General features: G+C 71.0%; 49 protein-coding genes, 2 pseudogenes and 1 riboswitch (1 of these 52 running past the window's edge). Of the genes and pseudogenes, 28 read left to right on the top strand and 23 right to left on the bottom strand.

Annotated elements, in window-relative coordinates:
• Positions 1–686: the 3' portion of a glycoside hydrolase family 43 protein gene (locus tag IE318_RS38310; RefSeq protein ID WP_189907522.1), read on the top strand. 385 nt of this gene lie to the left of the window's left edge; only the last 686 of its 1,071 coding nucleotides appear in the window; the start codon falls outside the window, past its left edge; the stop codon is at positions 684–686.
• 96 nt (positions 687–782) lie between these two features.
• Positions 783–1,925, top strand: coding sequence for a PP2C family protein-serine/threonine phosphatase (locus tag IE318_RS38305; RefSeq protein ID WP_189907521.1), 1,143 nt, complete (start codon positions 783–785; stop codon positions 1,923–1,925).
• Positions 1,926–1,955: 30 nt separating this feature from the next.
• Here the strand turns inward: IE318_RS38305 and IE318_RS38300 are convergent, their stop codons facing one another.
• Both IE318_RS38300 and IE318_RS38295 read right to left on the bottom strand, forming a co-directional pair.
• Entirely contained in the window at positions 1,956–4,409 is a 2,454-nt protein-coding gene (locus IE318_RS38300; protein ID WP_189907520.1) for a SpoIIE family protein phosphatase, read from the bottom strand.
• Positions 4,396–5,154 carry a TetR/AcrR family transcriptional regulator gene (locus IE318_RS38295; RefSeq protein WP_229904028.1) on the bottom strand — a complete coding sequence of 253 codons (759 nt, stop codon included), beginning with the start codon at positions 5,152–5,154 and terminating at the stop codon, positions 4,396–4,398. The genes IE318_RS38300 and IE318_RS38295 overlap by 14 nt, the downstream gene beginning before the upstream one ends.
• A gap of 188 nt (positions 5,155–5,342) precedes the next feature.
• Here IE318_RS38295 and IE318_RS38290 point away from each other — a divergent pair, with 188 nt between their 5' ends.
• Entirely contained in the window at positions 5,343–6,614 is a 1,272-nt protein-coding gene (locus IE318_RS38290; protein WP_189907519.1) for an NAD(P)/FAD-dependent oxidoreductase, read from the top strand.
• A 127-nt stretch (positions 6,615–6,741) separates the two neighbouring features.
• Here IE318_RS38290 and IE318_RS38285 read toward each other — a convergent pair whose 3' ends face one another.
• From IE318_RS38285 to IE318_RS38270, 4 genes are read right to left on the bottom strand one after another with little or no spacing between them, the layout of a single operon-like run.
• Entirely contained in the window at positions 6,742–7,734 is a 993-nt protein-coding gene (locus IE318_RS38285; RefSeq protein ID WP_189907518.1) for a type 2 periplasmic-binding domain-containing protein, read from the bottom strand.
• A gap of 7 nt (positions 7,735–7,741) precedes the next feature.
• Positions 7,742–8,764 carry an amidohydrolase family protein gene (locus tag IE318_RS38280; RefSeq protein ID WP_189907517.1) on the bottom strand — a complete coding sequence of 341 codons (1,023 nt, stop codon included), beginning with the start codon at positions 8,762–8,764 and terminating at the stop codon, positions 7,742–7,744.
• A complete protein-coding gene (locus tag IE318_RS38275) occupies positions 8,754–9,449 on the bottom strand; it encodes a 4-carboxy-4-hydroxy-2-oxoadipate aldolase/oxaloacetate decarboxylase (RefSeq protein WP_189907516.1) in 696 nt (231 codons plus the stop codon). The genes IE318_RS38280 and IE318_RS38275 overlap by 11 nt, the downstream gene beginning before the upstream one ends.
• A complete protein-coding gene (locus IE318_RS38270; protein ID WP_189907515.1) occupies positions 9,446–10,561 on the bottom strand; it encodes a zinc-dependent alcohol dehydrogenase in 1,116 nt (371 codons plus the stop codon). The genes IE318_RS38275 and IE318_RS38270 overlap by 4 nt, the downstream gene beginning before the upstream one ends.
• Before the next feature lie 121 nt (positions 10,562–10,682).
• Between IE318_RS38270 and IE318_RS38265 the strand changes: the two genes are divergently transcribed.
• Together IE318_RS38265 and rpiB are read left to right on the top strand one after the other, a co-directional pair.
• On the top strand, positions 10,683–11,606 hold the full coding sequence (locus IE318_RS38265; protein ID WP_229904027.1) for a substrate-binding domain-containing protein: 924 nt from the start codon (positions 10,683–10,685) through the stop codon (positions 11,604–11,606).
• Positions 11,607–11,642: 36 nt separating this feature from the next.
• On the top strand, positions 11,643–12,098 hold the full coding sequence (gene rpiB, locus IE318_RS38260) for a ribose 5-phosphate isomerase B (RefSeq protein WP_189907514.1): 456 nt from the start codon (positions 11,643–11,645) through the stop codon (positions 12,096–12,098).
• A 57-nt stretch (positions 12,099–12,155) separates the two neighbouring features.
• Here the strand turns inward: rpiB and IE318_RS38255 are convergent, their stop codons facing one another.
• The 5 genes from IE318_RS38255 to IE318_RS38235 all read right to left on the bottom strand — a co-directional run bounded on the left by IE318_RS38255 (position 12,156) and on the right by IE318_RS38235 (position 16,057).
• Positions 12,156–13,007, bottom strand: a complete 852-nt coding sequence (locus IE318_RS38255) for an alpha/beta fold hydrolase (RefSeq protein WP_189907513.1) — start codon at positions 13,005–13,007, stop codon at positions 12,156–12,158.
• 30 nt (positions 13,008–13,037) lie between these two features.
• On the bottom strand, positions 13,038–13,871 hold the full coding sequence (locus tag IE318_RS38250; protein ID WP_189907512.1) for a 3-methyl-2-oxobutanoate hydroxymethyltransferase: 834 nt from the start codon (positions 13,869–13,871) through the stop codon (positions 13,038–13,040).
• 13 nt (positions 13,872–13,884) lie between these two features.
• The gene (locus tag IE318_RS38245; protein WP_030178155.1) at positions 13,885–14,367 is read right to left on the bottom strand and encodes a hypothetical protein; all 483 of its coding nucleotides are present in this window, start codon (positions 14,365–14,367) and stop codon (positions 13,885–13,887) included.
• A 1-nt stretch (position 14,368) separates the two neighbouring features.
• Positions 14,369–15,655 (bottom strand): aromatic ring-hydroxylating dioxygenase subunit alpha, encoded by a 1,287-nt coding sequence (locus tag IE318_RS38240; RefSeq protein ID WP_030178154.1) that lies wholly within the window; start codon positions 15,653–15,655, stop codon positions 14,369–14,371.
• A gap of 78 nt (positions 15,656–15,733) precedes the next feature.
• Positions 15,734–16,057 carry a 2Fe-2S iron-sulfur cluster-binding protein gene (locus tag IE318_RS38235; RefSeq protein WP_030178153.1) on the bottom strand — a complete coding sequence of 108 codons (324 nt, stop codon included), beginning with the start codon at positions 16,055–16,057 and terminating at the stop codon, positions 15,734–15,736.
• Positions 16,058–16,202: 145 nt separating this feature from the next.
• Between IE318_RS38235 and IE318_RS38230 the strand changes: the two genes are divergently transcribed.
• The 10 genes from IE318_RS38230 to IE318_RS38185 all read left to right on the top strand — a co-directional run bounded on the left by IE318_RS38230 (position 16,203) and on the right by IE318_RS38185 (position 28,523).
• Complete coding sequence (locus tag IE318_RS38230; protein ID WP_189907511.1) at positions 16,203–16,967, top strand: 2,3-bisphosphoglycerate-dependent phosphoglycerate mutase; 765 nt, start codon at positions 16,203–16,205, stop codon at positions 16,965–16,967.
• A gap of 106 nt (positions 16,968–17,073) precedes the next feature.
• Positions 17,074–18,207, top strand: a complete 1,134-nt coding sequence (locus tag IE318_RS38225) for a cupin domain-containing protein (protein ID WP_189907510.1) — start codon at positions 17,074–17,076, stop codon at positions 18,205–18,207.
• A gap of 33 nt (positions 18,208–18,240) precedes the next feature.
• Complete coding sequence (locus IE318_RS38220) at positions 18,241–19,836, top strand: ethanolamine ammonia-lyase reactivating factor EutA (RefSeq protein WP_189907509.1); 1,596 nt, start codon at positions 18,241–18,243, stop codon at positions 19,834–19,836.
• A 212-nt stretch (positions 19,837–20,048) separates the two neighbouring features.
• On the top strand, positions 20,049–21,152 hold the full coding sequence (locus IE318_RS38215; RefSeq protein WP_189907508.1) for an ABC transporter substrate-binding protein: 1,104 nt from the start codon (positions 20,049–20,051) through the stop codon (positions 21,150–21,152).
• 46 nt (positions 21,153–21,198) lie between these two features.
• Positions 21,199–22,308 carry an ABC transporter substrate-binding protein gene (locus tag IE318_RS38210; RefSeq protein WP_189907507.1) on the top strand — a complete coding sequence of 370 codons (1,110 nt, stop codon included), beginning with the start codon at positions 21,199–21,201 and terminating at the stop codon, positions 22,306–22,308.
• 6 nt (positions 22,309–22,314) lie between these two features.
• On the top strand, positions 22,315–24,120 hold the full coding sequence (locus IE318_RS38205) for an ABC transporter permease (protein WP_189907506.1): 1,806 nt from the start codon (positions 22,315–22,317) through the stop codon (positions 24,118–24,120).
• 18 nt (positions 24,121–24,138) lie between these two features.
• Complete coding sequence (locus IE318_RS38200; protein WP_030178144.1) at positions 24,139–25,275, top strand: ABC transporter ATP-binding protein; 1,137 nt, start codon at positions 24,139–24,141, stop codon at positions 25,273–25,275.
• Between the two features lie 3 nt (positions 25,276–25,278).
• Positions 25,279–26,508 (top strand): MFS transporter, encoded by a 1,230-nt coding sequence (locus IE318_RS38195; RefSeq protein WP_189907505.1) that lies wholly within the window; start codon positions 25,279–25,281, stop codon positions 26,506–26,508.
• A 41-nt stretch (positions 26,509–26,549) separates the two neighbouring features.
• Complete coding sequence (locus IE318_RS38190; RefSeq protein ID WP_189907504.1) at positions 26,550–27,617, top strand: cupin domain-containing protein; 1,068 nt, start codon at positions 26,550–26,552, stop codon at positions 27,615–27,617.
• An 18-nt stretch (positions 27,618–27,635) separates the two neighbouring features.
• Entirely contained in the window at positions 27,636–28,523 is an 888-nt protein-coding gene (locus IE318_RS38185) for an AAA family ATPase (RefSeq protein ID WP_030178139.1), read from the top strand.
• A gap of 84 nt (positions 28,524–28,607) precedes the next feature.
• Here IE318_RS38185 and IE318_RS38180 read toward each other — a convergent pair whose 3' ends face one another.
• Together IE318_RS38180 and IE318_RS38175 are read right to left on the bottom strand one after the other, a co-directional pair.
• A complete protein-coding gene (locus tag IE318_RS38180) occupies positions 28,608–29,618 on the bottom strand; it encodes a cupin domain-containing protein (protein ID WP_189907503.1) in 1,011 nt (336 codons plus the stop codon).
• Positions 29,619–29,736: 118 nt separating this feature from the next.
• The gene (locus tag IE318_RS38175; protein WP_189907502.1) at positions 29,737–30,525 is read right to left on the bottom strand and encodes a FadR/GntR family transcriptional regulator; all 789 of its coding nucleotides are present in this window, start codon (positions 30,523–30,525) and stop codon (positions 29,737–29,739) included.
• A gap of 96 nt (positions 30,526–30,621) precedes the next feature.
• On the opposite strand from IE318_RS38175, the gene phtC reads away from it, so the two are divergent.
• Positions 30,622–31,374 carry a 3,4-dihydroxyphthalate decarboxylase gene (gene phtC / locus IE318_RS38170; RefSeq protein ID WP_229904026.1) on the top strand — a complete coding sequence of 251 codons (753 nt, stop codon included), beginning with the start codon at positions 30,622–30,624 and terminating at the stop codon, positions 31,372–31,374.
• A 48-nt stretch (positions 31,375–31,422) separates the two neighbouring features.
• Entirely contained in the window at positions 31,423–32,520 is a 1,098-nt protein-coding gene (locus tag IE318_RS38165) for an ornithine cyclodeaminase family protein (RefSeq protein WP_189907501.1), read from the top strand.
• Between the two features lie 53 nt (positions 32,521–32,573).
• On the opposite strand, the gene IE318_RS38160 is transcribed toward IE318_RS38165, so the two are convergent.
• From IE318_RS38160 to IE318_RS38145, 4 genes are all read right to left on the bottom strand, one after another.
• Positions 32,574–33,788 carry a PP2C family protein-serine/threonine phosphatase gene (locus IE318_RS38160; protein ID WP_229904025.1) on the bottom strand — a complete coding sequence of 405 codons (1,215 nt, stop codon included), beginning with the start codon at positions 33,786–33,788 and terminating at the stop codon, positions 32,574–32,576.
• A 61-nt stretch (positions 33,789–33,849) separates the two neighbouring features.
• On the bottom strand, positions 33,850–34,488 hold the full coding sequence (locus IE318_RS38155; RefSeq protein ID WP_189907500.1) for an HD domain-containing protein: 639 nt from the start codon (positions 34,486–34,488) through the stop codon (positions 33,850–33,852).
• A 109-nt stretch (positions 34,489–34,597) separates the two neighbouring features.
• Positions 34,598–35,611, bottom strand: coding sequence for a GlxA family transcriptional regulator (locus IE318_RS38150; RefSeq protein WP_268256776.1), 1,014 nt, complete (start codon positions 35,609–35,611; stop codon positions 34,598–34,600).
• A gap of 196 nt (positions 35,612–35,807) precedes the next feature.
• Positions 35,808–38,000 (bottom strand): MMPL family transporter, encoded by a 2,193-nt coding sequence (locus IE318_RS38145; protein WP_189907499.1) that lies wholly within the window; start codon positions 37,998–38,000, stop codon positions 35,808–35,810.
• A 579-nt stretch (positions 38,001–38,579) separates the two neighbouring features.
• On the opposite strand from IE318_RS38145, the gene IE318_RS38140 reads away from it, so the two are divergent.
• Positions 38,580–39,245, top strand: a complete 666-nt coding sequence (locus tag IE318_RS38140; RefSeq protein ID WP_229904024.1) for a beta-L-arabinofuranosidase domain-containing protein — start codon at positions 38,580–38,582, stop codon at positions 39,243–39,245.
• 29 nt (positions 39,246–39,274) lie between these two features.
• Here IE318_RS38140 and IE318_RS38135 read toward each other — a convergent pair whose 3' ends face one another.
• Together IE318_RS38135 and IE318_RS38130 are read right to left on the bottom strand one after the other, a co-directional pair.
• The gene (locus IE318_RS38135; protein ID WP_030178125.1) at positions 39,275–40,507 is read right to left on the bottom strand and encodes an FAD-dependent oxidoreductase; all 1,233 of its coding nucleotides are present in this window, start codon (positions 40,505–40,507) and stop codon (positions 39,275–39,277) included.
• Between the two features lie 268 nt (positions 40,508–40,775).
• Positions 40,776–41,195 carry an SsgA family sporulation/cell division regulator gene (locus tag IE318_RS38130; RefSeq protein ID WP_189907498.1) on the bottom strand — a complete coding sequence of 140 codons (420 nt, stop codon included), beginning with the start codon at positions 41,193–41,195 and terminating at the stop codon, positions 40,776–40,778.
• Positions 41,196–41,597: 402 nt separating this feature from the next.
• Here IE318_RS38130 and IE318_RS38125 point away from each other — a divergent pair, with 402 nt between their 5' ends.
• On the top strand, positions 41,598–42,827 hold the full coding sequence (locus tag IE318_RS38125) for an aromatic acid exporter family protein (RefSeq protein ID WP_189907497.1): 1,230 nt from the start codon (positions 41,598–41,600) through the stop codon (positions 42,825–42,827).
• Positions 42,828–42,840: 13 nt separating this feature from the next.
• Here the strand turns inward: IE318_RS38125 and IE318_RS38120 are convergent.
• A pseudogene (locus IE318_RS38120) lies at positions 42,841–44,042 on the bottom strand (RNA-guided endonuclease InsQ/TnpB family protein).
• A gap of 20 nt (positions 44,043–44,062) precedes the next feature.
• On the opposite strand from IE318_RS38120, the pseudogene tnpA reads away from it, so the two are divergent.
• Positions 44,063–44,347: pseudogene (gene tnpA, locus IE318_RS38115) on the top strand (IS200/IS605 family transposase); the annotation flags it as partial.
• Positions 44,348–44,579: 232 nt separating this feature from the next.
• Here the strand turns inward: tnpA and IE318_RS38110 are convergent.
• A complete protein-coding gene (locus tag IE318_RS38110; RefSeq protein ID WP_189907494.1) occupies positions 44,580–45,026 on the bottom strand; it encodes a hypothetical protein in 447 nt (148 codons plus the stop codon).
• Between the two features lie 219 nt (positions 45,027–45,245).
• Positions 45,246–45,704 (bottom strand): MarR family winged helix-turn-helix transcriptional regulator, encoded by a 459-nt coding sequence (locus IE318_RS38105; protein ID WP_189907493.1) that lies wholly within the window; start codon positions 45,702–45,704, stop codon positions 45,246–45,248.
• Between the two features lie 109 nt (positions 45,705–45,813).
• Here IE318_RS38105 and IE318_RS38100 point away from each other — a divergent pair, with 109 nt between their 5' ends.
• A complete protein-coding gene (locus IE318_RS38100) occupies positions 45,814–46,746 on the top strand; it encodes an LLM class flavin-dependent oxidoreductase (RefSeq protein ID WP_229904023.1) in 933 nt (310 codons plus the stop codon).
• Positions 46,747–46,780: 34 nt separating this feature from the next.
• On the opposite strand, the gene IE318_RS38095 is transcribed toward IE318_RS38100, so the two are convergent.
• Positions 46,781–47,806, bottom strand: a complete 1,026-nt coding sequence (locus IE318_RS38095) for a LacI family DNA-binding transcriptional regulator (RefSeq protein ID WP_189907492.1) — start codon at positions 47,804–47,806, stop codon at positions 46,781–46,783.
• Positions 47,807–48,062: 256 nt separating this feature from the next.
• Between IE318_RS38095 and IE318_RS38090 the strand changes: the two genes are divergently transcribed.
• From IE318_RS38090 to IE318_RS38060, 7 genes are all read left to right on the top strand, one after another.
• Positions 48,063–49,421 (top strand): ABC transporter substrate-binding protein, encoded by a 1,359-nt coding sequence (locus tag IE318_RS38090; protein WP_189907491.1) that lies wholly within the window; start codon positions 48,063–48,065, stop codon positions 49,419–49,421.
• Positions 49,418–50,350 (top strand): carbohydrate ABC transporter permease, encoded by a 933-nt coding sequence (locus IE318_RS38085; RefSeq protein ID WP_189907490.1) that lies wholly within the window; start codon positions 49,418–49,420, stop codon positions 50,348–50,350. Before IE318_RS38090 ends, IE318_RS38085 begins: the two co-directional genes overlap by 4 nt.
• A gap of 68 nt (positions 50,351–50,418) precedes the next feature.
• Positions 50,419–51,288, top strand: a complete 870-nt coding sequence (locus IE318_RS38080) for a carbohydrate ABC transporter permease (protein ID WP_189907489.1) — start codon at positions 50,419–50,421, stop codon at positions 51,286–51,288.
• 56 nt (positions 51,289–51,344) lie between these two features.
• A complete protein-coding gene (locus IE318_RS38075; protein ID WP_189907488.1) occupies positions 51,345–53,420 on the top strand; it encodes a glycoside hydrolase family 2 protein in 2,076 nt (691 codons plus the stop codon).
• 55 nt (positions 53,421–53,475) lie between these two features.
• A complete protein-coding gene (locus IE318_RS38070; protein WP_189907487.1) occupies positions 53,476–55,137 on the top strand; it encodes a sialidase family protein in 1,662 nt (553 codons plus the stop codon).
• Between the two features lie 200 nt (positions 55,138–55,337).
• On the top strand, positions 55,338–55,553 hold the full coding sequence (locus IE318_RS38065) for a hypothetical protein (RefSeq protein WP_189907486.1): 216 nt from the start codon (positions 55,338–55,340) through the stop codon (positions 55,551–55,553).
• A gap of 67 nt (positions 55,554–55,620) precedes the next feature.
• A riboswitch (TPP riboswitch) is annotated at positions 55,621–55,716 on the top strand.
• Positions 55,706–57,106 carry a purine-cytosine permease family protein gene (locus IE318_RS38060; RefSeq protein WP_030178102.1) on the top strand — a complete coding sequence of 467 codons (1,401 nt, stop codon included), beginning with the start codon at positions 55,706–55,708 and terminating at the stop codon, positions 57,104–57,106. Its footprint overlaps the riboswitch before it by 11 nt.
• Positions 57,107–57,671: the final 565 nt, after the last annotated feature.

The following is a 57,671-nucleotide window of genomic DNA, read 5'->3' as shown; positions in this document are numbered from 1 at the left end:
ACACCGCCGAGACGAAGCTGGCGCTGCCGGACGACAAGTGGGCCATCGACGGAACCCTGTTCACCTTCGGCGGGCAGCGCTGGCTCGTCTGGTCGGGCTGGGCCGGCGACACCAACGTCGAGCAGAACCTCTACATCGCCCGGATGAGCAGCCCTACCACCCCGGCCGGAGCGCGGTACATCATCTCCCAGCCGCGGGAGGGCTGGGAGCGCGTGGTCGGCAACCCGTTCATCAACGAGGCGCCCGAGGCGATCAAGGACCCGAACGGGCAGTTGCACATCGTGTACTCGGCCAACGGCAGCTGGAGCGATCAGTACTGCCTGGCCGATCTGAGGCTGCGGGCCGGCGGCGACCCGACGTACGTGTGGGACTGGTACAAGTCGAACGGCTGCCTGTTCGGCTCCAACGCCGCGACGATGATGCGCGGCTGGGACCCGACCCTGTACGTCAACGGCCCCGGCCACCACACCTTCGTCCTGCTGGACGGCGACATCGCCACGAGCCCTCCGGCGGGGCCGACGTTCCCGCTGATGTTCCACGCGGTGCCCAAGGGCACGCCGTACACGTGGGAGAACCGCTACTGGTACACCGGCACGTTCTGCTGGTGGGGCAGCACCACCTACAGCCGCGCCAACGTTCCCGGCCCGAACACCGACACCGGCTGGAGCCTGAAGTTCTTCGAGTGACCCGGCTCCCGCGGGGCATCACTGTCGACCGTTTCATGGTTAATCTCACAGAGATGTGAGAGTTTGGGCCCAGGGGGCCCAGGGCTGGAGCACGGCATGAGTACGGTGTGCATGACGACGTCCGTGGCCGAGAAGCTGCGCGAGTGGTGGCGGGCGTGCCCGCAACCACACTGGCTGATCGGGCCCGTGCTGCTGATCGTGGCCATTCCCGTCGCCGACGGATTCCTGCCCCCGGACATTCACCTCGCCCACCTGCTGGTCGTCGCCGTGGCGATCACCGCCATGGGCACCGGTCCGCGGCCCACCGCGCTGGTCGGCGCCTTCGCGGTCCTCGCGCTGGTCGGCGCCGCGGTGGAGCGAAGAACCCTGACGACCGAGAGTGTCATCGTCGAACTCTCCTCGCTCGCCGTGCTCTGCGGCCTCCTGGTGTTCTTCACGTCTCTGCGGAACCGGCGGGAGCGGGAGCTGATCCGGGTGCGCACGGTGTCCGACGCGACCCAGCGAGTCGTGCTGCGCCCGCTTCCCGAGCGGGCCGGCCCGGTGTCCCTGGCCTCGGCCTACCGCAGCGCCGAGGCCGACACGGGCATCGGCGGCGACCTGTACGCCGTGGTACGCACCGGCGGATCGACCCGGCTGATCATCGGGGACGTACGCGGCAAGGGCCTGGCCACGATCAGCGACACGGCCATCGCGCTGGGCGCCTTCCGTTCCGCCGCCCACCGCGAGATGCCGCTGCCGGAACTGGCGGCCTACGTGGAGGACTCGGTCCGCTGGGGTCTGCGCGAGTTCTCGGAGCCCGCGGAGGACGTACCCGAGCGGTTCGTGACCGCCGTACTGCTGGACATCCCCGACGAGCAGCCGGTGGTGCACGTGATCAGTTGCGGGCATCCACCGCCGCTGCTGCTGCGCCCCGGCGCCGCCACGGCGACCCTCGCGGTACCCGAGCCCGCGCCTCCGCTCGGGCTCGGCGTGATCTCCGAAGGGGCGTACGCCCCCGTGTCCTTCCCCTTCGCTCCCGGTGACCGGCTGCTGCTCTACACCGACGGTGTCACCGAGGCCCGCGACCGCCGAGGCGTGTTCTATCCGCTCGCCGAACGCGTCGCGGCCTGGGCGGACCACCGGCCCGATCAGCTGCTCCGAAGGATCACCGCCGATCTGGAGACGTACGTCGGCGGACGGCTCAACGACGACATGGCCATGATCGCCCTGGAGCGCGACGGGCAGCCGACGGCCGCCTGACCCGCCGGAGGCCGGCCGCTCACATGTCCTTCAAATCCGGGTCGCGTCGATCTCCTGTTCGGCCCACACCGTCTTGCCGGCGGGTGAGTAGCGGGTGCCTCGTCGGCTGGACATCTGTGACACGAGGAAGAGGCCTCGGCCGCCCTCGTCCGTCACCCGGGCATGCCGCAGGCGCGGGACGGTGTCGCTCGCGTCGGTCACCTCGCAGACCAGGACGTGGTGCCGGATGAGGCGCAGGGTGATCGGTGCGGCACCGTGCCGAATGGCGTTGGTGACCAGCTCACTGACGATCAGCTCGGTGGTGTCCGCGACACGCTCCAGTCCCCACTCGGTGAGCCGCGCGGTGGCCAGGGCCCTGGCGTGCGCGACGGCGGCCGGCTCGTCCGGCAGGTTCCAGCAGGCGACCTGTGCGGGACTGAGCGAGCGCGTCCGGGCCAGGAGCAGGGTGGCGTCGTCGAGGAGCGCCTTGGTGGGAAGGGTGTCGAGGACGGCCGAGCAGAGTTCTTCCAGGGGGCGGTCCGGCTGTGCGAGGAGGGTGCCGAGGCGATGCATTCCGGCCTCGATGTCCTCGTCACGCCTCTCGACCAGTCCGTCCGTGTAGAGGGCGAGCACACTGCCCTCGGGCAGTTCCAGCTCCACGGCCTCGAAGGAGGCCTGCCCGACGCCGAGCGGCAGACCCGAGGGCAGGTCGGGGATCGTGACCCGCCCCTGCGCCGATATGACCACGGGCGGCGGGTGACCCGCCCGTGCCATCGCGCAGCACCGGGTGACCGGGTCGTAGACGGCGTACAGGCAGGTGGCGCCCGCCTCCGTGGTGGCGTGCCCGTGGATGTCGGCCGCCTCGTCGGCGAGGCGCCAGATCGTGTCGTCGAGATGTGCCAGCAGCTCGTCGGGGGGCAGGTCCAGGTTCGCGAGCGTGTGGACCGCCGCGCGGAGCCGGCCCATGGCCGCCGCGGCGTTGATGCCGTGTCCGACGACGTCGCCCACGACGAGCGCCACCCGGGCGCCGGACAGCGGGATGACGTCGAACCAGTCCCCTCCCACCCCGTCGTGCGTGTCGGAGGGAAGGTAGCGGGAGGCCACCTCCACGGCCGCCCCTCCGGTGAGGTGCCGGGGCAGCAGGTTGCGCTGAAGGGCGAGCGACGCGGTGCGCTCGCGCACATAGCGGCGGGCGTTGTCCAGAGACAGCGCGGCGCGGGCGACGAGTTCCTCGGCGAAGCCCAGATCGTCGGCTTCGAACGGCGCGGAGTCGTCCATGCGCACGAAGACCGCCACGCCCAGTACGGCACCGCGTGCGTGGATCGGCACGATCATCATGGAGTGCATCCGGTGCTCGCGGATCTTGTCCAGCCGCTCCCGGTCCCGGTCGAGCCAGGTGCCGAGCGAGGTGTCGAGCACCGGTTCGAGATGGGATCTGCCCGAGGTCAGGACATCCGTGAAGGGCGAGGACGTCGGGACGAACACGGGATCCCCGCGCGCCCACAGGGACTCCGGAGTCCCCTCGTGGATCGAGGCCACACCCGCTCGGCGGAAGGCCGGTATGTGCCTGTTCGGCGCGCCGAGCCGGGTCAGCGACTCCTCGCCCCGCGGGACCGAATCCACCAGGTCGACGGTGACGTAGTCCGCGACGCGCGGCACGACGAGGTCGGCGAGTTCCTGCCCGGTCCGCATCACGTCCAGCGTGGTGCCGATCCGGGTGCCGGCCTCGCTGAGCATGGCCAGGCGTTCACGTGCCCGCTGTCTGTCGGTCACGTCGACACTCATGGCGCACACCCCCAGGGTGTGCCCCTGGGCGTCCTCGAGGCGGAAGAAGGAGGTCGAGAACGAATGCTCCTGGCGGCCGTCGGTCGCCGGCCACGCCCGGTAGGCGTGGTCGATCATCGGGGTGCCGGTGTGCAGGACCTGGCGCATCACCGCCTCCGCCGATTCGGTCTCCGGTCCCGGCAGCACCTCCGTCAGCCGTCGTCCGAGCCGTTTCTCGCGGGGGATGCCGTCCTGGAGTGCCAGTGCGTCGTTCACCCAGACGCAACGCAGGGCGGGATCGCGGACGACGATGCCTATCGGCGTGCCGGACAGCAGCGCCTCCACCCCCGCAGCGCTGAGGGGCCCCGTGACGGCGTCCGTCGCCTCCACCGCGGTGACCAGCCACTGGGTCCTTCCGCCCTGCCCCGCGAGCGGGCACGCCCGCAGGTGCGCGTGCACGGTGCTGCCGTCCCGTCGGCGGAGCCCGACGATCCCGGACCAGCTGTCACCGGAGCGGCCCCGGTCCGCGTGTGCGGATGCCTTCCGGGCGTACTCGGGCACGGCCAGCATCTGCGCGGCCGGGCGGCCGACCGCCTCCGCGGCCGGACGGCCGGTCAGCCGCTGCGCCGCCCGCGTCCACGCGATCACCGACCCGTCCGCGTCCACGACCGCCATGGCCGCGCCCATCGTGGGCCCGGTCCCCCGTCCGGTGCTCGGCGTCGTCTCCTCAGTTCTGGCCATCGGGGCCGTCCCTTCTACCGGGTGTCTCTCGGGCGGCAGGGCCCGTGTCGGCGAGGCGGTCGAGCCAGTCCGCCAGGAGGGCTCGCTCGGAGCGCGTCATCACGGTGGTGTCGCTGTCGAGCAACGCCTCGCGCAGGGCCGCGGCCCGGCGTGCGACGTCCGTGCCCTCCTCCTGGTCGCCGGTGCCCGTGGTGGTGATCGTGCGCAGCACGTGTTCGCGCGCCACGGCCGCCAGTTCGAGATTCCGCTCGCCCGGCGGCGTCGCGATCAGTGAGAGCACGACACCGATACCGTTGGCGTGCATGAGTTGCGTGGCGCGCTCCACGCTCATGCGGAGCCGGCCGGCGTCCGCCACCCGCGCGATGTTCCGGCGCAGGATCGCGATGGTCTCGAGTCCTCCGGGAATCCCGCCGCGGTACCGCCCCTCGCCGTACATCAGCACGTAGAAGCCCGGCCGGGACAGGCCGAACTCCACGTGCAGGTCCCAGGACCGGCGCAGGTCGGCGACGGGGTCGTCGGTCTCCTCCAGGCTCTGCTTCTCGCGGAGGTACTGCCGGAACCCGTAGGCGGCGAGCGCGTCGAGCAGCCCGTCCTTGTCTCCGAACAGCCGGTACAGCGTCGGTGGCTGCACCCCGGCCGCCGCGCTCACCGCACGCGTGGAGATGGCCGCACGGCCCTCACGGCTCAGGAGATCCGCTGCGGCGCACAGAACCCGTTCCCGGGTATACACGGCACGTTCCCACACGTACCCGATTTTATCGCTGTTATCGCAATTTCAATCTCATTGATAGGACTTTTATGCGCGAAACGGAGAGTGGTTCGACGCCACCCCCTCGACGGGCACCCTGTCAACCGCCGGGCCACCACCACCCCACCCACACGATTGGTATAATGGTCTGACATCAAAGAAGGTCGAGAGGGAGGGGCCACCCCATGGCGGGCGGAACGCTCATCGTCGGCGCCAGTCAGGCCGGTCTCCAACTGGCCGCATCGCTGCGGCAGTTCGGGGACAACCGGCCGATCACTCTGGTGGGTGAGGAGATCCATCCGCCCTACCAGCGACCGCCCCTGTCGAAGGAGTTCCTGAGCGGAGAGAGCGATGCGGAGTCGCTCGCCCTGCGCGCCGCCTCCTACTACGCCGACGCCGGCATCGACCTCGTCAGCGGCCGGCGCGTCACGGAGGTCACCCTCGCCTCCTCCGGCCGCCCCGGCTCGGGCGTCGCGAGAACGGCAGACGGCCGCTCCTTCCCCTTCGACCGGCTGGCACTGACGGTGGGCGCCGCGCCGCGGAGACTGTCCGTGCCCGGGGCCGACCTCGACGGCATCAGCTGTCTGCGCGACCGTGACGACGCCGCGGACCTGCGCGGACGCCTGGAATCCAGCGCTCGCGTGGTGGTCGTCGGAGGCGGATTCATCGGTCTGGAGGTCGCCGCGGCGGCCCGTGCGCTCGGCAAGGAGGTCACCGTCGTCGAGGCCGCCGAGCGGCTGATCTCCCGAGCCGTGGCCCCCGTCGTCTCGGAGTTCTACCGGCAGGCCCATCTGCGGCGCGGCACCCGCGTGCTGCTGTCGGCGGCCGTCGCCGGCTTCGAGGGCGCCGACGGCCGGGTGACGGCGGTCCGGCTCGCGGACGGCGCCGTGCTGCCGGCCGATCTCGTCGTGGTGGGGGTCGGTGTGGTGCCCCGCACCGAACTCGCCGAGCAGCTGGGACTCGCCTGCGACCGCGGCATCGTCGTCGACGCCCACGCCCGCACCAGCAACCCGCACATCCGCGCCGCCGGCGACTGCACCGTCCAGCCGCATCCGGTGACGGGCGTGGGCACCGTGCGCCTGGAGTCGGTGCAGAACGCCGTCGCGCAGGCAACGGCCGCCGCCGCCTCGCTGCTCGGCCGGCCCGTCGGGGCCGCGCCCGTGCCCTGGTTCTGGTCGTACCAGGGCGACCTCAAACTCCAGATCGCCGGGTTGTCGACGGGCTATGACGAGTACGTCGTGCGGGGCGAGCCGGACAGTGAACGCTTCTCCGTCCTCTACTACCGTCAGGGGGAACTGCTGGCGATCGACGCCGTCAACAGCCCCGCCGAGTACATGGCCGTACGCAGAGCCCTCATGGACGGGGCGAGTGTCCCGCCGTCTCTCGCGGGTGACCCGGGCACGCCCCTGAAGTCCCTGCTGGCCGCCCGCCGGCGCCCGGCGGTGCCCTCGCCCTGATACCGCACCGGGACGGCGCGACCGCCTCGAAGCGGTCCGGCACGGCACTGACCGTGCTGCCGTCCCGGGCCAGGTGGCACTGACCCGGGACGGCGCGAGGTGCGCCATGGGCTGACGGCCCGGCCCGTCAGATGACCGCCGACTCCAGCGACTCCGGGGCGAACAGTTCCTCGGGCCGCCACAGCCGGGCGGAGAGCCCCTGCTCGTGGTGGTAGCGCAGGAACGCCTCCAGTGTCTCGCGGTTGCCCTCGACGCCGTAGGACCAGTAGTCCTTGCCCAGCAGGGCTCGGGTCTCCTCCAGCTGGGGCGTGAGCCAGGGCAGCATGAACCGCAGGGCGGAGGTGTCGTACAGGCTCTCGTACGCGGCGTCCTTCGCCGCCAGCAGGGCCTTGTAGAGGGACTGCGCGACCCAGCGGTGACGGTCGTAGACGTCCCTCCGGATCACCACGACGTGCATGACGGGGAAGATGCCGGTGGCCGCGTAGTACTCCTTCTCGGCGGCGATCACGTCCGGGAACACCCGGCGCACGCGCGGGTCGCCTGCGACGAACGGGCTCGGTACCCGCGGGGTGCACAGGGCGTCGATCTCGCCATCGGCGAGCATCGCGGCGAGCGTGCGGTCCTCTGGGATGCGGCTGATGCTCAGCGAGTCCGGCAGGTCGACGCCCGCCTTCTCGATGCGGCCCGGCGTCTCCTGTCCGCCGGTGAGGTAGCTGACCGAGTCGACGGGCACACCGTGCCGGTCGGCGAGGATGCCGCGCATCCACACACAGGCGGTCAGCTGGTACTCCGGGGTGCCGACGCGTTTGCCACGCAGGTCCTCCGGCCGGGTGATGCCCGCGTCGGCGTGACAGTAGAGCGAGCCGTGCCGGAACATGCGGGAGGTGAAGACCGGCAGGGCCACGAAGGGCGAGGGGTCGGTGCGCAGCGACAGGACGTAGGAGGACAGCGACAGCTCCGCCACCTCGAATTCCTGGTGGCGCATCATCCGGAAGAAGGTCTCCTCCACCGGCAGCCGCAGATACGTCAGATCGATGCCGTCGGCGCGGACGGTGCCCTCCGCCAGGGCGCGCGTGCGGTCGTAGTCGCCGCAGGCGAAGGTGAGGTGCAGTGGGGCCATGGGCGGGTTACCTTCCTTCCGCGGTCAGCCGTGCGTCCAGGCGCGGGTAGACGCGCCGGGCGTTGGCCTCGTAGACCTTGTGGCGCTCGTCGTCGGTGAGCCCGGTGCGGTCGACGTACGTCTTCGTGTCGTCCCAGGGGATGCCGGTGTCCGGGTCGGCACCGCGTACGGCGCCCAGCATCTCGGAGGCGAACAGGATGTTGTCGGCGCCGATGACCCGGTGCAGCAGATCGATGCCGGCCTGGTGGTAGACACAGGTGTCGAAGAAGACGTTGTTCCTCAGCAGCTCGGCCGGGTCGGGCCGGCCCAGCCGCACGGCCAGCCCCCGATAGCGGCCCCAGTGGTAGGGCACCGCTCCCCCGCCGTGCGGGATGACGAACCGCAGCGTCGGGAAGCGGGAGAAGAGGTCGCCCTCGACGAACTGCATGAACGCCGAGGTGTCCGCGTTGAGGTAATGGGCGCCCAGCGCATGGAAGTTGGGGTTGCAGGACGCCGAGACATGCACCATCGCGGGCACGTCCAGCTCGGTCATCGCCTCGTACAGGGGGAACCAGTAGGGGTCGGTGAGCGGCGGCGAGGTCCAGTGGCCGCCGGACGGGTCCGGGTTGAGGTTGCAGCCGACGAAGCCCAACGTCTCCACGCAGCGGCGCAGTTCGGCTGTCGCGTCGTCGAGGCTGCCGCCCGGTGTCTGCGGCAGCTGGCAGACGGCCGCGAAGTGCCGCGGGAACAGTTCGACGGCGCGGTGCACGAGGTCGTTGTTCGCACGCGCCCAGGCCCGTGCGGTGGCCGGGTCCGGGACGTGGTGCTCCATGCCGGAGGCCTTGGGCGAGAAGAGCATCAGGTCGCCGCCGCGCTCCCGGAGCAGCTTGAGCTGGTTGTTCCGCACGCTCTCACGGATCGCGTCGTCGCTGATCGCGGCGGGTCGGGGGGCGGGCAGCGACGGGTCGGCGAGGCGGGCGAGCTGGGCGTCGCGGAAGGCCTGGTGCTGCTTCGGGGCGGTGGTGTAGTGGCCGTGCACGTCAATGATCATGGTTCGGCTCCTGGTCGACGTAGGTCAGGCCCTTGCGGGCGAGTCGCTCGCGCATCGCGCCCACGTCGAGGCTGAGCTCGCCGCTCGCGTAGCGCTTGCGGTTGGCGGCCTCCTTCTCCTCCCGGGCCCGGCAGGCCGTGAGCACCGCGCCGGCCGCGCGGCGGGGCACGACGACCACGCCGTCGTCGTCGGCGACGATCACGTCGCCGGGGTCGATCCGCTGACCGCCGCAGACGATGGGGGTGTTGACGTCGCCGAGGGTCTCCTTGACCGTGCCGTAGGCGCTGATGTGCCGGGCCCAGACGGGAAAGCCCATGCGCCGCAGGTCGGCCACGTCCCGGCAGCCGGCGTCGATGACCAGGCCCCGCACGCCCCGCGCGGCGACCGCGGTGGCGAGCAGGTCGCCGAAGTAGCCCGCCTGGGACGGTGATGTGGGGGCCACCACGAGGACGTCGCCGTCCTGGCACTGCTCCACGGCGACATGGAGCATCCAGTTGTCCCCGGGCGGCACGCTGACGGTGACGGCGGTGCCCGCGATGTGCGCACCCGCCCAGACGGGGCGCAGCGCGGTGTCGAGGAGTCCGGTACGGCCCTGGGCCTCGTGGACGGTGGCGGCGCCGATTCCGGCGAGGGCGTCGACGATCGCGCGGTCGGCGCGGCGCGGGTTGCGGACGACGACGCTCATGCCGCCGCCCAGGGCAGCAGGGAGACGTGCACGGCGTCCTCGCCCGTCTCGCCGCCGACGGTGCGGATGGCGCGGTCGGCCTCGGCCAGCGGGAAGCTGTGGGTGCTGAGCTTCTCCAGCGGGAAGCGGCCCGAGGCGAGCTGCTCCAGGGCAAGTTCGCAGGAGCGGTAGCTGTGGCCGCGGGCGCTCTTGAGGGCGATGGACTTCTCCGTGAGCTTCTTGAGCGGGAAGTCGGGGAAGGCGGCCAGTTCGCCCTGGACCACCATGGTGCCCTCGCGTCGCTTGAGTGCGTCGATGCCGAGCAGGACGGGTGCGGTGCCCGCGCCCGCGGTGCAGTCCAGGACGACGTCGACGCCGCGTCCGCCGGTGATCTCCAGGACCCGGGCGAGGGCGTCCTGCTGCGTCACGTCGATGACGTGGTCGGCGCCCAGCTCCCGGGCCAGGGACAGCCGCGCCGCGTCGCGTGTCGTGCCGGTGACGATGATCAGGGAGGCGCCGGCCTGCTTGCAGGCGACGACCTGGGAAAGGCCCTGCTGACCGGGTCCCTGGATGAGGACGGTGGAGGCGTAGCCGACGCCGGCCGTGACCAGTGCCCACTCGATGCCGTTCGACAACGGGGTGACCAGGCCGGCCAGTTCGGCCGAGACGCCGTCGGGCACACGGTGTGTCACCGCGTTCCACGGCAGGTAGAGGTACTGCGCGAAACCGCCCCAGAGGTGGTAGGGGTGGTTCGCCGAGGTGTAGCCGTAGCGGCGGGCGTCGGGGTTGGTGCGCCAGTCGGTGGCCTCGCAGTGCCGGTACTCGCCCCGGTGGCACCACTCGCACCGGTAGCAGCCGACGTAGTGTTCGACGAAGACCCGGTCGCCCTCGGCCAGGCCCTTGCGCTCGGTGAAGGTGCGTCCGGCCCGGGCGATGACGCCGACGTTCTCATGCCCCATGATCACCGGGTCGGCGAACGGCGGCTTGCCGTACATCTTCACGTCGGTGCCGCAGATCCCGGCGACCTCCACCTTCAGCAGGGCCCCGTCGTCGGGGATGTCCGGCATCGGGAACTCACGCAGTTCCGTCCGCCCGGGGGCCGTTCTGACCGCCGCCAGCACGTGTTCCGCCATGACGTCGTCTCCTCACGGTTCGGTGTGGTGTCCCACCGGGACCACCGGGACGCAGTCTATGGACTTATGGACTAACCATGCTACCTTTCCGGCCATGATGGCCCTACCTCAGCTCAGGACCGTGACCCGCACACAGGGCAACAACGAGGCCCTCAAGACCGGGGAGGTCACTCCCCGCGGCTTCCGCTTCGACTTCGAGGAGGTGCCCGTACTCGTCCACGCGTTCCGGCGCATGGTGCGGGGCCTGGAGTTCGACGTCAGCGAGATGGCCCTGACGACCTATCTGGTGGCGAAGGCGCACGGCGCACGGTTCACCGCGGTGCCGGTCTTCCTGGTGCGCGGTTTCCACCACGGCGCGATCTTCCACGATCCGGCCTCGGACGTGCGCGGCCCCAAGGACCTTCAGGGCCGCAGGGTCGGTGTCAGCCGGGGCTACACGGTGACCACCGGGGTGTGGGCGCGGGCCGTCCTGCGGGAGGAGTACGGCGTCGACCTCGACCAGGTCACCTGGGTGCTGTCGGGCGACGAACACGTGGCGGAGTACCGGCCGCCGGCCAACGTCGTCCCCATGGAGCCGGGCGGGTCACTGGAGGACATGGTGCTCGCCGGCGACCTGGCCGCGGTGATCGGACCCCGGCCCGACTCCCCCGCCCTGGCCCCGCTGATCCCCGACTCCCAGGAGGCGGGCTTCACCGCGCTGCGTGAACGCGGGCTCTATCCGATCAACCACCTGATCGTGATCCGCGACGAACTGCTGGAAGCGCGACCCGAGTTGGGTGAGCTGGTCTTCGACGCGTTCGCGCGCGCCAAGCAGCTGTACGTGGACCGGCTGCGCCGCGGAGCCATCGACTCCCCCACCGCGACGGACCGCATGTACCGGCGGGTGCTGGAGACGACGGGCACGGATCCACTGCCGTACGGCATGGAACCCAACCGCGCCGTCCTTGAGGAGTTGCTGCGGCACGCCGTCGACCAGCGCATCCTGGACCGTCCCATGCCGCTGGACACGCTGTTCGCCGAGGGCACGCGCACGCTGATCGCCTGAGCCGGTCCCGCTGTCCGACGTCGGAGGGAAACTCCCATGCGCATCACCATCGCCGCCGACCACAACGGCCACGCCCTCAAGGCCCGCCTCACCGCCTGGCTGACGGCGCACGGGCACACCGTCGACGACCGAGGCAGCCACTCCGAGGAGACGGTCGACTATCCGCCGCTGTGCGCCGAGGTGTGCCGGCAGGTGGTGGACGGCACCGCCGAGCGCGGCATCGTGCTCGGCGGCAGCGGGCTCGGCGAGACCATCGCCTGCAACAAGGTCCGGGGAATACGCGCCGGGCTCTGCCACGATCTGTGGAGCACCAGGATCTCCCGGGGCAACAACGACTCCAACGTCCTCGTGCTGGCCGCCAAGGTCCTCTCCCCGGAGCTTGCCGAGGAGATCGTCGAGACGTGGCTGTCCACCCCGTTCAACGGCGGCGTCCACGCGCGGCGGCTGGAGCAGATCGCCGCGCTGGAACGAGAGGAAGGGCGGCAGCGGTGACGGAAGCAGGGCGCGGCCGCGTCCTTCCTTCGCGGCCGCGCCCGGTTTCCCGCGCGGTCAGGGCACCCGGCCGAGGAACTCCAGCACCCGGGCGGGAGCCGACTCCTCGGTCTGCTCGGCCACCGGCACGTCCCAGTACTCGTTGACCGGCAGACACTCCTGCAAGTAGCGCGCGGCCGACGGCGCGTGGGAGGTGTCCTGTCCCGGCACGATCAGGGCCGGGACGTCGAGCCCGAGCAGGTCCTCCGGTTCCGCGCCGGGCACGGTGTCACGGTCGAACAGCAGCCGGGCCATGCCGGTGACGGCCGTCCGGTAGCGGTCGGGGTCGGTGCGCGCGTAGGCGTCGGCGAAGCCGGGGTCCGCTCGGATGACGTGCGCCCAGGGTCCGACGCGGGGGTCCTTGGTGAACCCCGCATCCGAGCCGCGCACCAGGGAGACCACTTCGGCGAGGCCGTGCTCGTCCGCGTGGCCGAGGTGATGGCGGAACCGCTCGTGCTGCTTCATCCGGTACTTCACCCCGCCCGCCGGGGAGTACAGCACCATGCTGAGCACCCGCTCCGGATGGGCGACCGCGAGGGCGGCGGCGGTGGAACAGCCCACGCAGCCGCCCATCAGGTGCGCCCGTTCGATCCCGAGGTGGTCGAGCAGGCCGACGCCCTGGCGGACGTAGTCCGCCCAGGAGATCCGTTCCAGCCGGCCCCCGGACCGGCCGGACTCGCGCCGGTCGAAGGTGACGCAGGTGAATTTCTCCGTGAGGTGGTCGAGCAGGCGCAGACGGCGGTAGATCCCCACCGTCCGCCAGCTCTCCAGGCTGGAGTCGAAGCCTCCGGGCGAGAACATCAGCAGAGGCGGCCCCGATCCCGCCACCTCGTAGCGGGTGGCGATCCCGTCGACGACGGCGATGGGCACGATGTTGCTCCTTTCGCTTCGGCCGACTGGTCAGGCCGCCGGCGGGACGGGTACACCGCCGGCGACCTGGCGTGCCGCTCGCACGTCCGCGGCGTAGGCCGTGATCGCGTCGAACATGATCCGGGCGACGTTGGCGTAGGTGTCCGGCGGATCGTCGAGCGCCGAGGCGGCGTAGCCGATGGCCGCGTGGGCCATGCGCATCCGCCCGTCGAGCCACGGGCCGCCGCCGAAGCCGCCGACCACGGGCACACGGACGGCCTCGGCGACGGCGGCGCCCACCACGGGACCGGAATTGGTGAAGTTGAGCAGGGCGGCACCGGCCTCCTCGAGCCGTTTGGCCTGCGCCACCATGGCGTCCCTCATCTCCACCGGCACCTGGTCGGCCGACGTGGGCACCGCGTTGTACTCGACGCCGTAGCGCAGCGCGGTCTGCGGGGTGATGCCGAACTGCGCGAACACCGGGATGCCGGCGCGGGTGATCGCCTCGACCGCCTCGGGGAAGTCGGCGGCCGCGTCGAGCTTGACCATGTCGACCCCGGCTTCCTTGACGAACCGGACGGCCGCCCGCACCGCGTCGGCGGTGCCCTGCTGCAGCGGCCCGAACGGGAAGTCGACGCTCAGCAGGGCTCGTTCGACCCCTCGCCGGACCGCTCGGGCGACCGTGATCATCTGATCCATCGTCACCTCGAAGGGGTTGTCGTGCCCCCACAGGTTCACGCCCACCGTGTCGCCGACCGAGACGAGATCCACCCCGGCCCGGTCCACGATGCGCGCGACCTGGCAGTCCCAGGCCACCACTCCGACGATCTTGCGCCCCTCGTCCTTCATCCGCCGCAGACCGCGCAGCGTGACCTTCTCGGACATGTCCTACGGCCTCCTAGACCCTGAGGGCGGTGAGCAGTTCCAGGGTGTCGCTCTCGTCGGCGGACAGCAGCAGTACGCGGGCGTACGGCCGCAGGGCGGCGATGGCGTCGTCGGCCTCGAAGCCGTCGCCCAGGACGACCCCCGCGGTGGTGATCCCGCGGCGGCCGCAGATCCGTCCGATCGCCGCCGCGGTGGCCCGGCCGCCGTCCTCGGTGGCGAGGACGACGACCACGTCGCTGCCCGTCAGGGCCTCCTCCAGCGGGGTGGCCGTCCCGTCGAGCTCGTGCAGCAGCCCGTCCGCGGCGCCGCCGGTGTAGAACCGGGCGTGCGCCCAGGGGCGTTCGGCCAGGCGGCGCGCCACCGAGGCCGCCCGCTCGTCCAGCGCGACGACGCGGGCGGCGCGGGCCGGTGCGATCGGGACGTCGATACGGAAGCGCGACTCGGCCGCGGAGGCGGCGCGGGCGCTCTCGCTCACATGCATGGTCGCCGTCGCCATCTCACACCGTGGTCTGCGGGACGCCGGGGGTGACCTTCACCGCGTCACGGCAGGAGTCCAGGAAGGACTCCGCCTGCGGCAGCACCACGGCCGCCGACCGGACCCGGTGGTGCTCCGGGTCCACCCCGGGCGGGGTGACACCCTCGTCGCGCAGCGCGACGGCGGCCTTGCGCAGCTTCTGGCGGGCCTTGATGATGCCGCTGTCGGCGGGCACCAGCCGCTCCTTGGTGCGGTCGACGATCGGGCCCATGCTCTCCTGGAGGGAGGCGTCCTGCATGGCGATGCCGGCCACGCCGGAGTAGGTCTCGCCGCGCTTCTGTGCCTCACGGTCGATGAGGTAGTCGTTGTCCATGTTGGCGACCGGCCGGTAGGTGCCCGGGATGTTCTTGCTGTGGACGCCGTGGCCGTCGATCATCGCCTGCCGCTCGGTCTCGGTCAGGGCCCGTACGGGGTGGTAGTCGAAGGAGTAGGTCCAGCAGTTCTCGTCGTCGATCGGCACCCAGAAATGGCCGTGCACCGGATGGTCGCCGCGCGGCGGGACCATGGTGAACGCCGGCATCACATAGGGCGTGATCCGCCAGTAGTACTTGCCCTCCTCGGCGTTGCGCCGGGCGCCCACGAAGAGCCCGCCGTCGCTGTCGGCGACCTCGAAGAAGGGCTTGGTGTCGTTCATGTTGTACTCGTTGCCCTTGGCGCCCCGGAACAGCGGGTCGGTCTTCAGACCGCCGGAGTGCAGGAACGTGACATGGCTGGAGTCGATGCCGCCCTCGAAGGCCTGCAGCCAGTTGCACTGCTGCCAGCGCTTGGAGGTGTAGGTCTGCTCCGCAGGTACGTGGATCCACTCGAACTCGGGCAGCGGCGGCTGGGTCGCCGCGTCCCCCATGTAGGTCCACAGCACGTCGCCTATCTTCACCAGCGGGTACGACGTGAGCTGGACGTTCTGGCAGAAGCTGCTGTTGTCGGCCTCGGAGGGCACCTCGACGCACTGGCCGGTCACGTCGTACTTCCAGCCGTGGTACGGGCAGCGCAGGCCGGAGCCCTCGTTGCGGCCGAACCACAGGGAGGCCCCGCGGTGCGCGCAGAACTCGTCCACCAGCCCGTAGCGGCCCTCGCTGTCGCGGAAGGCGACCATGCGCTCCGACAGCAGCTTGACGCGCACGGGCGGGCAGTCGTTCTCCGGGAGTTCCTCGGCGAGCAGTGCGGGGATCCAGTACTGGCGGAACAACTCGCCCATCGGTGTTCCCGGACCGGTCTGAGTGAGCAGCTCGTTGATTTCTTTTCTGAGCACGGCCGTTTCCCTTTCAGGTACTGACCCGCCGGCGGGTCGTGGGCTTCGGTGCTGAGCGGTGCTGCCGGGGCGGCGCGTTCAGGGCTGCTCCGGGGGGATGTCGACGGTGAGTCCGTCCAGTTCCCGGGTGAGGCGGATCTGGCACGACAGTCGGCTGGTGTCGCGCCGTTCGGCTACGGCCAGGTCGAGCAGGTCGTCCTCCATGTCGCCGGGCGGCCCGACGAGCGGCGCGAACTCCTCGCGCACCCAGACGTGGCAGGTGGCGCAGGACTGGTTGCCGCCGCACTCGGCGACGATTCCCGGAACGCCGTTCCTCACGGCGGCCGCCATGACCGAGTCCCCGACCGTCGCATCGACGGTGTACTCGGGACCGTCACTGCCGACGTAGATCACCTTGGGCAAGGTCCCTGTTTCCTCTCGCGATCGGCGGAAGTCCACGGCGGACGGGCACGCTGCGGCCCCACACTGTCCGCGCTGTGGTCTGTCCATTAGACCAGAATCTTGGAACGGGGAACAAGAGACGGAACAGGCGGTCACAATCGGCGGCATGCGCACGCTGATCCTGCTCCGTCACGGCGAGAGCGGATGGAACTCCCAGAACCGGTTCACCGGCTGGATCGACGTCGACCTGACTCCGCGGGGCGAGCGGCAGGCCCGGCACAGCGGCCGGCTGCTCCGCGAGGCGGGACTGCTGCCGGACCTGGTCCACACCTCCGTACTGACCCGGGCGATCCGCACCGCGACACTGACCCTGGAGGCCGCCGGCCGGCCCCGGATCCCCGTCACCCGGAACTGGCGGCTCAACGAGCGGCACTACGGCGCCCTTCAGGGCCGCGAGAAGAACGCCGTGCTGCGGGAGTTCGGCGAGGAGCGGTTCCGGCGGTGGCGGCGCTCGTACGACGCGGCACCCCCGCCGGCCGCCCCGGACACGGCCCGCGGGCTCGCCTGCGACCCGCGCCACGCCGGCCTCCCCCACGAGTCGATGCCGCGCACCGAGTCACTCGCCGACGTCACCGCACGCCTGCTGCCGTACTGGCACGACGCCGTGGTCCCCGGCCTGCGCGCCGGCCGGACCACGTTGGTCGTCGCGCACAGCAACTCGCTGCGCGCCCTGGTCGCCCACCTGGACCGGCTGAGCCCCGAGGAGCTGCCGGCCCTCGACATTCCCACGGCCATGCCCCTGCGCTACGACCTCGACGAACACCTGGTGCCGCTGGTCCGCGGCGGCCGGTACCTGGACCCGGAGGCCGCCGCCGCGGCGGCTGCCGAGGTGGCCGCCGAGGGATCGCGATCATCCCGTCCGACTCGTTGACGACCTCAATCAGTGGACTTATGGTTCTACCAATTCCGCCACCCCCGATCCCCACGCCCTGGCAGCGCGTGCCGCGCTGCACGAACCGATCAGGAAGGGCCGCCGCATGGCCAAGGACGCGATCGTCAACGACTCGCTGGCCGCGAAGTTCGCCACTGAGAAGGAATCCCCCTACACGCGCTGGGTGGCCGCCGAAGGGTTGGACATCATCGCCGCCCACTACATTCCCGACCTGCGCACGGTCGAGCTGAAGCCGTGGGAGCGACGCGGCGGGCGGGGTGTGTTCATCAACCACGAGGCGACCCGTACCTCCAACGACTGCTACGTCTGCGAGATCCCCGCCGGCGGGAAGCTCGCGCCGCAGCGCCAGCTGTTCGAGGAGATGATCCTCGTCCTCGACGGCCAGGGCTCGACGAAGGTCTGGAACGACGCCGGTGCCGAGGTCACCTTCGAGTGGCAGACCGGCTCGATGTTCGCCATTCCCCTCAACGCGCATCACCAGCACTTCAACGGCTCAGGACGCAAGGCGGCACGCTTCGTCTCCTCGACGAACATGCCTCCCGTCATCAACCTCTACGGCGATGCCGACTTCGTCTTCAACACCCCGCACGACTTCCCGGACCGCTTCAACGGCGAGCCCGACTACTTCTCCCCTCGGGGCGAGCAGAAGGGGCTGCTGCTCGACACCAACTTCGTGGCCGACGCGGTCAACCTGCCGCTGATCGACGCCAAGGAGCGGGGCGCCGGCGGCGGACACATCCGCTTCGCGATGGCCAAGGGCTCCATGAACAGCCACATCTCGCAGTTCCCGACGGCCACCTACAAGAAGGGGCACCGGCACGGCCCGGGCGCCCACGTCATCATTCTCTCCGGCGAGGGCTACAGCCTGATGTGGCCCGAGGGCGAGGAGCCCCGGCGCTACGAGTGGGGCCCGGGCACACTGATCGTGCCGCCCAACATGTGGTTCCACCAGCACTTCAACACCGGCACCGAACCGGGCCGCTATCTCGCCTTCAAGCACGAGGTGGTCTCCGTGCGCAACGCCCAGGGCGTGCCGAAGGCCTGGATCAGCCGGCGCATCGGCGGCGACCAGATCGACTACGCCGACGAGTCGCCGTACGTGCGCGAGACGTTCCGCGAGGCACTCGCCAAGCACGGCATGGAGCCGCGGATGGACGCCGTCTACGAGGCGGAGCTCGCCACGCTCCCGCCGAAGCCGGAGCAGTCCGTCACCGTCTGAGGAATCGTCCGACGTCCACAAGGAGCGGAATCCGTGCGGCACACCGAAGAACACAACCATGACGACGGGGTGCGCACGGTCCACTCGGCGTACCTCCCCGACCACGACCATGTGCACGACGACGAGGCATACGGTGCGCTGGAGGACAATCCCATCTGGCAGCAGGACAACGTCACCCTGCACAGCGTCGGCATCGACATCGGCTCCTCGGGCACCCAGGTCCTCTTCTCCCGCCTGCACCTGAGGCGCATCGGCGAGGACCTGACCAGCCGCTATCTGGTGGTGCGGCGCGAGACGCTGCACCGCTCCCCCGTGGAGCTCACCCCCTACGCCGACGACGAGCACATCGACGCCGGCGCCCTCGGGTCGATCATCGACGCGGCCTACCGGGCGGCGGCCGTCGACCCGGCGCACGTGGACACCGGGGTGGTGATCCTGACCGGAGAGGCGCTGCGCCGTCGCAACGCGCAGGCGATCGCGCGCGTGCTCGCAGAGCGCGGGGGCGAGCTGGTCACCGCGAGCGCCGGCCATCACATGGAGGCCATGCTCGCGGCCTACGGGTCGGGCGCGGCCAAGGTCTCCTACGACACCGGCCGGCGCATCCTGAACATCGACATCGGCGGCGGGACCACCAAGCTGGCCGTGGTCGACGCGGGGCGTGTCACGGCGACGGCGGCCGTCCACGTCGGCGGCCGGCTCCAGGTGGTCGACGAAGCCGGGCACATCGTCCGGCTCGACCCGGCGGGCGCGGCGCACGCGGCCCGCGCCGGGCTCACCTGGAAGGTGGGTGACACCGTCCGGCCCGACGAGCTGGACCGCGTGGCGGAGTCGATGGCGGACGCTCTCGTGGCCGCCGTCACCGCCGATCCGCTGCCGCCCGGCATCCGCGGGCTGTACCTCACCGAGCCGCTGCCGGGCGGCGGTGGCGTCGACGCGGTGATGTTCTCCGGCGGAGTGGCGGAGTACGTCTACGGCCGGGAGCGGACGGACTTCGGCGACCTCGGCCGCCGGCTGGGCCACGCGCTCGCCCGGCGCCTGAAGGCCGGCGCCCTGCCGTATCCGCTGCTGCCGCCGGGCGAGTGCATCCGGGCGACGGCGCTGGGCGCCTCCGAGTACAGCGTCCAGCTGAGCGGTAACACCGGCTATGTCTCCGACCCGGACGCCCTGCTGCCGCGCCGCAACCTCCAGGTGATCAGGCCCCATTACCGGCTGGGCGAGAGGGTCGACGCCGAGGCGGTGGCCGCCGCGATCCGCCGGCACCTGGTCGCGCTCGACGTCGCGCAGACGGGCGCGGACGTCGCGCTCGCACTGTCGTGGAGCGGGCCGCCCAGTCACGAGAGGCTGCTGCCGTTCGCGCGCGGCGTCCGGGACGCCCTCGCCGAGCGGACCGCCGCCGGACGACCGCTGTACGTCGTGCTCGACGGAGACGTCGCCCTGACCCTCGGCAGACTGCTGCGCGAGGAACTGGACGTCACCGCCGACCTCATGGTGGTCGACGGGCTGAGTCTGCGCGACTTCGACTACGTCGACCTCGGGCGGCTGCGCTTTCCGTCCCACACGGTGCCGGTCACGATCAAGTCCCTGGTCTTCGAGCAGGAGACGGTGGGTGCGGGCGGCCCCGCGTCATAACGATGAAGTAAAGCTCCCGTCCTATGGTTAGACCATCATACCTCAGCTCCTGTTTCATGCAGGAAACAGATCCCGGACGGACCCGAGCCGCAACCCGTCGCCGACCGGCCGACGCCCCCCCCGTCGGCCGTCGCCGCGACCGCACCCTCCCCCACACTCTGTGCCCTCTCCGTCCGTCCCACGAGCCGTTCGCCTCGTCCAAGGAGTGTGCGATGCGTCAAGGTGCTCTCCCCGCCGGCCTGCTGGCCGCCGGGCTCATCCTCACCGGCTGCGGCGCCTCCCCGACGACGGGCGCCGCGGACTCCGCCCCCGCCAAGAACCCCTACGCCGCCTACGAGTCGCTCACCGGCCAGGAGCGCACGAGCAAGCTGCTCGCCGACGCCAAGAGCGAGGGCGGCGTGCTCGACCTGTACACCTCCAACACCGACATCCAGGATCTCGTCGACGGCTTCCAGAAGGCCTACCCCGGCATCAAGGTCCATGCCTTCCGCGCCAACTCCGAAACGGTGCTGCAGCGGGCGCTCCAGGAGAACCAGGCGAACAAGCCGCAGAACGACGTCATGGACACCAACGACCTCGAACTGCGCGCCCTGGACTCCCAGCACCTGCTCCACGCCTACGACGGCCCCGCCACGGCAGGGCTGAAGGACGCGGCGAAGAACCTCGGCGGCTGGACGGCGGAGCGCTTCAACGCCTTCGTCGTCGGCTGGAACACCAACCTCGTCAAGGAGGGCCAGAAGCCGAAGGAGTTCGCCGACTTCGCCGACCCGAAGTGGAAGGGCAAGCTGTCCGTCGAGGTCGGCGACTGGGACTGGTACGCCTCGATGCACACCTACCTGACCGAGCAGCAGCACATGAGCCCGGCGGCCGCGGACGCCCTCTTCAAGAAGATCGCCGCCAATGTGAAGGTGACCAAGGGCCACACCGTGCAGGGCGAGCAGCTCAGCGCCGGCCAGTTCGCCGTGGCGCTGTCGGTCTACAGCCACACCGTCGACAAGGCGGCCAGGAAGGGGGCGCCGGTGGCCTGGCGGCCCGCCGTCGAACCGGTGATCCTGCGGCCCAACGGCGTGGCGCTCATGGCCCGCCCGCGTCACGCGGCCGCCGCCCTGCTGTGGGTCGACTGGGTCCTCGGCGACGGACAGAGGATCATCGCCGAGTCCCTGCGCATCCCGGCGGCCAAGAGCGTTCCCGGATACCGGGACCCGATCCCGCCCGGCACCACCACCTACAGCCTCTCGAAGACCGCCGAAACCGACACCAAGAAGTGGAACACCGCCTACGACGCGCTGCTGCGCGGCGTCCCCGCGGCCGGCTGACCGCACTCCCGTACCGCCCCTTCGCCCCTCCCCAGGAGAGCACCGCATGAGGACCCGTAACACCGCCCTAGCCGTGACCGGAGTGCTGGTCGCGGCCGTCACCACCGGGTGCGGCGGCGCCGTCACGACGGCAGCGCCCGCCAAGGCGGACGGCACCTACGCTCAGATCGCCGCGCTGCCCAAGGACCAGCAGGTCGCCAAGGCCCAGGAGCTGGCCGCCAAGGAGGGAAAGACACTCTCCCTGTACACCTCGATGACCGCGGACATCGCCACGCCCGTCGCGCAGGCCTTCGAGAAGAAGTACGGCATCCACGTCAGCGTCTTCCGCGGCAACTCCGAGACCGTCCTTCAGCGGGCCATGCAGGAGTCGCAGGCCGGCAAGCCGGGCGCCGACGCGGTGGAGACCAACTTCCTGGAAATGACGGCGCTGTCCGGCAACGGTCTGCTGGCGGACTTCGACGGCTCCGCGCTCGACAAGGTGGAGCCGGCCGGCAAGTTCGACCACTGGACGGCCAGCCGGCTCAACGTCTTCCAGCCCGCCTGGAACACCGACCTGATCAAGCCCGGCGACGAGCCGCACAGCTGGGAGGACCTGGCCCAGCCCAAGTACAAGGGCAAGCTCACCCTCGAGGTCAGCGACAGCGACTGGTTCGAGAACGTCACCAAGTACTGGCTGGGCCACGGCAAGTCGCAGGCCCAGGTGGACGCCCTGTGGAAGGCCATCGCCGCCAACGCCAAGGTGGCCAAGGGCCACACGACGATGATGCAGTTCCTCTCCGCGGGCCAGTCGCCCATCGAGGCGATGAACTACACGTACATCACCGACCGGGCCGCCGAGAAGGGCGCTCCCGTGACCCACCTGCCCAAGAGCGGGGTGTCCAAGATCCCCGCCTTCGCCCGGCCCAACGGCGTCGGCATGCTCAAGAACGCCAAGCACCCCGCGACGGCCTGGCTGTTCTACGACTGGCTGCTGACCGACGGCCAGAAGGAGCTGGTCAAGCTCGGCCTCACCCCGTCGACGAAGGTCCCCGGCGACAACAGCCTGCGCGGCCTGACGCTCGTCCCCTTCGACGTCAAGGGCCTGAGCAACGACGGCGGCAACTGGGACAAGAAGTACGACGCGCTGCTGCGCGGCGTCACGGGCTCGGGGAAGTGACCCGCGATGACCCTCGCACCCACCTCCACGACCGCGCACGACAACGGCCCCGACGCCGGTCCGGGATCCGCACCCGGGCCCGGGGCCGACGGCCGGGCAGGCCGGCTCCTGCGGCTGCTGCGCCGCCCGCTGTCCCTCCAGGGCCTGCTCGTCGGCGGCGCCGTCGTCGTCGTCGGTTATCTGGCGATCGTGCCGCTCGGCTACCTCGTCCACGACACCTTCCTCAGCGCCGACGGCCGGGGCGTCTCCTTCGGCGCCTTCTCGCGGGCCTACGGCGGCAACTCGCAGTCCGGCGAGATGATGCTCAACTCGCTGTGGTTCGCGCTGGGCTCCGCCGCACTCGCGCTGGTCCTCGGCACGGCCCTGGCGTATGTGCAGGTCCGCACCGACACCCCGTTCAAGGGCCTGTTCTTCGCCGCGTCACTGGTACCGCTGATCGTCCCCGGCATCCTCTACGCCACGTCCTGGATCTTCCTCGGGGACCCGCAGAGCGGACTGATCAACTCCCTGGTCTTCAAGCCGCTGTTCGGCACCTCGCCGGTCAACATCTACAGCGTCTGGGGGATGATCTGGGTGCAGGGGCTGCACCTGGCCCCGGTCGCGTTCCTGCTGATGGTGGCCGCCTTCCGCGCCATGGACCCCTCCCTGGAGGAGTCCGCCGCCATGTCCGGGGCGAACCGGCTCACCGTCCTGCGGCGCGTGACCATCCCCCTGCTGCGGCCGGCCATGATCTCCGCGGCGCTGCTGATGTTCGTGCAGTCCCTGGAGAGCTTCGAGGTGCCAGGCCTGCTCGGCCTGCAGAACGGCATCTATGTCTTCACCAGCCGCATCTACTTCGTGCTGCGGGCCTACCCCGTCGACTACGGCGCGGCCGGCGCCTACGCGATCGGCCTGCTTCTCATCGCGGTGCTCGGCGTGCTGCTCTCGAGCTGGCTGCAGCGCTCCTCCCGCAACTTCCAGACCGTGACCGGCAAGGCGTTCCGGCCCCGCCCGGTCGAACTCGGCCGTGCCCGCCCGCTCGTCGGCGCCGGGATCATCCTCTACTTCCTGCTCACCGTGGTCCTGCCGGTCGCCGTGCTCGTCTACGCCTCCCTGCTGAAGTACTACGCGGCCCCGAGCAGCAAGACCCTGAGCCAGATGACACTGGACAACTACCGCGCCGTCCTCGACATGCCGCTGGCGTTCACCGCCCTGAAGAACTCCCTGATCGTCGGGGTGGGCGCGGCGACGGCGGTGATGATCCTCACCGCGATCGTCGCCTGGGTCGTGCTGCGCACCAAGGCCCCCGGCCGGCGCCTGCTCGACCTGCTCGCGTTCACCCCGATCGTCATCCCCGGCCTGGTCCTCGGTCTGGCGCTGGCGTTCGTCTACCTGCGGATGTCGCTGCCGATCTACGGCACCCTGTTCATCCTGCTGATCTCGTACTGCACCCGCTACCTGCCGTACGGCATGCGCTACTCCTCCGCCGCGATGGCGCAGATGTCTCCGGAGCTGGAGGAGTCGGCGGCGGTCTCCGGCGCCTCGTGGTTCCAGACCTTCCGCCGGGTGCTGCTGCCGCTGATGAGCGGCGGCATCCTGGCCGGCTGGGTCTACATCCTCGTCGTGTCCTTCCGCGAGCTGTCCAGCACCATCCTGCTCTACAGCCCCGGCAAGGAGGTCCTGTCGGTGCTGATCTGGGAGCAGTTCGAGAACGGCCAGTTCACCACCCTCGCCGCGCTCGGCGTCTGCATGGTCGTCCTGCTCGTCGTCCTCGTCTCCATTGCCTACCGCCTGGGTGCCCGCTTCGGGCTGCAGAGCGACTCCGCGAACTGATCGAAGGGACCATCAGCGATGTTGACGGTCGAATCCCTCAAGAAGAGCTACGACGACACCTCCGCGCGCGCCTCGAAGCGCCGGTCCGGTCAGGGCGCGCGCGTGTACGCCGTGGGCGGGGTCGACTTCGAAGTGCACGACGGCGAACTGTTCACCCTGCTCGGCCCGTCCGGCTGCGGGAAGACCACCACGCTGCGCTCGGTGGCCGGTCTGGAGCGCCCCACCGAGGGCCGGGTCACGCTCGGCGGCCGCGTGTTGTTCGACGCGGCGCAGAAGATCAACATACATGCCAACCAGCGCGGCCTCGGCATGGTCTTCCAGTCGTACGCCATCTGGCCGCACATGTCGGTGTTCAAGAACGTGTCGTTCCCGCTGGAGGTGATGCCCCGTGCCAAGCGGCCCGCCCGCAAGGAGATCGAGGACCTCGTCGGGCAGGCCCTGGAGGTCACCGAGCTCGCCGCCTACGCCGGCCGGCCCGCCACCAAGCTCTCCGGCGGCCAGCAGCAGCGCCTGGCCCTGGCCCGTGCGCTGGTGACCCGGCCCGAGCTGATGCTGCTGGACGAGCCGCTGTCCAACCTGGACGCCAAGCTGCGCGAGTCGATGCGGTTCGAGCTCAAGCGGCTGCAGCGGGAGCTGAACCTCACCGCGATCTATGTGACGCACGACCAGTCCGAGGCGCTGGTGATGTCCAACCGCATCGCGGTGATGAACCAGGGCCGCATCGAGCAGATAGGCAAGCCCCGCGAGATCTACACCAAGCCCGCCACCCGGTTCGTGGCCGAGTTCATCGGCACCTCCAACTTCATGGAGGGCAAGGTCGTCTCGGCCGGGGCGGGCGAGGTGAGCGTGGACACCGCGCACGGCCGCATGGTCGCCCACGGGGTGGAGCGCATCCCGGCCGTCGGGGACCCGGTACTGGTCTCGATCCGGCCCGAGTGCGTCGACCTGTCCCGCGAGCGGCGCGGCAACGTGGCGAACGAGTGGTCGGGCACGGTCCTCACCCGCGCCTTCATGGGCGACGTCGTCGACCACATCGTGGGCGTCGGGGAGCTGGAGATACGCAACCGCTCCAACCCCACCCTGTCCATACCGCCGGGCACCGAGGTGCACTTCTCGGTCGCCCCCGACAAGGTGACCCTCGTCCCGGTCGACTGACCCATGGCGATACCGGAGGTACTGCGCAACCGCGACTTCGACCTCTACTGGGGCGGCGTCGTCCTGTCCCAGATCGGGACCCGGGGCGCCGTCGCCGCCAACCTGTACCAGGTCTACCAGCTGACCGGTTCCACCGCGCAGGTCGGACTGGTGGGCCTGGCGCAGGCGGTGGCCCTGCTGGTGCTGTCCCCGGCCGGCGGCATCTACGCCGACCGGCTGGACCGCCGCCGGCTGCTCCAGGTCACGCAGGGGGTGGCGCTGCTGGTGTCGGCGGGGATCGCCGCGCTCACCCTGGCGGGCGGCGCCACGGTCTGGGCGGTCGTCGTCTCCTCGCTGCTGGCGACGGCGGCGGCGACCTTCGACCAGCCGGCCCGGCAGGCGCTCATCCCGGCGATGGTGCCGAAGGAGCGACTCGTCGAAGCCTTCGCCCTGCTCAACCCCTCGCGCGAGCTTGCCGTCCTGCTGGGCCCGGCGCTGGCCGGCGGGCTGATCGCCGTCGGCGGGCCGGGGGCCGTCTACGTCTTCGACGCCGTCACCTACGGCGCCCTGGTCGTCGTGCTGGCCGTCCTGCGCGTGCCACCCCTGCGCGTCGACGGCGCGCGGCCCTCACTGTGGGACAGCCTCCGGGACGGTGTGGGGTACGTGGCCGAACGGCCCGTGGTCTGGCAGCTCATGGGCCTGGACCTGACGGCCACGGTGTTCGGCGCGTACCGGGTGCTGCTGCCCGCCTTCGCCTCGGACGTCCTGCACGTGGGCGCCACCGGCTACGGCCTGCTGTCCGCTGCCCCCTCGGCCGGGGCGCTGATCGGGTCGGTGTGGGTCTTCCGGCTGGTGCGCACCGCCCGCGCCGGACGCATCGTGCTGTGGGGAACGGCCGCGTACGGACTGGCCGTCGTCGCCCTGGCCCAGTCGCGCACCTTCTGGATCGCCGGAGCCGCGGCCCTGGCACTGGGCGCGGCGGACGCGGTCGCCACCACCGTGCGCCACGCCGCCGTCCAGGTGGAGACGCCGGACGAGCTGCGCGGCCGTGTCTCGGCCATCTACCAGATGTGCTCCCGAGGCGGCCCCGCCCTCGGTGACTCGCTGATGGGCGTGGCCGCCGGCGCGCTCGGTCCGGTCGCCGCGCTGACCTTCGGCGGGCTGGTGCCGGCCCTCGTCTCGGGCGCGAGTGCCACCCGCAGCCGCACGGTGCGCGAGTACCGCGTGGAGACCGCCACGGCCGGGGTCTCCTGATCGTCCGACTCCCCTTTCACCACCTCCTGTTGGGAGACACGTTGAGTACGCACACCACGACCGGAGTCACCCACTACCACGTCCAGAAACGACGACGCGCCGCCTTCATCGAGGAGTGGCGCAAGAACCACCGCACCGTCGTGCCCCTCGAGGACGTCGTGATGCACCCGACCGAGCGGGGCAGCCGCGTCGGCGTCTACGTCGGCGCCGACGGCGACCGGCCGACCCGGACGATGGACGCCCTGGCGCACGAGCTGGACCCGGGCACGACGACCACACTGCACCGGCATTCCTGGGACGCGATGGTCTTCGTGGTGGCCGGCTGGGGCTGGACCGAGATCGACGGCAAGCGGATCGACTGGGGCCCCGGCGACTCACTGCATCTGCCGGCCTGGGCCTGGCACCGCAGCGGCAACGACGGTGACACACCCACGCGTTACCTCACCTTCTCCAGTGCACCGCTGCTGGAGACCATGGGCATGGCCGTCCTGGAGGACGCGGGCCACACGCCCGTCGACGAGCTGCCGCCGCGCCCGCCGTTCTCGCCGGGCCGCGACGGCGCCGACCCGTACGCGACCCGGTTGCGCCGTCTCGCCCGCGACCAGGAAGCCCGCCGCTCGGGCCGGCTGCACACGAGCTGGGACGAGCTGGAGCTGCGCAACACCCCGCGCGGCACCCGCACCACCTTCCTGCTGGACCGTGCCATCGGCTACCAGGCCTCGGGCATCACGATGGCCATGTTCGAGATCGGCCCCGGCCGCGCCCAGTCGATGCACCGGCACCCGGGCGAGGCATGGCTGTACGTCGTGGAAGGCAGCGGCGAGAGCTACCTGGGCACCGAGCCGGAGGGCGGCGAGCGCCATCCTTGGAAGAAGGGCGACATCATCGTCGTCGACCACTTCCTGTGGCACCAGCACATCAACACCGACCCGGAGCGCACCGCGAAGGTGGTCCGCATCCACATGTTCGACAGCCTGCTGGAGACGATGCGGGCCCTGTGCGATCCGCTGGTGCTGTTCGAGGAGCCGCCGGACCACATCCGCGACGCGCAGGCCGGTGACCCGTCGACGATCCAGTGGCCCGCGCTGACCCGCCCCACCTGGCCCTGAGCGAAAGGACCTCCGACGGTGAGCACCGCAACTCCGCACGGTGTCGCGGGGATCCACGCCCTGCCCGCCGACCACCACGACGGGCCGTGGGACTCGGTCATCGTCGATCCACGGGTCAAGGAGCGGCTGCTCGCGACCGCCGTCCTCGTGCTCCGGCACGGGCGGCGGCTCGCGGGCTCGCCCGTGGCCCCGCACGGTCTGGTGGTGCTGGCCGGTCCACCCGGCACCGGCAAGACCACCCTGGCGCAGGGCCTCGCCCAGGCCGCCGCGCGCACCCTGGCCCCGCACGGCGCGACCACACTGGTCGAGGTCGATCCGCACGCCTTTCCCAGCGAGATGCTGGGCGAGAGCCAGCGCGCGGTCTCCCGGCTGTTCCGCGAGACGCTGCCGGAACTGGCCGCGCGCCGTCCCCACACGCTGGTCCTTGTCGACGAGGTCGAGGCGCTGGCGGTGCGCCGCCACGCGGCCTCCTTCGACACCAACCCGGTCGACGTGCACCGGGCGACGGACGCCGTGCTCAGCGGTCTCGACGCGCTGCGGGCCGAGCGTCCGGGCACGTTGCTGGTGGTCACGACGAACTTCGCCGAGGCCGTCGACGAGGCGTTCCTCTCCCGCGCGGACCTGGTGGTGCGCACGGAACTGCCCGACGAGTCGGTGGTGCCGCGGATCGTCGCCGACTCGCTGCGCTCCCTGGCGGCGCAGTGGCCCGAGCTGTCGCATCTGGCGGAGGATCCGGCGGTGCACCAGCGGGTGGGAAAGCTGCTGACCGGTCTGGACGGGCGGCGGATCCGCAAGACCGTGCACGGGGCGCTCGCCCTGCGCCTGGACACGGCGCGGGAGCCGGCCCGCCTGAGTCTGGACGACCTGCTCGCCGCGGCCGAGGAGGCTGCCGCGGACCGCGTGTGACGCGGACGCACCACGTGCTTCGGCCCCACACCCGTCGGGACGGTGTGGGGCCGAAGCGTTCCGGTCGGGCGGGGAGCGTTCGGGTCAGGCCTCGGGCACCGACCGGTACTCGGGGGCGTCCTCCATGAAGTGCACCGTGTCGTAGCCGAGGTGCTTGAAGACGCGGTTCTGCGCGGACAGCAGCCGCAGGGGCGTGCCGTCGTAGGCGAAGAGCTGGCACACGTGGTTCTGCGGCACGTACAGCGTGTCGCCCTTGGTGATCTCGTGCCGGGTCGGCTCCAGCGCGACGCGCGCGTAGTACTTCTCGGCGATCTCCGCCTCGACCTCCCACTGCAGGGCGTACCCGCCCCCGTCGAGGACGTAGAGCACCTCGTCGGCCATCTTCCAGTACTTGCCGGAGCGGCTGCCGGCGGGGATGTCGAGCTCGAAGGCGTCGACGGAGAAGATGCGGGCGTCGGTGCGCTCGGGCGAGGAGAGCACCCGGACCCGGCCGAGCGGAGTGTTCTCCCAGGTGGTGTCGGCCGGCTTGATGACCTTCTTGCGGTCGCCGACGCCCGGCGTCCAGATGCGCGACCAGTCCTCACGCGGCCCGAACTCGTCCTCGCGCTCGACGGGGCCGCTGCGGCCCTGCTGCCACAGGCCCATGAACATCCAGGTGCTCTTGGCCTTGACCACCAGAGCGGTGGCGGTCTCGTCGTAGGGGTTGAAGTGGCGGTGCACGGAGTCGGTGTGGACGAAGACGAGGTCGTCCTTGGCCCAGTCGTAGCGCTGGTCGTCGTGGATCTCGTAGCCGCGGCCCTCGAGGATGTAGAAGGCGGCCTCGTTCTGGTGGCCGTGCCCGTGGTTGCTGGACTGCGGCGGCAGTTCGACGAAGTGGACCTGGATGGTCTGGGTGAGGAAGTCCTCGTCCCCCGGGCCCACCCGCCACCACGTCCGGGACTTCTCGCTGTCGCCGGAATGGGCCACCTTGGCGTCGTCGACGACCACGGAGTCGTCACGCACCCGCTTGACCGCCAACTGCCGGCGGCGGAACTCGCCCAGGCCGTAGGTCTCCGAGGTCAGGCCGCGGACGAAGACGCGCCCCTTCTTGCCCATGGTGCCTCCTGTGATGGCCGTAGCCCTGTGATCACCTGATGGTCTAACCATAATGCCTTAACGTCGGACACAAAAGAGCCCCGGACCCAACCGGATCCGGGGCCCGCCCACTTCGCCCCTACGCGCCGGAGCGTTCACCCTTCACCCGGGACGCCGTCCGCTTCAGGTGCGTGCGCATGATCTCCGTCGCCGCCTCCGCGTCACGCGCCGCGAGTGCCTCGACGAACGCACGGTGCTCCTTCGAGCCCTTCTGCCCCATCCGGGGCTCGATGCTCTGCGCCTCGCGCAGGCTCATGAGCATCGGACCGTGGAAGGACTGGACGAGCATCTCGATCGCGGCGTTGTGCGTGCACGCCGCCACGCGCGCGTGGAAGTCGGCGGACATCTCCATGTCGTACCGTCCCTCCTTGACCGCCTCCGCGTGCTCGTCGCACAGGGCACGCAGCGCGTCGAGATCCTCGTCGGTGGCGCGCTCGACGATGAGGGGCACGATGCCCAGCTCGAAGACGAGCCGCGCCTCGGTGACCTCGGCCGAGGTCACCGGCGACAGGGACAGCAGGTCGGCGAGGCCCTCCCCCACCCGGCGCGACGACGGCGCCGTCACGAACGCACCACCCCGGGCGCCGACGCGGATCTCCACGAGCCCGCTGGCCTCCAGGCTGCGCAGCGCCTCCCGCACGGTCACCCGGCTGACGCCGAACTGCGTACACAGATCGCGCTCGCTGGGCAGCCGGTCGCCGGGCTGCAGATGCTCTTCCTTCAGCAGCGTTCGGATCTGGTCGACGATCAGCTGGGAGACGCGACTGGAGGACACCGCCTTGAACAGGCCCTCGGGCGCGGCGGTCCGCTTGGCCGGCGCCGCGCCTTCGTTCTCGGCTCGCCGGGCATGGCTGGGTCGGGATGGCATGAGCGCATTGTCCCATGACCAGGCGGGTCGTTGACCAGCTCTTCGACAATGGCTTAAAGTCATACCAACAGACCAATAGAGAACGGGCGAATCCTGGTGGAGTCGTACGAAGCACTGCGTGAGCGCGTCGCCGTCGCCTGCCGCGTCCTCGCCGTCACCGGCCTGGTGGAGCACATCCTCGGACACGTCAGCGCCCGGACCGGTGAGCGAACCCTCCTGGTGCGCGGCCGCGGCCCCGGGGAACGCGGACTGGCGTTCACCGTGGTCGACGACGTCCAGGAGGTCGACCTCGACGGCAAGGGCGAGACACCCCCGGAGTGGTCCGCGCCGAGCGAGCTGCCCATCCACGCCGAGGTGCTGCGCGCCCGGCCGGAGGTCACCGCCGTGGTGCACGCCCATCCGCCCGCCGTGGTCGCCGCCTCCGCCGCGGGCCTGCCCTGGCTCCCCCTCGTCGGCTCCTACGACATCCCCGCGGCCCGGCTCGCACACGACGGCATCCCCGTCTGGCCCCGCTCGGCCCTGATCCGCCGCCGGGACCTCGCCGAGCAGATGGTCGCCTCGCTCGGGGACCGCCCCGTCGTCGTCCTGCGCGGCCACGGGCTCGTCGCCGTCGGCACCGGCGATCCCCGCCAGGCCGTGGCGGAGGCCGTGACCCGGGCCCTCGCCGTGGACGCGCTGGCCCGCACCACCCTCGCCGTCGCCGCCACCGGCGCACCCCTGCGCCCGATCCCGGATGACGACATCGCCGAACTGCCGGACCTCGGGCCCGCCTTCAACGTCTCGGCGATGTGGCGGCATCTCGCGGCGCGGGCGGAGCACGAGGGCCCCGGCACACCCGTACGGCCCTGACCGCCGCCACCGGTACCCAAGCCCCTGAGCAGCGCCGAAGGGAGAAGCATGCTCGTCCTCGGCAACGACGTCACGGCCGCCGTGCTCACCATGACCGACGTGGTGCACGCGCTCGAAGAGGCCTATCACGACCTGGCCGCGGGCACGGGAGTGTGCCGTCCCCGTATCGATCTGGCCCTGCCCCTGGACGACGAGCGCGTCTACCGGTGGGGGACGATGGAGGGCGGCTCGGCCCGCACCGGCTACGTCGCCCTCCGGATGAAGTCCGACGTGCTCACCGAGGCCGGTCCCCCGGGCCGCCGGACACAGGAGAAGCACTGCGTGCGGCCGGGGCTGTTCTGCGGGCTGGTCCTCCTGCTCGACGCCCGCACCGGTGAGCCCGTCGCGCTGCTCAACGACGGGCTGCTGCAGCACCTGCGGGTGGGCGCCGACTCGGCCATCGGCGTACGCCACGGCGCACGCGATGACGCCCGCGTACTGGGCCTGCTCGGTTCCGGCGGCATGGCACGCAGCCACGTCGAGGCGCTGCGCACCGTACGCCCGCTGGAACGCGTCCAGGTGTACAGCCCCACCCGGGCTCATCGCGACCGCTTCGCCGCCGAGATGCGCGAGCGGTACGGCCTGGACGCGGTGACGGTCGACGAGCCGGAACAGGTCCATCAGGGTGCCGACATCGTGGCCGGCTGCACCGACGCCGTCGGCGACGTCGTCCTCGGACGGCATCTCCGACCGGGCACCCATGTCACCTGCATCGGCGGCAGCCCGGACGCACGGGCGCGGCAACGCTTCGACGTGTGGCTCAGGCTCGGCAACGCCAGCGTGCCCTCCTCCGCACCCGGCTGGGAGACCGAGGACGAGTACGTGACCTACCGGGCCGACCCCGGGGCCGCCGTCTGGCGGCGCCACCGGCACGACAGGGGCGTCCGCCGCCCGCCGGCCGATGCCCGGGTCGTGCACCTCGACGCGGTACTCGCGGGCCGCGCCCGCGCCCGCGAGAGCGATGAGCAGGTGACGTTCTCCGAGCGCGGCAACATCCAGGGCGCCCAGTTCCACGCCGTGGCGGCCCTCGTCTACGAACGGGCTCGCGAGCGCGGCATGGGCCACGAGATTCCCCGCGAGTGGCTGCTGCAGGACATCCGCGACTGAGTCGGCGGGTCACCGGCCAGGCACGGCCGGGTCCCCGGCAGGGACGGATCGCCTCAGCAGGCAGGTGCCCACTGGACGGCCACGAGCGCCACGTCGTCGTGCAGGCGCCCGTTCGTGTGGCGGAGCAGGTCGGCGTGGACCTGCTGGAGCAGGGCTTCCGGATCGGCCCCTGCCGTGCGCCAGGGAATGTCGCGTTCGGTGACGGAGTAGAAGGCTCCGGAGGAGTCACGCGCCTCGACGAGGCCGTCGGTGTAGAGCAGGAACGCGTCTCCGGGGGCGTACCGGAACTCCTCCTGCCGGTAGTTCTCGCGGTCGGCACCGGCCAGACCGAGGGGCGGGGCGGGGCTTCGGCTCGTCAGCGCGGTGACGCGGTTGCCGTGCACGCGCAGCGGCAGCGGATGTCCGCAGCTGACGGATCTCATGACGCCTCCGTCGGCGGCGAACTCCAGGAGCAGTGCCGTGATGAAACGCTCCGCCGCGTCCGGGTCGGTCTCCGCCGCCTCCGCCACATGACGGCGGAAGCTCCCTTCGAGGGCTGCCGCCAGCTCCGGCAGGGTGGGGTGCTGGTACGCCGCCTCGCGGAAGGCGCCGAGCACGGCCGCCGTGTCGTCCAGAGCCACGAGGCCCTTGCCCTTGACGTCCCCGATGAGGAACCGGGTACCGTACGGCGTCTTCGCCGCCGCGTACAGGTCGCCTCCGACATCGGCCAGAGTGTCGGCGGCACGGTAGAGGGCGGCGACCTTCAGGTCCGCGATCCGGCGGGGAAGCGGCCGGAGGACCACGCGCTGCGCCGCCCGGGAGATCGCTCGCAGCCGGCTCGTCTCCTTGCGACTGCGCTCCCGGCACCGGCAGAAGGCGACGAGGAGCAGAGAGACCACCAGCAGCGTCGCCGCGTGGACGACGAGGATGGGCGAACCGAGCAGTCCGTCGCGGATGTCGCAGACCATCGCGGCCACGAGGGACAGGCCGGCCACGTTCCCCGTCGGCAGCGCCGTGGAGAAGGCCGCCATCAGGGCCGGCGCGGCGATGAACAGGGTCGCCAGATGGACGTCCGCGGGCACGAGGAGACCGGCCGCCATCACGCCGAGGACGAGGACGACGAGGGCCGCGGGGACGGAGACGGCGGGAGACTGTCCCGGCCGCCGGGAGATGTCCGAGCCGGGGGCGGCGGCCACCTCGGGGCGAACGGCGGCGGGCAGTGCACGTTCTCCCGTGCCTCCGGCCGGGGCGACGACGTCCGCCGCCCGCCGAGTGAACCTGTTCACCATGTCCTGTCCTGTCTCCTCTCCTCGTCGCGCCCGGGACGCCGTCGGTCCCGGCGCGTCGCGTCTACTCCGGCCAGGCGGAGTTCTGGATCACGTCGACGAAGTCGACGCGCCGGAAGCCGGGGACGAAGTGGTCCAGCACGTCCGCGTTCACCGTGCCGAAGGTGGTGTCGGGGCGGTGCGCGAAGCCGTCCGTGAACGCCTCGAGGATCTGCCGCTTGAAATCCGGCCGGGGATGGGCGGCGGTGACCTCGTCGATCTCGGCCCGGCTGATGTTCGCCAGGCGCAGTCCGAGCACGTCGGTCTCGACGCCCGCGGTGGTGGCCGCGATCTCCGGGGCCATCTTGTACGGCACCTCCGGCGTGGTGTGCAGGGCGATGGCCGTCCACACCGTGTCGGCGTCGCCGTCGAGGACGTCATGGCTCAGCAGGAAGGCCCGCGCCTGGTCCGCGCCGTCCATCTCGAACCGCTGGTCGTCGCTGCGGTAGGGCGACACCAGGCCCGTGTCGTGGAAGAGCGCCGCCACGTACAGAAGTTCCGGGTCGGGGTGGACGCCCAGCGCCCGGGCCTGGAGGCTGCCGAAGAGGTAGACCCGCCGGGAGTGGTGGTAGATCAGCGGCGGAGTGGTGTCGCGGATCAGGTCGGTGGCGTCCTGGACGAGTTTGCTGTCGGGGATCTCGACGCCGGCGATCTTCTCTGCCATGGCGGCCTCCTCGGGCGGTGGATGTCGATGTGCTCCCACCTTGCGCCGGGTCCGGCCGCCGCGTCCGCTACCGGATGGCCGACAAGTCCTCGAAAACGGCCACGCGCTCTCACCGGTGCCCGGTGCCTCGGGTGTGTCCGGTGGGTGTCGCCGTGCCGGAACCGGGGCGCGTGGTGGTGAAGCGCTGCTGGTAGCGGGTCGGTGACACGCCCAGGTGGCGGGCGAAGGCGCGCCGAAGGCTCTCGTAGCTGGGGAAGCCGGACAGGGCGGCGGCCTCGGTGGCACTCTGTCCGGCGTCGAGGAGGGCCTTGGCCCGGTCGAAGCGGATCAGTTCCACGTACTTCATCGGCGTGGTGTCCAGTTCGGCGCGGAACATGCGGGTCAGATGGCGGGGGCTGACCCGGACCCGCTCGGCGAGCGAGTCCAGGGTGTGGTCGGCGGCCGGATCGGCCTGCACGATGTCCTGGACCAGCCGCAGCACGGGGGTGCGGGGAGCCGGGCCCTGGAGCGAGGCGGAGAACTGCGACTGCCCGCCGGCCCGCTGCATGTACACCACCAGCGAGCGGGCGACCTTCCGGGTCAGGTCGGGGCCGTGGTCCTCCTCCAGCAGCGCCAGCGCGAGGTCGATGCCGGCGGTGACGCCGGCCGAGGTGTAGGTGGTGCCGTCCTTGACGTAGATGGCGTCGGGCTCCACGTGCAGCGACGGATAGCCGCGGGCCAGCGACGTCGCGTGCTGCCAGTGCGTCGTCGCCCGCCTGCCCTCCAGCAGGCCCGACGCGGCCAGGACGAACGCGCCCGTGCAGATCGACGCGACCCGTCCGGCCTTCTCCGCGAGGCTCTTCGCGACGGCGACGAGTTCCGGGTCGACGGGACGGCCGGGCAGCAGGTCACCGCCCGGGATCAGCAGGGTGTCGAAGGCGGGCGCGGCGTCCGCGTCCATGTCCACCGGCACCTGGATACCGATCGAGGTGCGCACCGGTTTGCCGGTCACCGATACGACGGTCAGCCGGTAGTCGGCTCCGTACCGGTTGGCCTCGCTGAAGACCTCCGCCGGGCCGGAGAGGTCCAGCATCTTCATGTCGTCGAAGACGAGAACGCCCACGCTGTGTGTCTTCGGTGCCACTGGCCTCTCCCCTGTCCCGTCGGCCGGTCCCAAGCGACCGACCCAGGCGACCGCTCCCGAGCGACCGGTCCCGAGCGACCGGTCGCGAACCGGCTCCGCAGACCAGTCTGGGACATGGAACGGGCGAAGACGCTGCTGGACAGCGCCTTCGCCCGCCGCGGCCGTGCCGCCTCGATCCGCCTCCGTCGGGCAGGCCCTACTCGCGGTGCCCCGACGGCTCGGACGCGACCGCGTCCCGGTCCTGGCCAGGGACCGGTCCGGAACCGTGGGATCCGTCGCCCCCGCCGAGCGCCGGTTCGTGCGCCCGGTCACCGTGCCCCGGCCACCACGCCGCATGGCCGATCAGCGCGGTGAGACTCGGGGTGAAGAACATCGCCATCACGAAGGCGGCGACCACGATGCCGAAGGACACCGCGAAGCCCATCTCCGTGAGCAGCGAGTTGCCCGCCAGCATCATCGTGGCGAAGGTGGCCGCCAGGATGAAGCCGGCCGCGGCCACGGTCGGGCCGGCGTGCCGCAGGGCCAGGCCGGCCGCCTCACGCGGCTCGCGGCCCTCGCGGGCCTCCTCGCGGAGCCGGGCGATCATGAGGATGTTGTAGTCGGTGCCGATGGCGACCACGAACAGATACATGATCACCGGGAGCATGAACATCAGGCCCGAGTGTCCCTGTCCGCCCTGGAAGATCCACACGGTGGCGCCGAGCGTGGCGCCGAAGCCCAGACCCACCGAGGCCATGAGATACCAGGGGGCGACCACGCTGCGCAGCAGCAGCCCGAGGATGATCATGATCAGGACGGCGGCGACGGGGAAGACCGTCCGGTAGTCGTGGTTGACCGCGGCGTTGATGTCCTTGTAGATCGAGGACATGCCGCCCACGAGGGCCTCGGTGCCGTCGGGTGCGCCGGAGTGCGCGACGTCGCGCACCTTGCCCACGGCTTCGATCGCCTTGTCCGTGGACGCCTCGTACTTGAGGGTGACGGTGAAGTCCGCGGTGGTGCCGTCCTTGGCGACCTGGGTCATACGGGCGTCCGCGACCCCGTCCACGGCGCCGAGCTTCTTCGCGTACGCGTCGAAGGCGGCCTTGTCCAGCGGCTTGCCGTCGGTGCTGGACAGGTAGACGTCGGTGGGTGCGGCGGCACCCGCCGAGTAGGCCTTCTGCATCTCGTCCTGGACGACCATGGACTCCTTGGTCTTCGGCATCGAGCCGGAGGCCAGGTCGAACGTGGCCTTGTAGCCGAGCATGCCGAGCGACAGCACGACCAGGACGAGGCCGGACGCCACGGCGGTCAGGGCCGGGCGGCGCCGCACACCGCGCCCGAGGGCGGCGAAGCGGGCGTTGTCCGGCTCGCGCTGCCAGGACTTGGAGGGCCAGAAGACCTTCGGTCCAATCAGCGAGACCACGGCCGGGATCAGGGTCAGGCCCGCGATCAGGGTGGCGCCGACCGCGATGGCGAGCGCCGGGCCCATCTGCTTGAGGAAGCCGAGCGTGGACAGCACCAGCGCGAGGAAGGCGATGATGACCGCCCCGGCGGCGGAGGCGATGGCCTCGCCGACCCGGTCGACCGCGTTGATCATGGCTTGCTTCGGCTCGTCGCCGGCGCGCAGCCGTTCGCGGTAGCGGAACATCAGGAAGAGGAAGTAGTCCGTGCCCACGCCGAAGAGCACGACGATCAGGATCGACGAGATCGAACTGTTGGCCTGCAGGTCGAACAGCTTGGTGGCGTAGGAGATCAGGCCGTTGGCGATGGCGGACACCAGGCCGATCAGGATCAGCGGCAGTACGGCCAGGATCGGCGCACGGAAGATGATCAGCAGGGTCACCAGAATGATCGCGAAGGTGCCGATGCCGATCAGCGCCTGGCCGCGTTTGGACGAGTCCTGCTGGTCGAGGGCCTGCGCGGCGGAGCCGCCGAGCTTGACCTCGAGATGGGTGCCCTTGGCCAGTTGCTTGATGTCGTCGCGCAACACCTTGGCCGCATCGGCCTGTTTGGGCTGACCGGCGTTCTTGCTGTCCATCTGCACCAGCGTCAGGCCGTACCTGCCGTCCTTGGACGGCGGGCCGGGGACGACCTTCTGCACCTGGTCGATGTGCTTCTTGCCCAGTTCTGTGGTGATCCGGGCGATGTCCTGCTTGTCCGCGGCGGTCATCTTGGCGCCGTCGGTGCGCTGGTACAGCGCGATCGCGGACGGCGTGAAGGCGCTGGGGAACGCCTTCTGCTGCAGGTCCGCGGCCTTGATGGACTCGTAACTCTTGGGCAGGAAACTGCTCTCGTCGCTGTTCGACGGCAGGCTCGGAGCGGTGGCGACGATCGCCACTGCCGCGATCAGCCATGCCACGATCGTCCAGACTGGATGTCGGACGACAGCGTTCCCAATACTTCGGAACATGCGGAAGGTCCTCCGGGGAAGGAAGATCACCGCAGCCCGGGGAGCGGACCCTGGCATCGGCGACCCCGGCCGGCTCGCACGGGTCGGGCCGGCCGAACGGTTGTCTTGCGGTCCGATCGTAGTGACCCGACGTGAAGATCATTCCACCAGGCTCGCATCGTTCGAGAAACCGGTTTTTCCCGTTCCGGACGGCGATCGCACCACACCGGACGACCCCCTGGGCTCCGAACTCCGACGGCCGCTCCCGCGACCGCATCTCACCAGCCCCCAGGGCCTCTTCACCATCCGTACACACACCACGCGCCCGCTCCGGCGCGGGGCGAGCCGCACCCGTTGACGCCTGCGAAACGGCCCACATAACCTCAGTCAGCACTTCGAACGGAGCTCGATATATCGAACAGCGTCAGAGGGAGTCGGCGTCGCGCGGGGCCCGAACCGGCGCGCAGTGTGCGCCGTCGCGACTGCGCCGACTCCCGTTCCGCACCCGCACCGCACGTACTTGTCGGAACGTCATGCCCTGTCCCTGCCGGGCACCCGCGTGCCGCTCCCCTCTGCCCGCTGTGTGCCTGCCGGACCGCCGTGGCTTCGTTCGAGGCCGCGGTGGCGAACGAGGACACCCTCGACGGGGAGCACGCCAACCAGCCCATCCCGCAGTACCAGGGCTATCTGGAGATCTACGAACAGACCGGGGAGCAGCAGTACTTCACCGCGGCCCGGAACTTCTGGGACATGGTCGTACCGCACCGCACGTACGTCGACGGCGGCATGGCCGGCTCGGGCGAGATCTTCGGCGCGCGGAACGTCATCGCCAGGACCATCCAGAAGAGCAACGCCGAGACCTGCTGCGTCTACAACATGCTCAAGCCGAGCCGGAGCCTGTTCTTCCACACCGCGGACCCGAAGTACATGCAGTACTACGAGCGGGCCCTGTACGGCCAGATCCTCGCCCCGCGACGCAACATGCCCTTCCACATCGACACCACCGACAGCCACCACATGTACTTCAAGCGCGCCGAACCCGAGATCGTGTTCGGGGACACGGCCACCGGCATCGAGAACCGCCCCGGCGCCGATGGTCTGACGTTCCTCGACGAAGTCTGGGACCAGGGCCCGTTCCAGGACCGGGGCGGCCTGGTGCGGGCGGTCACCCGGGTCGCCGACCCGAGAACCGCGGCGGGAGAGCTGACGGAACGTCAGCGTGCACAGCTGATCGAGGCGGCGGCCCGAGCGCATCTCCCCGCCTGATCCGGCCTGACCGGCGAGACACCCCCTGGCTATCGGAGGGCGGCGTCCGGCGGGCGCTCCCGCAGGGCGCCGTACCCGACGAAGTAGGCGGGGAGGCGGCGTACCAGCGGAGACCCGGCGAGCAGGCCCGCGACGCGCCGGGCCCGGTCCGCGCTGCCGAGGGGCTGCCGCCCTTGCAGGACGGGGGCGATGAATCCGGCGTGGGCGATCCGCTGGAGCGCCTGCGTCGCGACCGTGGTGGGCCGGCGCCGGCGCTGGACACCGCGCACGTCGCTCAGGCCCACGGCCCCGTCACGCAACGGCTGGATCAGGTGCCGGGCGGCGGCGACGGCGTCCTCCACGGCCAGGTTGATGCCGATGCCGAAGACCGGGGACATCGCGTGCGCGGCGTCGCCGATGCAGAGCAGGCCGGGGCGGTGCCAGCGGCGCAGACGGTCCAGCCGCACGTCGAGGAGCTTGACCTCGTCCCAGGAGCGCAGCACATGGGTACGGTCCGCGATCCAGGGGACGGCGGCGGCGTAGCCGGCCCGGAAGCTCTCCAGGCCGGCGGCGCGGCGTTCGGCGTCGCTGCCCTTGGGGATGAGCGCGGCGCACTGCCAGTAGTCGCCGCGGTCGATCATCGCGGTCAGGAAGCGGTCGCCCGTGGCGCCGACGAGTCCGCTCGGGTCGTGCTCGTGCCGCGGAAGGCGGAACCACCAGGCGTCCATCGGGCAGTCGAAGCGGCGCAGTCCCAGTTCCGGGCGGGAGCGGGCCAGTGATCCACGGCCGTCGCAGGCGACCGTGAGGTGGGCGCGCAGCTCGCCCGTGCCACCGTCGGCGGTGCGGTAGCGCACCCCGGTGACCCGCCCGTGCTCGACCAGGAAGGAGGTCGCCTCGGTGCTCATCCGCAGGTGGAAGTCGGGCTCGCGGCCGGCCTCCTCGGCGAGCAGGTCCAGCAGGTCCCACTGGGGCACCATCGCCACGTAGTCGTAGCGCCCGCGCAGTACGGAGAGGTCCGCGACCGTCACCATCGACCGGTCCGCCCCGACGGGCAGCTGGACCGTGCGCACCCGCCGCTGGGGCAGCTCGGCGAAGCGCCGCGCCAGACCGAGGTCGTCCAGCAGGGCCAGCGTCGACGGGTGCACGGTGTCGCCGCGGAAGTCACGCAGGAAGTCGCCGTGCTTCTCCAGCACCGTCACGGCGATGCCGGCCCGGGCCAGCAGCAGCGCGAGCACCATGCCCGCGGGGCCGCCGCCGACCACACAGCACGTGGTCCGCTCCATCACAGCCCTGCCTCTCAGGAGAGCAGCACTTCATCGCACATAATTCATCGAACAGTGAAAATTGTACTCCCCCGCCGTCGAGAAGGCGTTCAAGCTCACCGGTCCGTGGCTGTCCGGGTCTCACGGACCGGTGAGCAGTCCGGGGGCGCGTCAGGCATGAGCGCGCAGGGATGCGGCCGTCCGCGCGGCGACGCCGTCCGCCGAGGGCCGGCGGCGTGCGTCCGGCGGCGCCACGAGGCGTGAGATCGCCTCCGCCCCTCCGCCGGTCTCAGGCCGCCTCCCCCAGCAGCCCGCACAACTCGACGTCAAGATCGAGCAACTCCGCCTCCCGGCCCGCCGGTACCACCTGGTAGGTCCGCTTCAGCCACCGCTCCACCACGGCGGTGGGCACCTCGAGCACGGCGCTCCCGTCGGGTGCGGACAGGACCAGACAGAGCGCCTCGCGCCGAGCGTCACCCAGGACGGGCCAGATCCGTACGTCACCCTGCCCGCAGGGCCCGTCCAGGCCCTCTGCCAGCAGTTCACGGGAGAAGACCCAGGTGACCGGGCAGGATTGACCGAATCGGAAGGTGACCTCCACGGCGTAGGGGTCGTACGGGCTGTAGGACAGACGGGTCGGTACCGCGACGCTGCCGCCCGGTGCGGCCACCAGGCGCATCTCGCATTCCTGCTCGACGAAGCTCTCCATGGGTGTGGTTCTCTCTGTGCGTAGTTCCCCGCGCGGACGGTGCCGGGGCCCAGGGCCGCTCTCTGCGAGGCGCCGTCTCGAACAGGCCCGCGACCACGCGCAAGAGCACGTATGCGGGCCCCCGCCCGTGGGAGGCGTCCGCCGCCGGCACCGCCTCAGGCGCCTGGCGGAGGAAAACCGCCGCTCCGACGGCGGACCGGACCAGGGGCCGGCCGGGGTGAAGCAGCGCCGAAGCTACTCCGATTTCATACAAGATTAAACTTCTTCTCTGGTGAGGTATTTCACCCGGCGCCCATCAGGCCCTCGAAGCGGCCTGACAGGGCGCACTTCCACCGCATCGCCGCACCCGGCTGTGCCTCACGCCACTGCCCATACGGGGCCAATCGTGCAACCATCGCATTCGTGCAAGATTCAACCAAATGCCTGAAGCGACGGCCTACGGCGACCACGGTCCTGCGGCCGCTGCACGCGGCCCGGTCACCGCACCACCGCACGCGAGCGGTCTCCGCGCTCACCCGCGGCGCCAAAGGCCTGGTCGCGGCACTGCTGTCGTGGGAGGTGGCGTCCTGGTGGCTGCCCGGTCAGCAGTACCTCGCCGTCGCCACGGCCCTGCTCATGGTCAACGCCCCCACCATCCACCGCTCACTCACCCAGGCCGCGCGCAGCGTGGCCACCCGGGCGGCGGGACTGTCGCTGGCAACGGCTGTGGTGTGGATGCTGGGCTCGACGGCCGGAAGCGTCGCGGCGATCCTGGCCGTCGCGCTGGTCGCGGGCGGCCGCGGCTCCGACAACCGGCTGCAGGTCGTCTCCACCGCCGTGCTCACCCTGACCGTGGCCGCGGCGGCCCCCCTCGGCCATGTCATCGCCCCCGTCCTGGCCACCCTGGCCGGAGCGGCGGCGGGCACCGCGGTCAACGCCCTCATCCTGCCGCCGCTGCACCTGGACGCCTCCGACGCCTCGGTGCGGGACCTCGCCGCGGCCATGGGCTCCCTCCTGCACGACATGGCCCGCGGCCTGCGCGAACGCCGCCACGGCGACCACGCCCACACCTGGCTGGAAGCGGGCAGACACCTGGAAGAACTCGTCACACAGGCCCACGAGGACGTCGGACGGGCCCAGGAAAGCCTGCGCTGGAACACCCGCTGCGCCGTCCACGGCGCCCTGCACGGCCCGCACCAGCCCCCCGCCCACGCCGAGGCACTGCGCGCCCTGCACCACGTCTCCTTCCAGGTCCGCGGCATCGCCCGGACCCTGGCGGACAACGTCGACGACCGCCACACCGACCACCACCTGGGCCGCCTCTTCCTCGACCGCTACGCCACCACCCTGGAGGCAGCCGGAGAAGCGGTCACCTCCTTCGGTGCCCACGGCCCCGGCGCCGACCCCCACAGCACGTCCGCCCGCGACCGGCTGCGACAGGGCATCGACGAGGCCACCGCCTGGCACACCACCATGACCGACCTCATCACCCACGGCACCCTCCCCGAGCCCGGCGCCTGGCACGTCTACGGATCACTCATGACCGACATCGAACGCCTCCTGACCGACCTCGACCGCGCCGACCAGTTCACCACCGCCGCGACCACACCCCGGCGTACCGACGCACCGACGTACGCGAGCACAGCCCCTTGACATCCTCACCCACCTAAAGGAGGGCGATTCCCGTCTGTCGCGCCGTTGTCGGGCGTGGCTCCGGGTGGGTTCCCGCTTCATCGCGCTGTGCCGGAACGAGTCCCGGTCTTACCTGCGTCCACGGGCTGACACGGCCAGTCCGGCCGCCTTGGCGACGTTGACCGCCGCGTTGATGTCCCGGTCCAGGACGGTCCCGCACTCCTGGCACGTCCATTCCCGGATGTGTAGGGGCTTGGGGCCGTCCTTGATGCCGCAGGCCGAGCAGACCTGAGAGGTCGGCTCGAACCGGCCGACGCGCACGAAGGTGCGCCCGTACCGGCTGGCCTTGTACTCCAGCATGGCCGTGAACTGCGACCATCCGGCGTCGTGCACGGGCTTGGCCAGGCGTGTGCGAGCGAGTCCCTTGACCGCCAGGTCTTCCACCGCGATGGCTTGGTTTTCGCGGATCAGCTTGGTGGAGAGCTGGTGGTGGAACTCCCGCCGTGCGTCCGCGACGCGGCCGTGTGCCCGTGCGACGCGAACCCTGGCCTTGTTCCGGTTGGCGCTGCCCTTCTCCTTGCGGGACAAGGCGCGCTGAGCCTTCTTGAGCTGCTTCTCAGCACGGCACAGGAAGCGCGGGCTGTCGATCTTCCGGCCGTCGGAGAGGACTGCGAAGTGTCCCAAGCCCAGGTCTATGCCGACCTCGGGCGTGGTGGGCGTCAAGACTTCTTCCGGTCCGGTCTCGACCACGAACGAGGCGAAGTACCTGCCCGCACTGTCCTTGATGACAGTCACGGTGGTGGGCGTGGACGGCAGGGTGCGCGACCACTTCACGGTCACGTCGCCGACCTTGGGCAGGCGGAGCTTTCCGCCGGGGGGAATCTTCCATCCGGCGTTCGCGGTGAAGCGGATCGCCTGCCGGGTGTCCCGCTTCGACTTGAACCGGGGCGGCCCCATCTTGCGGCGCTTGCCCTTGAGGGAGTCGAAGAAGTTCCGGTAGGCGGTGTCCAGATCCCGAAGGGACTGCTGGAGGATCACCGAGGACACCTCGCCGAGCCACGCCCGTTCCGGCGTCTTCTTCGATGCCGTAAGCCGCTTGGACAACTCGGCGGACGTGACGAACGGCAGCCCGGCGGCGCGGGCGTCCTCACGGACGCGAAGCGCATCGTTGAAGACCACCCGGGCGCACCCGAACGCCCTGGCCAGCGCCGAGCGCTGCGGGCCGTTCGGGTACAAGCGGAACCCGTTTCATGCGGGAGGTGTGCACGGACTTCGAGGCCGAGCTGAAGCAGTTCAACGGCGAGGACGATCACGTCCATCTGCTCGTGCACTACCCGCCGAAGGTCCAGCTCTCCAAGCTGGTCAACTCCCTCAAGGGCGTCTCCGCCCGCCTGTTGCGCAAGGAGTACGACGCGCACGTCCGCCGGTACCTGTGGGGCGGACACTTCTGGTCCGGCTCGTACTTCGCCGGAAGCTGCGGCGGGGCACCCCTGACCGTCGTACGCCAGTACATCGAGAACCAGAAGCGCCCCGTGGGATGAGCTTGATACTGCGGACCCGTGCTCACGTGCGGGTCAGAGCAGTTCTGACATGGCCTTCACCACCGCCCTGAAGGGCGGCGCACTGGCCAAGATCAAAGGTAGACACCGGTTCCCCACCGAACCGATCGTCCGCCCATGCGTGCCCGACCGGCCGCCGGTTCCCGCCCGGGAACCGGCGGCGTCCCGCGTCCGGATGCCCCACCCGGACGCGGGAGTCGGTGATGAGGGCCTGTCAGTCGAGAACGCGGACGTCGAAGTGGCCGCCGACGTTCCAGATCACCCACGCGTCGTCGTTCCACCGGTAGAGGCGGTGACCGTCGTAGCGGTAGCGGTGGTCGTGGTCGTAGCTGTACCAGTCGTGTCCGCTGCGCTCCCACCAGCGGTACCCGTCCCAGCGACTGTCGTGCTCGCGGTGACCGCTCCAACGGTGGTCGTGCTCGCGGTACTGGCCCCACCAACGGCCGTCCTCCTGACGGCCGTTGCCATGACGACGGTCGTCTCCGTCGTGACGGTCGGCGCGCTCGCCGTGGCTGCCGCCTTCATGGGTGACGACGGTTGCGGGGTGGCTCGTCGGCTCGGTCGCGGCCGAGGCGGAACCGCCGGCCACGAGAAGCGAGACTGCCGCGATGCCGAGCGATGCGACCGCTGTGGCGGCCCTGCGCACGAAGGTGCGACTCATGATCTTCCTCCTTGCTCGGCCCCGCTCCGCGCACGGTTCAGCCGGAGCGGGGACTGTGCCCTTCGAGTTGGGCACTGACGAACCTACGCCCGGCTTAGTTGAACGATTAACCAAATCCGCGGTGAGGTATGTCATGAGCCCGCTGCCCCCACACTCGGGAATAGATCGCGGCTGTGAACGACGGCACTCCGCGAGGCCCGGGCCGCTCACTCCCGAACGTCAGTCGGCGCTCCTCGGGGCGGCGGCCAGCGTCCGCAGCGCGCGGAGCAACTGGTCGGCACCCGAGGGAGAGAGCGGGGCGAGGAACCGGCGCTCCGCCTCCTCGCGGGCGCGTTCGGCCTCGCGCAGGCGGTCCCGGCCCGCCGGAGTCAGCTCCACGATGTTCTTCCGCCGGTCCCGGGAGCTGCGGCGGCGCTCGACGAACCCCTTCTCCTCCAGGGTGTCGACGAGCCCCACCATCGTCGTGCGGTCGACGGCCAGCCTGGCCGCCGCCTCCATCTGGGACAGCGACCGGTCCGCGGCGAGCACGGCCAGGACCGCCAACTCGCGGCCGTCGACACCGAACGGCGTCAACGCGCGCGCGGACGCCTCGACCCACCGCAGGTGCACGTGCTTGAGCAGATAGCCGAGGCGGGAGGCGAGGGCCTCGGGAGTTGCGTCGGTCGCGTCGTCCGTCATGCCACCACCATATCCGCGACTGATAATCAGTGTTGCTGATTGTCAACACCCCTGACAGCATTGCCGTCATCAGCGGTGGCATGTCCAAACGAGGGGACTCCGGGGCATCATGACGAGGCATCAGCAGAGCCGAGTGACGTTCGGCATCAAGACCACGCCGATGCGCGTGGCGTACGAGGACATCCTCCGGGTGTGGCGGGAGGCCGACGAGCTGCCGGAGTTCGCGGACGCATGGCTGTGGGACCACCTGATGCCGATCGCGGGCCCCAAGGACGGGCAGATCCTCGAAGGGTGGACGCTCCTGAGCGCCCTGGCCGCGCAGACCCGACGGCTCCGGCTGGGACTGCTGGTGACCAGCAATCGGATCCGTCCGCCCGCCGTTCTGGGCAAGATCGCCACGACCGTGGACGTGATCTCCCGGGGCCGTCTCATCATGGGCCTCGGCGTGGGCGGCACGCACCAGCCGGCCGGGGCCGGAGGCATCGACGGCGAGAACCCGGCCATCGCGGAGTACGACGGCTACGGCCTGACACTCGTCCCGCCGGCCGAGGGCATAGCCCGCCTCGCCGAGACCATCACCATCCTCAGGCGCATGTGGACCGAGGACGTCTTCGACTTCGACGGGCGCTACTACACCCTCAAGGGCAACCGCAACGAGCCCAAGCCCGTCCAGCGACCGGGCCCGCCCCTGCTGGTGGGCGGCTGGGGCGACAGGACCCTGCGCCTGGTCGCCGAGCACGCGGACATCTGGAACATCCCCGGGCCGCCGCACAACACACTCGACCGCGTCATCGAGCGCGGCCGTGTCCTGGACGCGCACTGCGCGGCCATCGGCCGGGACCCCGGGACGATCGTCCGCTCGGTGCAGTACATCGTCTCCTACGACGACCCCGCCGGGGACCGCAAGGCGATCCTGGACCTCATCGCCGCCGGCCTGACGCACATCGTGCTGAGTCTGCGCAGCCCCTACCCCTCGCAGGTCGCGCACCGGCTGGTCGACGAGATCATCACGCCCGTGCGTGCGGAGGCCGGCCGGGCCTGAGGTGCACCCGGGACCACGCCGGGGACGACGAGTGTCAGGTCGTCGCCGCGCGTCCCGCCGTGCTCTCCCTGACCACCAGGCGGTACGGCGCCTTCGACTCCGCGGGCGGGGGCGCCGTACCCTCGATGACGGCGATCAGCGTGCTGACGGCGGTGTGCGCGATCCGCGCCTTGTCGGGGGCGATCGTGGTGAGCGCCGGTGAGCTGTAGCGGCCCTCCTGGATGCCGTCCACGCCGATGACGGCGATGTCGTCGGGGATGCGCACCCCCGCCCGGGTCAGCGCGTGCATCGCGCCGATGGCGAGCAGGTCGTTGTAGCAGAAGACGGCGTCCGGCGGGTGGGGCAGGGCGAGCAGCCGCTCCACGGCCTCGGCACCGAAGCGGCGGTGGAAGCGGGGGGTGGGGACGACGAGGTCCTCGTCGACGGCGACACCGGCCCGCTCCAGCGCCTGGCCGTAGCCGATGGTGCGCAGTTGAGCGGTCTCGCCGGTGCTGTAGGGCTGGTCGCCGACGGCGGCGATACGGCGCCGGCCCTGGCCGAGCAGGTGCTCGGTGGCCTCGCGCGCCGCCGCGATGTTGTCGATCGCGACATGGTGGAAGTCGCCGTTGAAGATGTGCTCGCCCAGGAGGACGACGGGGACCTTGTTGGTGCGGCTGCGCAGTTCCTCCGCGGAGATGGTCAGCGGGCTCAGCAGCAGACCGTCGAACATGGTGGCCCGTGACTCGCGGCCCAGCAGCTCACGTTCGCGTTCGCCGTCGCCGTCGGTCTGGTCGAGCATGACGACGTAACCGTGGGCGCGGGCCGCGGTGATGACCTCGCGGGCCAGTTCGGCGAAGTAGGGGACGTCGAGCTCGGGTACGACGAGGGCGATCATCCCGGTGCGGCCGCGGCGCAGGTTGCGGGCGACCAGATTGGGCCGGTAGTCGAGCTCCTCCAGCGCGGCCTCGACCCGGGTGCGCAGTTCGTCGGAGACGGGCACGGAGCCGTTGACCACGTTGGACACGGTGCGGATCGAGACTCCGGCGCGCTTGGCGACGTCGCGCAGCGTCGTACCGGCCATTGCATTCCCCCTCGGGGTGTCGCCGTCTTGGGAGTCCGGCCGAACGCCCCGGTCGGGCGCCCTCGGCACAACTCGATGTTACCCGGGTATTGCATCGTTGCAAAAGGCGCCGCATCATCTCTGCATCGTTGCAAACCGGCGCGGGACCGCTGTTCCGCGGCGCGGTGACGCACGCCCGCGTCCAGGTGCGCGTGCGCTCTCCACCGTTCCGTGCGGTCCACACCGGCGCCCGCCTCCATCCAGAGGAGCCGTACTCATGCCCCAACCGACCGTCCCACGCCGCCGAGTCCTGCGCGGTGCCCTCGGCGCGGGAGCCCTCGCCCTCGCGGGCCCTCTGGCGGCCTGCGCTCCGGGATCCTCCTCCTCCGAGCCGCGCAAGCTGACCGGCACGCCCGGTGCCTCGGCCAAGGGCGAGATCACCATCTGGAACCGCTCGGGCGACCTGTTCAAGGTGTTCGACAAGGCCATCGACGCCTTCCGCAAGGCGTATCCGAACGTGAAGGTGAACCACCAGGCCGTCGACATCGACGCCAAGCTCGCCAACACCCTGATCACCGGCACCGATCTGCCGGACGGCAGCTTCTGGGACGACGCCAAGATCGGCAGTCAGGCGGAGCACCTGTACGACCTGACGGACCTGATCGCGCCGTACCGCGAGCAGACGTCCGCGTACAAGCTGTCGGTGAACACCGTCGACGGCCGCATCTACGGCGTTCCCTGGGACCTCGACCCGGGTCTGCTGTGGTACCGCGAGGACCTGCTGGAGGACGCCGGCGTCGACCCCGCGGGGCTGAAGACGTACGACGACCTGCTGGCGGCGGCCCGGGCGCTGAAGGAGAAGAACTCCTCGGCGCGGCCCATCCACATGGAGAAGGATCCCTTCCTCGGCCAGCTGTGGCTGGAGATGCTCGCCAATCAGCAGGGCACGTCGCTCGCGGACGCGGACGGAAAGGTGCGGCTGGACTCCAAGGAGTACCGCACCATCCTCACCTGGATCCGGGACGCCGTCGACGACGGCCTGGTCACGCACGGCGAGTACCTCAAGCAGGCCGACCTCGCCGCCCTGGAGAACGGGCAGCAGGCGCTGGTGCCGTGGGCGGTGTGGTGGTCGTTCGCCCCGCAGCAGCTGCTGAAGAAGACGAAGGGCAAGTGGCGGGCCGCACCGTTGCCGGCCTGGACCCCGGGCGGCGCCCGCAGCGGCGCGATGGGCGGCAGCAGCTTCATCATCCCGGCGAAGGCGAAGAACCCCGAACTGGCCTGGCTGCTGTACGAGTTCCTGTGCTTCAAGCAGCCCGGCTACACGGCCGTGTACGGACCGAGCAGCGTCTACCCCGGCGGCCTGACCACCTCCGTGCCCAGCTACACGCCCGCGCGCCGCGCCGACAAGCCGCTGTTCCAGCCGGTGGCCGCGCTCGGCGGGCAGGACCTGTGGAAGGTCGCCGTGGACGCCGCCGCCACCATCCCGGCCGCCGCGCCGATCCCGGCCTGGTGGACGAAGTCGGTCGACTACCTGGGCAACAACCTCCAGCGGCTGATGGAGGGCGGCATGCGGCCCGACGACGTCATCGACGACTCCACCCGTAAGATCCAGCGCAACCTGGTGGACCGCGCGTGACACCGGCGACCCTCACCCCCGTGCACTCGGAGCGGACGGTCCCGGCGCCGCCCCGCTCCCGCTTCCGCCGCCGCGGGCCGTTCCTCACGCCGTACGTGTTCGTCGCGCCGTTCTACGTCGTCTTCGCCACGTTCGGCCTGTACCCGCTCGTCTACGCGCTCCAGCTGAGCTTCACCAACTGGAAGGGCGCCGGTGAGGCGCGCTTCATCGGGCTGGACAACTACACCTACCTGCTGACCAGCGAGGAGTTCTGGTCCTCGCTCGGCAACAGCGCGGTGATGTGGCTGCTGATCGTGCCCGTGCAGATCGTCGGCGGCCTGGCGGCAGCGGTGCTGCTGGCCAACGCCCGGCTGCGGCTGCGGGGCATGTTCCGGGTCGCGTTCATCGCGCCGTTCGTCACCCCGCTGGTGGCGATGGCCCAGGTGTGGATCGTGGCCTTCGACAAGGACTACGGCCTGGTGAACCATCTGCTGGGCCTGGTGGGCCTGCCCCACGTCGACTGGCTGGCGTCGACCGCGTGGGCCAAGCCGACGCTGGCGCTGCTGTTCCTGTGGAAGACCACCGGATTCGCGATCATCATCCTGCTCGCGGGACTGCAGGCCGTACCGGCCGACGTGTACGAGGCCGCCGCGCTGGACGGAGCGTCCCGGCAACGCCAGTTCTGGTCGCTGACGCTTCCGCTGGTACGGCGCAGCATCGCCTTCCTGGTCGTGGTGCAGACACTCGCGGTGTTCCAGATGTTCGCCGAGCCCTTCGTGGTCACCAAGGGCGGCCCGTACGGCTCGACCACCACCGGCGGCCTCTACCTCTACAACCACATCACGGCGTCCGACCTCGGGACCGGCGCCGCGAACTCCTTCCTGCTGGTGCTGCTGGTGTTCGCGCTGTCCCTGCTGTCCGTGCGCCTGCTGCGCTCCCGGGACGAGTGACCGCCATGAGCAATCGAGTGACCGCCGTGGGCAAACCCGTGACCGCCAGGAAAGGACGAGTGCCCCGCATGGGCAAGAGCAGCAGGAGCCTCGCCGGCCCCCGACCCGGCCCGTTGCAGTACCTCCTGCTCATCGGCCTGGCCGTGCTGTTCGTCTACCCGATCTGGTGGGCGATCAGCAGCTCGCTGAAGCCGCCGGCGGAGATCATCCGCGACCCGCTGTCCTTCTCGCCGGGCTCGGCGACCCTGGGCAACTACCGGGCCATGTTCCACGACGTGCCGATCGGCACCGGGTTCCTCAACACGGTGCTGGTGGTGGCCGTCAAGGGCGCGATGACGATGTTCTTCTGCCCGCTGGCCGGCTACGCCTTCGCCAAGTACCGCTTCCCGGGCCGGAACCTGCTCTTCGGCGTGCTGATGCTCACGCTGATGCTGCCGACCCTGGTGCTGATCATCCCGCTGCTGCTGGAGATGAGCGAGCTGGGCTGGGTGAACACCTACCAGGCGCTGATCCTGCCCGGCAGCATCGACGCCTTCAGCATCTTCTGGATGCGGCAGACCATCGCGGCGGTCCCCGACGAACTGCTCGACGCCGGGCGCGTGGACGGGGCGAGCGAGTTCGGGATCTTCGCCCGGATCGTCCTGCCGGTCATCCGTCCGGGGCTCGCCGCACTGGGCGTGCTCACCGCCATGAACGTCTACAACGACTTCGTCTGGCCCGTCGTCGCCGTCAACGACGAGAAGCACCAGACCCTTCAGGTCGTCCTGTCCACCCTCGCGCAGAACGTAACCGGCAACCGCATCGGCGCCGACTTCGCGAGTGTCTGGGGTGAACTGCTGGCCGCCGGAAGCATCGCGATGCTGCCCGTGCTGGTGCTGTTCGTCCTGCTGCAACGCCACTTCATCAACGGGATCCTCGCGGGCAGCGTCAAGGGCTGACGTCCCGTCACCTGCCCCAAGCCCGCCCAGAGATCGACGATCGGAGCACCCCACCCATGCCCCGCCCCGCCTACCCCCGCCCGCACTTCGACCGCTCGCACGCCTGGCTCAGCCTCGACGGCGCCTGGGACTTCCGCGCCGACCCCGACCAGGAGCACACCGACGACACCGCCGACGGCTACGACCGGCGGATCACGGTGCCCTTCGCCTGGGAGACGCCCGCCTCCGGCATCGCCGCGCACTGGCTCCAGACCGCCTGGTACCGCCGTACGTTCGCCGTGCCCGCCGACTGGACCGGCCGGCGGGTCGTCCTGCACTTCGGTGCCGTCCACCACGAGGCCACCGTGTGGGTCAACGGCACCGAGGTCGCCCACCACGAGGGCGGCTACACCCCGTTCTCGGCCGATGTGACCGACGCGCTCGGCGACGGCGAGCAGCTGCTCGTCGTACGCGTCCACGCCCCCGCGGACAAGCTCGACATCGCGCACGGCAAGCAGCGCAGCATGCCCCGCGACGACTACGACGGCGTCTGCTTCACCCCGTCCTCCGGGATATGGCAGAGCGTCTGGCTGGAGCACCGCCCCGCCACCCATCTCTCCGCGCTGCGGCTGCGCCCGACCGACGACCTGACCGGCATCGCGGTCGAGGCGTCGGTGCACGGCCCCCACACGGACGGCGCGGTGCTGCGGCTGCGGGTGCGCGGCGAGGCCACCGCCGTCACGACGGACGTGGACCCCGAGGGGCGCGTCCGCACCGAACTGCTGCTGCCCGCGCCCCGGTTGTGGTCGCCGCAGGACCCGCACCTGTACCACGTCGAGGCCGAACTGACATCCGCCGACGGCACGGACCACGTGACCGGCTACACCGGGCTGCGCTCCATCGTCGTGGACGGCGAGACGCTGCTCCTCAACGGAGAGCGGCTGTTCGTGCGCGGCGTGCTGGACCAGGGCTACTGGCCCGAGACCGGCATCACCCCGCCCGACGACGCCGCTCTGCGCCGCGACCTGGAGCTCGCCGCGGCCGCCGGCTACAACCTCGTACGCAAGCACCTGAAGCTGGAGGATCCGCGCTTCGTCCACCACGCCGACACGCTCGGCATGCTGCTGTGGGCCGAACCCGCCTCGCCCGGCCGCTTCTCCCCCGCCTCGACCGCCGCCTTCGCCGAGCAGATCGAGCCGATGGTGGAACGCGACGGCAACTCCCCCGCCATCGTCATCTGGGGCCTGTACAACGAGGAGTGGGGCCTGGACTGGGACATCCCCGGCGACCCGGCCAAGCAGCGCGCCACCGCCGACGCCTACGACCGGCTCAAGTCCCTCGACCCCACCAGGCCGGTCGTCGACAACTCCGGCTGGACGCACGTCAAGACGGATCTGCTGGACTGGCACTACTACGACGAGAGCGCCGCCTCCTGGGCCCGCACGATCGCCGACCTGCTCTCCGGCGAGCGGGACGACTTCCCCGTGAAGCTCGGCCCGGACTACGTCGTGCACAAGAAGCTCGCCGTGCCCGGGCAGCCGCTGCGCGGCCTGCCGAACCTCAACAGCGAGTACGGCGGCGGCTTCACCGGTCTGGAACGCGCCTGGCATCTGCGCTGGCAGACCCAGGAACTGCGCCGCCACGACCGGCTCGCCGGATACGTCTACACCGAGCTGTACGACATCGAGCACGAGAGCGCCGGGCTGCTGGACTTCCACCGCGGTGCCAAGGACCTCGCCGGCGTCGACCCGGCACACGTCAACGCGCCCACCACGCTCGTCCTGGACGTCACGCCGGTCGCACCGGGCCGGGACCTCCTCACCGCCACCCGGGAGTTCACGGTCGACGTCCGCGTGTCCCACCACGGAAGTGAGCCGGTCACGGGTCTGCTGCACAGCGCGTGGACACCGGTGTACGGACCGGCGCCCGACGGCCCGGGCGACGCCGTGGCCGGATGCCGGGCGGAGGCCAAGCCGTACGTCCTGGGCTCCCCGGTCGCCGTCTCCGCCGCCCTGCCCGAGGGCTGGACCAGCGGACGACTGCATCTGGCGCTGGTGGCCGACGGTGCCGTCGTCGCCCGCACCGCACTCGACGTGGACACCCGGACCGCACCGCACATCGGCGACGACCCGCCGGCCCGTGCGGCCGAGTGACGCGATACCCGTACCGGTTCCCTCCCGCACCACCGACACCTGAAGGAGTCCTCACGTGCGCACGCACTCACCAGGGCGCGGGTCCCCCGCCCTGCTCGGCGTCCTCGCACTCGTCGCGGCCCTGCTGTCCCTGTGGGCCCCGCCCGCCTCGGCCGCGCCCGACGGGAAGGTGCTGGCCTCGCCCGACCTGTCGGCGTACCCGCAGGGCGACGACAGCTACCCGCGAGCCGTACGCCTCGACCACGACGGCTCGTCGGGCCGGACGATGCTGGCCACGTTCGCCAGGCGCAACCAGGGCGGCCCCAGCTCGCTGCCGGTCTACCGCAGCACCGACGGCGGACAGACCTGGAGCACCTCACCCGTCTCCACGATCGCCTCGCACACCGCCGGCTGGGACCTCGAGGCACCGGTGCTCTACGAGGTGCCCCGCACCGCGAACGGTCTGAACGCCGGCGACCTGCTGGCCGCCGGCACCGCCTGGCGGGTCGGCGACTACACCACGCAGAAGGTCGAGGTCTTCAAGAGCACCGATCACGGCCTGAGCTGGCAGTACCTGTCCAACTGCACCCAGACCAGCGGCCTGCCCGACACCATTGGGCACGGCATGTGGGAGCCGTGGTTCCTGCTCGCCCCGAACAACACCCTGGCCTGCTTCATCTCCGACGAGCGGCCCGCGAACAGCCCGACCAACAACCAGGTCATCGGCCACTACACCTCCACCGACGGCGGCCGCACCTGGAGTTCGGCCCTGACCCAGGACGTCGCGTTCCCGTCCGACGACCTGGCCCGCCCGGGCATGTCGATCGTCGTGCCGCTGCCCGACGGGCGGTTCATGATGGCGTACGAGATGTGCCGCGACGCCACGGACCCCGACCACGCCTGCGAGGTGTACACCAAGACCAGCCCCGACGGCCTGAACTGGGCACCCGCCGACAACCGGGGCACGCTGGTGCAGACGAGCGACGGGCGGCAGCTGCTGCACACCCCGTACCTCGCCTGGGTCCCGGGCGGCGGGTCCGACGGCACGCTGCTGCTGTCCGGGCAGCGCGTCGTCACCGGGCCCACCGGCGACAAGTCGGTGATGACGGAGTCCGGCACGGTCGTGTTCTCCAACACCCGTCTCGGCGCGGGCGAGTGGACCGAGATCGAGGCCCCGGTCCGTACCTCCCCGACCGGCGGCTACAACTCCGGCGAACCGTCCTGCCCCGGCTACAGCTCACCGATCGTGCCGCGGGCCGACGGCACCTCCTTCCTCTACCTGAGCGCCACCTGGCTCGGCACCGGCAACCAGTGCCAGGTCCGCTTCGGCACCGGCGCGCTGGGCGGACCCGTCGGGCAGGTCACCACGCCGTGGGTGGCGGGCAAGTGCCTGGACGTGGACACCAACATCAGCGGCAACGGCAAGGCCGCCCAGCTGTGGGACTGCAACACCGCCACAGGCCAGCGCTGGTCGGTCGCGCCGGACGGCACGCTGCGCGCGTTCGGCCGGTGCCTGGACATCGACGGCAACGGCACGGCGAACTTCACCAAGGTGCAGTTGTGGGACTGCAACGGCGCCGGCGGCCAGCAGTGGCGCCACCAGGCCGACGGTTCGCTGCTGAACCCGCAGTCCGGCCGCTGCCTGGACATCCCCTCCGGTGCCACGGCCAACGGCACCCACCTGCAGATCTACGACTGCAACGGCCTGGGCACACAGAAGTGGAACCTGCCGGCCTGAACGTCCTTCGGCACCACCTGCCGGTACGTGGCGGCGCCCAGTGCCCGCCCGGTGGGTGGTGCCGCCGCGTGTCCGCGCGCGGCCGAGCGAGCGGAAGGGCCGTCCGGGGGATCCCGGGCCGTGTCGGACTGCCGCCGCGGGACCGATTGGCCATGCTGGGCCGGTACGCGCACCCTTCCCGGAGACAAGGAGGGCACGGCATGCCGACGGACCCGGTCGGACGATTCCTGGCGGCCCTGGACCCGGACCACCGGGAGGCCATCGGCGCCAAGCCGCGCGAGGAGCAGGAACGGCTCGCGGCGGCCTGGGAACGGGAACTGGAGACGGACACCGAACTCGACACCCTCGACGAGCTGTCGCCACCGGCGGCGGAAGCCGAGGCGGCCCGCCGCGTCCTCGACGAGGGAACCGGCTGACGGGCACACGCGCCGGAGAACCAACGCACTGACGAACCCCCTCGCCCGCCGGGCTATCCTGACGGCCGTACTCGACACGGGGTGCCCCCATGCGGGGGCTGAGATCACACCCGTCGAACCTGAACCAGTTAGGACTGGCGGAGGGATGTCACATGTCATTGCCGTATGCCCACGGTGAGTCGGCCGTCACCGGCACAGAGCGCGTGTTCGACGGGCGGATGCCCTCGGCCCCGGGGGATCTCCGGGTGGAGGCGCGCGGCATCGCCCCGGTGCCCGAGACCGCGCGCTACGGCGGCCCCGGGCGGCTGTTCACCGTCTGGTTCGCGCCCAACCTGACCATGACCGGCGTGTTCACCGGCACGGTCGGCATCGCGCTCGGGCTGGACTTCGCCACCGCGCTCGCCGCCGTCGTGCTGGGCACACTGCTCGGTGCGATACCGACCGCCTACCTCGGCACATGGGGAAGCCAGACCGGTGCGGGACAGATGCCGCTGGCCCGGCTGGCCTTCGGCCGGGGCGTCACGTTGCCGGGGGCCTTGCAGTGGCTGTCGTCCATCGCCTGGGACGCCCTGATCGGCCTGTTCGGCGGGGATGCGCTGGCGCAGTTGTGCGGCTGGCCGTTCTGGGCGGGTGTCCTGGTGATGATGGCGGCCCAGGGCGCGCTGGGCGTGCTCGGTTACGAGGCGATCCACCGCCTCCAGACGGTGATGACCTTCGCGCTCGCCGCGGCCTTCGCGGTGATGGCGGTGAAGCTGCCCGGCGGCAGCCATGCCGTGACGTCCGCGACCGTCCACGGCGCCGACCGGGCCGGTGCGTTCGTCCTGACCTGCACCATCGCGCTGAGTCTGGCGCTGTCCTGGGCCCCGTACGCCAGTGATTTCAGCCGTTACCTGCCGCGTACCGCGTCCCGCCCGCGGATGTTCTGGTACACCCTGCTCGGTGTCAGCGTGTCCTTCGTGGCCGTGCAGGCGCTCGGCCTGTGGGGAGCGGCCGAGTTCACCGACCAGACCGCTCGAGGCGTCGACACGCTGCTCGGCGGGGGCGCGCTCGGCGCCTTCGGACTGCTCGCGGTCGCGCTGGCGGCCCTGTGCAGCAACGCCATGAACGACTACAGCGGGTCGCTGGCACTGCAGACCATGGGAGTGCGCCTGCCCCGGCCGGTGGCCGCCGCCCTCGCCGCGGTGCTCGGTTTCCCGCTCGTGCTCTGGATGCATGCGGCCGACACCACCGCCCGCTTCCAGAACGTGCTCCTGTTCGTCGGGTACTGGATTCCCGCCTTCGTGGCGATCGTGGTCGTCGACTGGGTCGTCCGTGCCCGGGCCCGCGGCGGGAAGCCGGTGGACCTGGCGGCGGAGACGGCGGGCCCGCAGCCGTGGTGGCCGGCCCTGGCCGCCTTCGTGGTCGCCTTCGCCGTGGCGGTGCCGTTCATGAGCACCGGCCTGTACGTGGGCCCGGTCGCCCGGGCCCTGCACGGCGCCGACCTCGCCTATCCGGTGGCGTTCGCGGCGGCTCTGCTCGTCTACGCGCCGCTGCGTATCCGGCGCCGCTCCTGATCGTGCCGGGGTCGGGGCAGGGGCCGGGTCCTCAGGCTTCTTCCTCCGTCGGACCGCCTTCCTCTTCCATCGGGCCGGGATGTGCCGCGGGCCCGTCCGCCTCCGCGGGCCCGTCCGCCTCCGCGGGCCCGTCCGCCTCCACGGGCCCGTCCGCCTCCGCGGGCGGTTCCTGGGGCCGTCGGGCCACTGCGGTGCCTGACTCGGCGGCGTCGGACGCGCGGCACTCCGGGTTCCGGCACGGCCCCGGCACCCAGACCGGCACCCACGCGCCCAGGGTCTTGTGCCGTCGGACCACAGCCTCCACGGGCTGCCCGCAGACGGAACAGACGTGTTCTTCACCGTCCATGTCCTCAGGTTAGGTCCGGGACGGGTCCGGCGGGATCACCGCGCCGCCGCGACCGCTTCCCGGACCCCTTCCCGGACCCCCTGACAGCAGGCTCCGAAGGGGCTCCAAAAGCCCTCCAGAGGGCCGCTGGGTGTGATGCCACCCATAGGAGCCAGATCACGTCCGAAGGAGCGTCGTAGGAACAGAACGCATTTGACCAGTACAGAGAGCCTCATAGCA

This window comes from Streptomyces spiralis (assembly GCF_014654675.1).
Lineage (GTDB): Bacteria > Actinomycetota > Actinomycetes > Streptomycetales > Streptomycetaceae > Streptomyces > Streptomyces spiralis.
This window is presented reverse-complemented; position numbering and strand designations above follow the sequence as displayed.

Bases quoted from the DNA above. Each gene is read 5' to 3' on its own strand.
- IE318_RS38305 (WP_189907521.1), top strand. From the start codon at position 783: ATGAGTACGGTGTGCATGACGACGTCCGTGGCCGAGAAGCTGCGCGAG.
- IE318_RS38300 (WP_189907520.1), bottom strand. From the start codon at position 4,409: ATGGCCAGAACTGAGGAGACGACGCCGAGCACCGGACGGGGGACCGGG.
- IE318_RS38290 (WP_189907519.1), top strand. From the start codon at position 5,343: ATGGCGGGCGGAACGCTCATCGTCGGCGCCAGTCAGGCCGGTCTCCAA.
- IE318_RS38285 (WP_189907518.1), bottom strand. From the start codon at position 7,734: ATGGCCCCACTGCACCTCACCTTCGCCTGCGGCGACTACGACCGCACG.
- IE318_RS38280 (WP_189907517.1), bottom strand. From the start codon at position 8,764: ATGATCATTGACGTGCACGGCCACTACACCACCGCCCCGAAGCAGCAC.
- IE318_RS38275 (WP_189907516.1), bottom strand. From the start codon at position 9,449: ATGAGCGTCGTCGTCCGCAACCCGCGCCGCGCCGACCGCGCGATCGTC.
- IE318_RS38270 (WP_189907515.1), bottom strand. From the start codon at position 10,561: ATGGCGGAACACGTGCTGGCGGCGGTCAGAACGGCCCCCGGGCGGACG.
- rpiB (WP_189907514.1), top strand. From the start codon at position 11,643: ATGCGCATCACCATCGCCGCCGACCACAACGGCCACGCCCTCAAGGCC.
- IE318_RS38250 (WP_189907512.1), bottom strand. From the start codon at position 13,871: ATGTCCGAGAAGGTCACGCTGCGCGGTCTGCGGCGGATGAAGGACGAG.
- IE318_RS38245 (WP_030178155.1), bottom strand. From the start codon at position 14,367: ATGGCGACGGCGACCATGCATGTGAGCGAGAGCGCCCGCGCCGCCTCC.
- IE318_RS38230 (WP_189907511.1), top strand. From the start codon at position 16,203: ATGCGCACGCTGATCCTGCTCCGTCACGGCGAGAGCGGATGGAACTCC.
- IE318_RS38225 (WP_189907510.1), top strand. From the start codon at position 17,074: ATGGCCAAGGACGCGATCGTCAACGACTCGCTGGCCGCGAAGTTCGCC.
- IE318_RS38215 (WP_189907508.1), top strand. From the start codon at position 20,049: ATGCGTCAAGGTGCTCTCCCCGCCGGCCTGCTGGCCGCCGGGCTCATC.
- IE318_RS38210 (WP_189907507.1), top strand. From the start codon at position 21,199: ATGAGGACCCGTAACACCGCCCTAGCCGTGACCGGAGTGCTGGTCGCG.
- IE318_RS38205 (WP_189907506.1), top strand. From the start codon at position 22,315: ATGACCCTCGCACCCACCTCCACGACCGCGCACGACAACGGCCCCGAC.
- IE318_RS38200 (WP_030178144.1), top strand. From the start codon at position 24,139: ATGTTGACGGTCGAATCCCTCAAGAAGAGCTACGACGACACCTCCGCG.
- IE318_RS38195 (WP_189907505.1), top strand. From the start codon at position 25,279: ATGGCGATACCGGAGGTACTGCGCAACCGCGACTTCGACCTCTACTGG.
- IE318_RS38180 (WP_189907503.1), bottom strand. From the start codon at position 29,618: ATGGGCAAGAAGGGGCGCGTCTTCGTCCGCGGCCTGACCTCGGAGACC.
- IE318_RS38175 (WP_189907502.1), bottom strand. From the start codon at position 30,525: ATGCCATCCCGACCCAGCCATGCCCGGCGAGCCGAGAACGAAGGCGCG.
- IE318_RS38165 (WP_189907501.1), top strand. From the start codon at position 31,423: ATGCTCGTCCTCGGCAACGACGTCACGGCCGCCGTGCTCACCATGACC.
- IE318_RS38160 (WP_229904025.1), bottom strand. From the start codon at position 33,788: ATGGTGAACAGGTTCACTCGGCGGGCGGCGGACGTCGTCGCCCCGGCC.
- IE318_RS38155 (WP_189907500.1), bottom strand. From the start codon at position 34,488: ATGGCAGAGAAGATCGCCGGCGTCGAGATCCCCGACAGCAAACTCGTC.
- IE318_RS38145 (WP_189907499.1), bottom strand. From the start codon at position 38,000: ATGTTCCGAAGTATTGGGAACGCTGTCGTCCGACATCCAGTCTGGACG.
- IE318_RS38135 (WP_030178125.1), bottom strand. From the start codon at position 40,507: ATGGAGCGGACCACGTGCTGTGTGGTCGGCGGCGGCCCCGCGGGCATG.
- IE318_RS38130 (WP_189907498.1), bottom strand. From the start codon at position 41,195: ATGGAGAGCTTCGTCGAGCAGGAATGCGAGATGCGCCTGGTGGCCGCA.
- IE318_RS38110 (WP_189907494.1), bottom strand. From the start codon at position 45,026: ATGAGTCGCACCTTCGTGCGCAGGGCCGCCACAGCGGTCGCATCGCTC.
- IE318_RS38105 (WP_189907493.1), bottom strand. From the start codon at position 45,704: ATGACGGACGACGCGACCGACGCAACTCCCGAGGCCCTCGCCTCCCGC.
- IE318_RS38100 (WP_229904023.1), top strand. From the start codon at position 45,814: ATGACGAGGCATCAGCAGAGCCGAGTGACGTTCGGCATCAAGACCACG.
- IE318_RS38095 (WP_189907492.1), bottom strand. From the start codon at position 47,806: ATGGCCGGTACGACGCTGCGCGACGTCGCCAAGCGCGCCGGAGTCTCG.
- IE318_RS38090 (WP_189907491.1), top strand. From the start codon at position 48,063: ATGCCCCAACCGACCGTCCCACGCCGCCGAGTCCTGCGCGGTGCCCTC.
- IE318_RS38080 (WP_189907489.1), top strand. From the start codon at position 50,419: ATGGGCAAGAGCAGCAGGAGCCTCGCCGGCCCCCGACCCGGCCCGTTG.
- IE318_RS38075 (WP_189907488.1), top strand. From the start codon at position 51,345: ATGCCCCGCCCCGCCTACCCCCGCCCGCACTTCGACCGCTCGCACGCC.
- IE318_RS38065 (WP_189907486.1), top strand. From the start codon at position 55,338: ATGCCGACGGACCCGGTCGGACGATTCCTGGCGGCCCTGGACCCGGAC.
- IE318_RS38060 (WP_030178102.1), top strand. From the start codon at position 55,706: ATGTCATTGCCGTATGCCCACGGTGAGTCGGCCGTCACCGGCACAGAG.